Source organism: Streptomyces longwoodensis (genome assembly GCF_001514125.1).
Classification (GTDB): domain Bacteria; phylum Actinomycetota; class Actinomycetes; order Streptomycetales; family Streptomycetaceae; genus Streptomyces; species Streptomyces longwoodensis.
In genome coordinates, this window is sequence record NZ_KQ948560.1 from 173,281 (window position 1) to 222,750 (window position 49,470).

Here is a 49,470-nt window from a genome sequence, read left to right on the forward strand (position 1 = left end):
GCCCGCGCACGGCGCGGGCGCGCGCCGCCTCTGCGGCGCGGCCTGCCTCCTGTCTGCGCCCCGGCTGGCCGCGCCCGGCGGCGCGCTGCGTGCATGCGGCGGAGGTAGGAAGACCCTCTGTGGCCGAGGCCGGTCGGCTCCACGGCTTTAGCCACCTCCCCGGTCCGGGTCCCGCGTCGAGCAAGACCAGGGGGCCACTCGTGCACATTGCGGGCAGGTCCAAAGCCTGCCCGAGTTGCCAACCAGCGTACGGCCCCCTGATCATGCTCGACCCCAGACCGGGCAGGCCACCGGCCAAACCCGCTCCGCCGACCTCGTGTGTTAGCTACGATCGAACATTTGCCGATGCAGCCAGGGAGGGGGGAAGCGTGGAGTTCGCAGTAGGAACTGTTCTCGCTTTAGCAGCTCTAGCAGTTTCGTGGATCGCACTCGCATGGCAAAAGCGAGGCGGGACTTCCAAAAGGCTGCACTACACAGCCTACTATGAACTACTGACCCTCCAACGCGGAGAGGACGTCATTGACAGCCTGATCGACGGGCCGATCAGCGTGAACCTCGAGCCCAGCGGTCAACGCCTCATTATGCCTCTCGTCTTTGAGCTCAGGCTTGCAAATACCGGCGCAGCACCCATCACAAAGGACGACTTTTCCAGTCCGTTAACTATTCGCTTTGGGAGTCACTGTAATTTTATGGGTGGATCCATGGAGGTTAATCGTGGATCCATATCGGAATTCTTTGGCGAAGACCCTTTTGAAATTGATCAAGGCTGTTTGCGCATCAAGCCATTCCTCATGAATCCAGGCGACGAGGTAACGCTTTCCGGAATCCTAAACGGACCTGTCGACAATGATGGGATTGAGGTAAGCGGGCGAATTGCTGGGGTGGAAACCTTTGGGCACTTGAAGCCGAAAGACGTCGGAATTCGCCTGAAAATGCACGTGCGGTCCATGCTCTTCGAAAGAATGGAGGACTGGCCCGCCACCGGCCGCGTCGAGGCAAAAGTTCTAGTGATCCAAAAATTCCTCCCGCTGGATGATATCGCGCCAGGAGCGATGCAGGGGCATTTCTCAACGAGGCTCAATGGTGTACCAGTTCGAGAAATGCACGTGGTGGCCTTCACGTTTAATGCCCATTCCGACAGCACGGAGGACCCCAATGACGGATCGATAACCTTTGAGACCGCCGATTCCTCCTTCCTTCATTGCGACGTCATGCTAGACGGGACAGAGTTGTCGGAGCAGCGTGCACGCCACTTCGTCATCTGGAATGACAAGAAAGTAACAATCCGCGCACGGAGAATTGGACGCAACCAGGATCTAGTCGTACGATTCATCAGCGAGGGAGACGTCGAGGATCTGCGAATAACACGAAAGCCAACTTCCGTCGCAGACGTCCAGATCATGCGAACGCAAGTCGTTGAGGACCCGCTAGGGCGCAATCTACTTGACATGCAGCCACGATTCCTGCTATTCAGCCAACGCGCCCATCGAAAATTCCACACCGACATGCCCAGAATCAAAAATCTGTTGCAGCACAGTCGCGAAATAAAAAAGAAGATATTGCACGGCGACTGATTCAGTGACGGCAACAGCGACGGACGGCAACGGCACTCGACAGCCCAGCACGGTACTGGCGAAGCGTGGGCGTACCAGCCCACCAAGGCTTGCCCGCATCTTCTAAGCGCCTGGTCGCTCATTGCGTCATGAGTCGGCATCCGACGCCATGCTCATGGAGTTGCGGCATCAAGCGTGTGCCGCGCTGCGGTCGTGAACCGCTCGCGAATACCCTCGCGGGCTTCCTGGTTGCTCTCCAGTTCAGCGACGATCGCAGTCGCTTCGTCAAGGAAGACAGTAAATGCATTATTGTCCTCATGCGCCTGAGTGATTGCAGTGTTAGCGAGTTCCTCGGCTCGTTCGAACGCCTCGAACATCACGTTCGCTCCAGGAGGCACTCGAACGTCCCCTACCTCCGCCATGAGCTCTTGCATCTGCCTTGTAGCCTCCTCCATGGCCTCAACAGCGGACGTCATGGCTGGTACTGTCCCGCTGGTGATGCGTTCGGCTGCCGGCCGCTGCGAATCTGCGAGTTCCATGAGTTTGGTGGCTAGGTCCACGTCACGCCGAATACTGACGGCGAGCTCTTCCGCTGCCCGAGCCACCTCGGCTGGTCCTAGGATGTCGATCCGCCTCGCGCGCTCTGCCATGCGGCCAGTAGCTTCCTTCAGTGGGTTGAGTCCCGGTGAGTCGGAGTGCCCTGGCAGACCCACGGAGTCAATGATGCGAAGGCACTCGTCCCAGGCTGCTAGGAAACCTTCGTACGCCTGGAGCCGCTGTTGCCGAAGCCAGTGGGCTTGATCGACGTCGGCTTGATCGCGAACTTGCTGCAAGGTGGCTTCCGCACTGATCAACGCCCCCTTCTTCGCGGCACGGGCACCAACGACTGTGCCAGCTAGTCCGAACACCGCAGCCACCAAGGCGAGAACAAGCTCCTTCATGAGCAGACATCATCGCGGCGGCGGCCGTCAGGCGGAATGGGGCGTCTCACAGGCCTGGTTCCGACCACAGGAACGCAGTCGGCGTTGGCCCACTTAGTGGCCCGCGGCAGATGTCAGCCCACCTGACCGGCTCGAACGGGCCAGCTGCAGCAGGGGTGAGTGTCTAACTGCGTGACAACGCCGCCGAACATCGGCGGACGAGCGCGAAGGTCTGCGGACCATCAGTGGAGGTGAGACGGGCAGCAGCCCAAGGCCCCCCCATCCCAGTTGCTTCGGGACAAAGAGGTCCGTGCCCCATCCGTGCCCGATCGAGCGGGGAGCCGCAGGCAATCACGGCGACGAGTGGGCAGCGCGCAGCACAACGGCCCCTGACCATATGACCTGGTCAGGGGCCGTTCGCCTGCGGTGGGTGTGGGATTTGAACCCACGGTGACATCGCTGCCACGACGGTTTTCAAGACCGTTCCCTTAGGCCGCTCGGGCAACCCACCCAGCCCACGCCCACCTGGGACGGAGCGGGTACAGCGTACCGGGAGGGGGCCGCGGGCGGGGGCAGTGGTCCACACCTGGTCCACCAGGTCTAGCTCGCCCCATGGACGTCGCTCGTCGCAGCTCGCACCGACACCAAGGAAGCCTCGGCGGTCAGTAATGCCCGTTTCGTGGGATTTCAGTTGGGCATGTCACGGGGTCGTCACCGTGTCGTCCTGGATCAAGGACCGAGGCAACCGCTCGGATCCTGGGCCCCTCATAGTGATCAAGAACGTGCCGAGGAACGCCCACGCCTCAGCCCCAACCATGAGATCACGCAGGGGAACTGACACATGATCCGTAACCGCCGCAAGGCCTTCCTTGTCTCCGCCGCGCTCCTGGGCGGCACCCTGCTGATGACGGCGTGCAACCAGAGCGACGACGCCGACAGCTCCTCCGGCAAGGCCGACGCGTCTGCGGCGGCGAGCACGTCTGGTGCCACAGGTGTCAGCGGTGCCTCCGCGTCCCCCTCCGGCTCCGGGAACACGTCCGGTTCCGGGAACACGTCCGGCGGCAGCACGTCCGGCTCCGGGAGCACGTCCGGTTCCGGGAAGGCGTCCGGCGGTGGCAGCGCGTCCGGTTCCGGGAGCACATCCGGTTCCGGCGAGACCGTCGTGGAGGGCCTCGACAAGGGCAAGGGCGTCAGCGGCACCTGGTACGGCATCGTGCGGTACGTGGCGCCCGGCAAGTACCTGGTCGACGGTCCTGCAGCCAAGGGCTCCGGCGGTGAGCAGCAGGCGTTCTTCCTCGCCGAGGACACCGTGATCCTGGGCGGGGGCCAGATCTGCGGCACCGCCGGCTCGAAGGTGGACGCCCCCTGCGAGGAGGCCGACCTGGAGAAGGCCGCCAAGAAGGGCGTGGAGGCCGAAGTCGTGGTCAAGAACGGCATGGCCACGCAGATCACCGACGGTGCGCTCCTCTGACCCGACAGCTCGCACCGAGCAGAGGCGGTCTGCCGGAAGCCACACTTCCGGCAGACCGCCTCACTCATGCTGGTCGGTCAGCTGTCCCCGGTGCGGGAGCCGAGGGTGAGGTCGACGGTGCGGGTCTTGCCGCCGCGCTCGTAAGTGAGCGTCACCGTGTCGCCGGGCTTGTGGGTCCAGATCTCGCCGATGAGGGTCGGGCCGCTGTCGATCACCCGATCGTCGAGCTTGGTGATCACGTCGCCGGACTTGAGGCCGGCCTTGGCCGCGGGGCCGCCCGCCTCCACCGCCTCGGTGCCGCCCGAGCCCTGGTCGCTGATCTTCGCCCCGCCCGCGCTCTCCTCCAGGGACACGGACGCGCCGATCTTGGCGTACACCGGCTTGCCGGTCTTGATCAGCTGCTGGGCGACGTACTTCGCCTGGTTGATCGGGATGGCGAAGCCCAGGCCGATCGAGCCCGCCTGGCCGGTGTTGCCCAGGCCGCCGCTGCTCGCCGACTGGATCGCGGAGTTGATGCCGATGACGTTGCCCTGGGCGTCCAGCAGCGGGCCGCCGGAGTTGCCCGGGTTGATCGACGCGTCGGTCTGCAGCGCGCTCATGTAGGAGGCGTTGCTGCCGGTGCCGTCGCTCGAGGCGACCGGACGGTTCTTGGCGCTGATGATGCCGGTGGTGACCGTGTTGGACAGGCCGAAGGGCGCGCCGATGGCGATCGTTGAGTCGCCCACGGCCACCTTGTCCGAGTTGCCGAGCGTCAGCGGCTTCAGGTCCGAGGGGGCGCTCTTCAGCTTGATGACCGCCACGTCGTAGCCCTGCGCGTGACCGACCACCTCGGCGTTGTACTTCTTGCCGTCGGGGAAGGTCGCCGTGAGCTTGCCGCCGTCCACGGCGTCGGCCACCACGTGGTTGTTGGTGACGATGTGGCCCTGGGTGTCGAACACGAACCCGGTGCCGGTGCCGCCCTCGCCGTTCGTCGACTCCGCCTCGATCGTCACGGTGCTCGGCAGCGCCTTCGCGGCCACACCCGCCACCGTGCCCGGGTCGCGCTTGACCGAGCCGCCGCTGTCCGACGCGGAGACCGTCGTGGAACCGCTGGTGTCGTCGTTCTTGGCCAGGGTGTAGCCGAGGCCGCCACCCAGACCGCCCGCGACCAGCGCGGCCACCAGGACGGCCGCGACCAGACCGCCCCGGCCCCGGCCCGCCTTCGGCGCCGGGTGCTGGGCGTACGTGGAGCCCCAGTCGGAGCCCCCTCCCGCGCCTCCGACGCCCTCAGCGGAACCCGCACCCGCGCCCGCGCCCGGGTCCGCGTACGACGGGGTGGCGGGCGGCGGGGGAGGCCAGGCGCCCGCGCCGTCGGCCGGAACGCCCGGGTGGCCCGGGTGGCCCGGGTGGCCCGGGTGGCCCGGGTGGCCCGGGTGGGCTGCCTGAGGTGCGCCCGCGTACGGGTCCTGCGGCGGGGCGGACGGGGCCGGCGGGGGCCAGCCCGCCTCGGCCGCGCTCGCCGGCGCGGCACCCGCGGCACCCGCGGCACCGGACGCCGGGGGCGTCGCGGGCGGCGGGGCGGACGGCGTCGGCGGGAGGGGAGTCGTCGGGGCGCCCGCGTCGCTCGCGGGGTGCGGCCGGGAAGCCTCGGGAGATGCCACCGGCACGGGAGGTGCGGACGGGGCGGGGGGTACCGCGGTGCCCTCGTTCTCGGTGCTCACAGCTCTTCTCCTCGGTCCACGGCTGTTGTCGTCGGTCGCACTGGGTCACGCCTGTTCACGCTGTCCCGTCGGCCCGGTGCGCGGCAGCTGTGCATGTGTTGTTGTACGGTCAGCTTTTCCCACGGGCCGTCAGAGCACCATAAGCGGTGGCTGTGGGGGTGAAGCCAGTCCTTATATCCGACATTCGGGGTAATCCGGCTGCTTCACCGGAACATCTCAGACTGTTCTCAGACGCTTCTCAGAAAGCCGCTCCGCCCGGCTCCCGAGAAGGCCCTCCGAGGGACGACTGCCCCGCCGCGGTGGCACCATGACGCGGTGACCCTCGCACGACAGCACCCGATTCAAGTCGTCGCCCACCGAGGAGCCTCCGAGGAGGCGCCCGAGCACACCCTGGCCGCTTACCGGAAGGCGATCGAGGACGGCGCGGACGCCCTCGAGTGCGACGTACGGCTCTCCGCGGACGGCCACCTCGTGTGCGTGCACGACCGTCGCGTCAACCGTACGTCCAACGGGCGCGGCGCGGTCTCCGCGCTGGAGCTCGCCGACCTCGCCGCGCTGGACTTCGGCTCCTGGAAGGCGCGGGAGGCGCTGCGCAGCCGGGACGAGGAACCCGACTGGGAGTTCCGCCCGGAGGACCGCGAGCAGACCTCGGTGCTGACCCTGGAGCGCCTGCTGGAGCTGGTCGCCGACGCGGGACGGCGCGTGGAGCTGGCCGTGGAGACCAAGCACCCCACGCGCTGGGCGGGGCAGGTGGAGGAGCGGCTGCTGCACCTGCTGAAGCGGTTCGGGCTGGACGCGCCGCCGAGCCCGGCCGAGTCGCCGGTGCGGATCATGAGCTTCTCGGCGCGTTCGCTGCACCGCGTGCGTGCCGAGGCGCCGACGCTGCCGACGGTCTACCTCACCCAGTTCGTCTCGCCCCGGCTGCGCGACGGCCGCCTGCCGGCCGGCGTCGGCATCGCGGGCCCGTCGATCCGCATCGTCCGCAGCCACCCCGCGTACGTGGAGCGGCTGAAGCGGGCGGGCCACGGCGTGCACGTCTGGACGGTGAACGAACCCGCGGACGTCGAGCTGTGCGTCGGGCTCGGCGTGGACGCGATCATCACCAACCGCCCCCGCGCGGTGCTGAGCCAGCTGGGCCGCCGCTGAGCCGAGGTACCGGTCGGGTCAGGGTCGCCGCTGAGCCGAGGCGCCGTTCGAGTCGGGGCCGCCGCCGAGCCACTGAGCCGCCGAGCCGCTGAGCACTGGCCGGGCCGCCGCTGCGTAAGGGCGGTGCCACACATCGTCACCCCGGCAGGGGTTCCGCGGCACCTCATCGTCTCTCACGTCACAGAAGTCCCAAAAGGGCGCCCGAGTCCCACCCTCACCTCTTGACCACACAGCTCTCCTCCAGCATTCTCCAAATCGGCCACACCATCGAAATCCGGCCACGGACAGGCGCGCGACCATGGGCTCCTCACGGGGAGTGCACCGGCGCGTTCGCTCCGTGTTCGAACGCTGCGAATGCGTCAACCGGAGGCGGATTGGCCGGTTTCCGGTTCAGGCCAATGGGGCATCCACACCGTGGCGTGGGGCGAAGGAGGTCTCGGGGGTGGCGTTGGTGGTGGCACAGGAGGTGCCCACGTCGTCGAGCATGGCCGTACCCCATGGCCCTGCGGGCGTGGGGGAAGCGCGACACCGCATGCGGGACCAGCTGCGGGGGCGCGGAGTGTCGGAAACGGTCATCGACGACGCCGTACTGATCCTGTCGGAACTGCTCAGCAACGCGTGCAAGCACGGCCGGCCCCTGGGCGACGCCCTGGCCGGGGACGGCGACGTGCGGGCCGCCTGGCGGGTGGACCCGACCGGACGGCTCGTCGTCGAGGTGACCGACGGCGGCGGCCCGACCCGCCCCGCCCCGGCCACTCCGTCCGTCACCGCGCACGGCGGTCGCGGGCTGAACATCATCCGGGCGCTGGCCGACGACTGGGGCGTCCGGGACGACGTACGGGGTGAGGTCACGGTGTGGGTCGTCGTGCACCACGACGTCCACGACCCGGCCGCCCCGCACCGCCGCGACGACTTCGCCCCGCGGGTCGCGGCGCCCCCGGTGGCGGCCCTCCCGGGGCTGGACTTCGCGGACGCGTTCGACGACCTGGACTGACGGCCCGTCGTCCACAGGTTCCCGTCCCTCCCCACGGGAACGGCTAGGCTCCCGCCCGTACCAGACGAGCCGTACCCGGGAGACACCCTGATGGCCAAGAAGCGACCCCAGACGAGGGCCACGCGGCCCCAGCTCACCGACGGGGAGATCCCGGTCGTCGGCGCCCGTGAGCCCTGTCCGTGCGGCAGCGGCCGCCGGTACAAGGCCTGCCACGGCCGGGCCGCCGCGCACGCGGTGACCGAGCTGGTGCACCGCCCGTTCGAGGGGCTGCCGGGCGAGTGCGACTGGGTCGCCCTGCGCGAGCTGGTCCCTGCGGCCACCGTGGAGCTGCCCCTGAAGGACGGGCTGCCCGCGGACGTCCCGTCGGTCACGCTCGCCACCGTGCTGCCCATGGCGTGGCCGGCGCTGCGCCGCGACGACGGCTCGGTCCTGCTCGGCCTGCAGAACGACACGGCGTCCGGCGACATCAGCCGCGACCTCGCCGACACCCTCCAGCGCGCGCTCACCGCCCAGCCCGGCACGCCGGTGCAGGCGCGCCGCGCGCCCGCCGACGGTCCCCGGCTGCAGGACCTGCTGGACGCGGAGGGCACTTTCGAGCCGGTCGTGCACAGCGGATTCGAGTTCTGGATCCCGGACACGGAGAACGCCACGCCGGAGGTGACCGCCTCCCTGGAGCGGGCCAACGCGGCCGCGATCCCGACCGTGAAGCTGGCCGGCGTGGACGCCGCGTACTGGTGCGAGACGCCGGAGAAGAACCACCTGCGGTGGGTCATGCCGCACCCCGAGGAGCAGCTGCTGGACGCGCTGGCGCGGCTGCACGCGGCGGGCCGGTCCAGCCTCGGCGAGGGCACCCGCCTGGTGGGGTCCTTCCGGGCGCACGGCCTGACGGTTCCCGTGTGGGACCTGCCGAGCGGGGTCGGCGCGGACGACGTGGAGAAGCCCGCCGCCGAGTTCGCCGAGCGGCTGGCCGCCGCGCTGTCCTCCGACGCCCCGCTGACCCCCGAGGAGCGCCGGGCGCGTGGCGGGCTCACCAACCGGCAGGTCACGCTCAGCTGATCCGATCGCACTTGCGACGGGACGCGCGGCCGGGCGGCGGGTCGGCACGCCCGGCCTGGCACCCGCTGCGTGGACGGGGTGACTCCGCTCACAACTCCCGTTCGCACAAGGGGAGTCGAAGCCAAGCGTGCCGCTCGGCGCGTGTCCGGAAAGCCGATGAAAACAGGAGATCGAATTTGCTTGGGGCCGATCTCTTGTTACCGTTCGAGTAGCCCGGTTGCTGGTGCATCCCCCGTCGCCAGCAACCGGGTCTTTTCGTGCCCGGCCGGCTGTACACAACGGGGTCGGGTGTCAACTGCTCGTGTCCGCTTCGGAGTTGCTGCCGGAGCGCAGCAGGAGCGGGGCGTCGGCGCCGTTCGCGTCAGCCGCGGCGAACTCCGCGACCGCCCAGTGGTCCTCCGGCCCGCCCCCGCCGGGCCCGCGCGGGGTCTCACAGCTCGCGGGCTCGTCGTCGGCGCTCACCGCGCACCGCATCCGCACCGTCCGCCCGTGGGGCCCCATCAGGCTCAGCTCGGCGTCCAGGGCGCGGCCGGTGGCGTTGCGGTAGTAGGTGCGCGCCCAGGTCTCGTCGCCCTGCGTCAGCACGCAGGTCTGCGCTTCGACGCCGTCCGGGGAGGAGAGTTCCGGACCGCACCGGGCGGCCGTGGCGAGGCCGAGACCGAGCGTGCGGGGGGAGGAGGCGTCGGCCGCCGGGCCCTTCGCGTCACCGTCGGCCCCGTCCCGCGCCCGTCCCTCCGCCGGACGTCCGTCGACGGTGCGCGCGTCCCCCGGGTCCGCGTGCCCGTCGTCCGGCCGGCGCTCGTACGGCCGTCCGCCGCCCGCCGCGGGGCCGGCCGCCGCGTCGTCGTACGGCGGCTGGTGGACGACCGCGCGCGCGACGGACCGCACGGCCTCGCCCCCGCCGCCGACCGGCCCGGCGGACGCCGCCGCCAGGGGAAGGACGAGCACGCAGGTCGCGACGGCGCCGAGGGCCAGGAGACGAACGTTCATGGGCGGAAGATACGGGGCGGAGCCGGCCGGCCGGCCCGCGCGCGCCCGACACCCCTACAACTCGGGGGCGCTCACACCCGTACGAGTGAGGGCGTCGACGACCGCGTCCACCACGGCCTCCACGTCGGGCACCCAGGGGGAGGACGAGCCGGGCAGCGGGGCGCGCTCCCAGCGGACGCCGCCCTGGCCGGTGGCGGACGGCGGGAGCGCGAGGTAACCGCCCTCGCCGTGGAAGCGCAGGGAGCCGGGGACGAAGTCCTTGGCGTACAGCAGCTCGCCCAACTGTTCCAGGCCGTAGGGCCGGACGAGGATCGACCAGCGGGCCGGTGAGGCGACCACCGGGCCGAGGCGCATGCCCTGGCGGTCGAGCGCGGCGAGCGCGCGGGAGGCCGCGAGGGCGGGGAGGCTGACCGCGCAGGGCGCGCTGCCCCCGGTGGCCAGGACGATCGGGGCCGACGGCCGGTTGGTCCACCACCAGCGCACCATGCGGGCGTCGGTGGTGGCCGCGAGGAGGCCGGGGTCGAAGGGGTGTGCTCCGGGCACTGTGCAGTCCGGGTCCGGGCAGGCGCAGCGGCCGCGCGCGTCGGCCGCCACACCGGGGAGCACGGGCCACTGCCATTGAGTCGCACAGGCCAGGGCCGCGTCGATCAACTCAGGCCCCCCGTCGCCGCGCCGGGAGCGTTTGCGCTGGGACAGGAGCCTGCGTCGCCTTCCGAGGATCTCGCGCATGAGCGCTCGTTCCTTTCCGTTGCACCGCTGGCAACACCGAGGGCCACATCACACCATGTGTCGATCACTTCACTGGGCGTACCTGTTGGCGCATCACACCCTTGCTTAGGCAAGGGAAACCCCACACTGCGGTCTATCAAATGCCTGGGCGTGGCGTGGGGTGGCGAAGTCTGGCGTTTTGCCGCGCCGCTGGTTCTCTCCGCCTCCGCCACGGGAGGATGGGGCACGGTCGTCGATGGCTAGGACGCTCGGGTCGGGCACCAGGTTCCGGGCGGCTGTCCGCCACCCCGGCCGTACCGAGTAGGTACCCATCACAACCGTTGTGACGCTCCGTGGAGCCAGTCCAGTCGACCGCAATAGCCCGTTGCCCGAGTCAGTTTTAAGCCAACTTTGCCTTTCCACAAGGGGTGCCGCACCTCCCCACGGACACCAGGAATCCCAGCAGGACAATGCTGGACATCCCCTCACGAGTGCGTGTACATGTGGAGACACTGCAAGCGGCGCAGAATCACATGGGGGTTTGCGATGCTTTCCAGCACTACGCACCGGCCCGAGAGCCGGACGCCATGAACGCCCCGCATCCTCCGAAAGTGGCCGGAATCGATTCAACGGTTCCCTCACCGGCCCACACTGTCGCGCCGGCCCCCGCCGCCCCGGACGCCCCACCGGTCGCCGCCGCCCCCACCGTCCCCACCGCGCCGTGCGCCCCCGGAGCCCTCCTCCAGGACCGGCTCGCCGGCTGGGTCTCGGACCTCACGACCCTCCACGAACTGACCGAACGCCTCGCCCGCACACACGTCCTGGACGACGCGCTGCAGGAGTTGCTGCGCGCGGGTGCCGCCCTGGTGGGCGCCCAGCGCGGACTGGTCGCCCTGGAACCCGCCGACGGCCTCGGCCCGGACACCACCCTCGGACTCGGACTCGGCCGCGCCGACCTCGGCCACCTGGAGACCGTGCCGCGCAGCGCCCTGCCGTTCGGCCGCATCCTCGACGGACTGCCCGGCGGCGAGGACGGCGTCGCCGAACCCGACCTGTCCGCCCAGGACGGCCTCGACCCCCGCCACCGCGAGGTCGCCGCCCGCCTCGGGTACGCCGCCAGCTACGCCCTGCCCCTCGCCGGCGGGACCACCGGCCGCCTCGGCGCCGCCGTCTGGCTCTACGACGAGCCCGCCGAACCCGACGAGCGCCGCCGCCACCTCGTCGGCCTGTACGTCCGCCACGCCGCCGAGCACCTGACCCGGCTGCGCGAGGTCGAGCGCACGCGCGCGTGCATGCGGACGATCGCGGAGGAACTGCTGCCGTCCCGGCTCCCGCGCGTCGCCGGCGTCCAGCTCGCCGCCCGGCACCGCACCGGCCCGCACGGCGGCGGCGACTGGTACGACGCGCTGCCGCTGCCGGACGCCGCCCTCGGCCTCTCCGTCGGCGCGGTCACCGGCTCGGGGCCCAGCGCCGTCGCCGCGATGGGCCGGCTGCGCGCCTCGCTGCGGGCCTACGCCGTGATGGAGGGCGAGGACCCGGTCGCCGTGCTGTCCGACCTGGAGCTGCTGCTGCGCCTGACGGAGCCCGCCCGCTCGGCCACCGCCCTGTTCGCCTACTGCGAGCCCGCGCTGCGCAAGATCACCCTGGCCGGTGCCGGACACTGCCCGCCGCTGCTGACGGGGGTGCGGCGCACCGAGTTCGTGGAGACGACCGTGTCGGCGCCGCTGGGCATGCTCGCCTGCTGGGAGGCGCCGAGCGTGGAGCTGGAGGCGGAGGCCGGGGAGACGGTCCTGCTCTACACCGACGGGCTGCTGCACCGTACCGGCGAGACCACCGACCGGGCGTTCGCGCGGCTGCACGCGGCCGCCGCCGGGGTGCCCCGGGCGCTGCGCCAGGACCCCGGCGCGGTCGCCGACCACGTGCTGCGCACGGTGCTGCCGGACGGCCTCGACGCGCAGGACGGCGCCGAGGACGTGGTGTTGCTGGCGGCGCGCTTCGAATAGGCCTGGACAGATCTCCGCCCGGCCCCGGGCAGGCCCGGTGTAACAGGTCCTCCGGCCCTGGGCCCCCTTCCGTGCGACCGTACGATGGGGGAGGTCCAGTGCCGTATCGAGGAGGATGACCGTGGCCGACGAGCTCACCCCGGAGACCCCGGAGGGCGACGCCGAGGAGCCCATCAAGCAGCGGAAGAACGGCCTGTACCCGGGCGTGTCCGACGAGCTTGCCGAGAACATGAAGTCCGGCTGGGCGGACACCGAACTGCGCGACCTCGAGCCGGTCCCCCAGGCCGCCGAGACCGCCGCCCGCCGCGCCGCGCTGTCGGCCCGCTTCCCCGGCGAGCGCCTGGTGATCCCCGCGGGCAACCTGAAGGTCCGCTCCAACGACACGGACTACCCGTTCCGCGCGTCCGTCGAGTACGCCTACCTCACCGGCAACCAGACCGAGGACGGCGTCCTGGTGCTGGAGCCCACCGCCGACGGCCACCGCGAGACGCTGTACCTGCTGCCGCGCTCCGACCGGGAGAACGGCGAGTTCTGGCTGTCCGGGCAGGGCGAGCTGTGGGTCGGCCGCCGGCACTCCCTGACCGAGGCCGGGACGCTGTACGGCATCCCCGCCTCCGACGTGCGCGAGCTCGCCGACGCGCTGCGCGAGGCCACCGGCCCGGTGCGGGTCGTGCGCGGCCACGACGCCGGCATCGAGGCGGCCCTGACCGACAAGGTCACCGCCGAGCGCGACGAGGAGCTGCGCGTCGTCCTCTCCGAGATGCGCCTGGTCAAGGACGACTTCGAGGTCGCCGAGCTGCAGAAGGCCGTCGACTCCACGGTGCGCGGCTTCGAGGACGTGGTGAAGGTCCTCGACAAGGCCGAGGCCACCTCCGAGCGCTACATCGAGGGCACGTTCTTCCTGCGCGCCCGCGTGGAGGGCAACGACGTCGGCTACGGCACCATCGCCGCGGCCGGCCCGCACGCCTGCACGCTGCACTGGGTGCGCAACGACGGGCCCGTGCGCTCCGGCGACCTGCTCCTGCTGGACGCGGGCGTGGAGACGCACACGTACTACACCGCCGACGTCACGCGGACGCTGCCGGTCGACGGCCGGTTCACGGAGATCCAGAAGAAGATCTACGACGCCGTGTACGACGCCCAGGAGGCCGGGATCGCGGCCGTCCAGCCGGGCGCCAAGTACCGGGACTTCCACGACGCCGCCCAGCGGGTGCTCACCGAGCGGCTCGTGGAGTGGGGGCTCGTCGAGGGGCCGGTCGAGCGGGTGCTGGAGCTCGGGCTCCAGCGGCGCTGGACGCTCCACGGCACGGGCCACATGCTCGGCATGGACGTGCACGACTGCGCCGCCGCGCGCACCGAGACCTACGTGGACGGCGTGCTGGAGCCGGGCATGGTGCTCACCGTGGAGCCCGGGCTGTACTTCCAGGCCGACGACCTGACCGTGCCGGAGGAGTACCGCGGCATCGGCGTGCGGATCGAGGACGACATCCTGGTCACCCGGGACGGCAACCGGAACCTCAGCGCCGCGCTGCCCCGGCGGTCCGACGAGGTCGAGAGCTGGATGGCCTCCCTCAAGGGCTGAGGGAGCGCCGCGGGACAGGAGACGGCCGGGCACCACCGGGGTGCCCGGCCTTTCGCTGCGTCCGGGGGCCGCCGGGGGGCTTGCCGTGCTCTCCCGCGCCCCCTCGGGGAGTGGGTGTGGACCTGCATCTGGAGCTGCGTCCGGACGTGATCGCGGCCGAGGGCCGGCGCGTCGGGCTCGAACGTGCCCTGCGGGACGCCTTACGGGACGGGCGGCTCGCCCCCGGGGAGCGGCTGCCCGCGACCCGGCGGCTGGCCGAGGAGCTCGGCATCTCGCGCAACACCGTCAAGGCGGCGTACGACCAGCTCGTCGCCGAGGGCTTCCTGACGGCCCGTCAGGGCTCGGGAACCCGGGTCGCCTCACTGCCCGCCCCGGACGCCGGGCCGGCCGAGGCCGCCGCACGCGCGCGTGAGCCCCGCTTCGACCTGCGGCCCGGCAGCCCGGACGTCGGGGCGTTCCCGGCCGCCGCCTGGCTGCGGGCGCTGCGGCGGGCCATCGCCTCCGCGCCCTCCCTCGCCTACGACTACGGCGACCCGCGCGGGCGGATCGAGCTGCGGACCGCACTGTCCGGCTACCTGGGCCGGGCGCGCGGGGTCGTCGCGCCGCCGGAGCGGATCGTGATCACCTCGGGCTACGTGCAGGGGCTCGCGCTGCTCACGCGCGTGCTGGACGGCTCCACCGTGGCCATGGAGGACCCCGGGCTGCCGTTCCACCGGGAGGTGGTGCGGCGCAACGGGGGCCGGGTGGTGCCCGTGCCCGTCGACGACCGGGGCCTGCTGGTCGAGGAGCTGGGGGACGCCGCCGCCGTGGTGGTCACGCCCGCGCACCAGTACCCGACCGGCGTGACGCTGCACCCCGGGCGGCGGCGCGCGCTCGGCGACTGGGCCCGCGCCCGGGACGCCCTGGTCGTCGAGGACGACTACGACGGGGAGTTCCGCTACGACCGGCAGCCCGTGGGCGCCCTCCAGGGCATGGCGCCGGGCCAGGTCGTGTACCTCGGCACCGCCTCCAAGACGCTCGGGCCCGCGCTGCGGCTGGGCTGGATGGTGCTGCCGCCGCACCTGGTCGACGCGGTCGCCGACGCCAAGCTGCACAGCGACCACCACACCGAGACCATCGGGCAGCTGGCCCTCGCCGAGCTGATCGACAGCCACGCCTACGACCGGCACGTGCGGGCCAGCCGGCTGCGCTACCGGCGCCGCCGCGACCTGCTGCTGGACCGCCTCGGCGGACGCCGGGGCGTGCGCGGGATCGCGGCCGGGCTGCACGCGCTGGTGGAGGTCGCCGACGAGGCGGACGTCGCGGCCCGCGCCGAGGCGGTGGGGCTGGCGGTCGGACGGCTCGGCGAGCACTGGCACACCCCGGGCGCGGCCGGGCGGCCGCAGGGCCTCGTGGTGGGGTACGGCACGCCCCGGGAGCGGGTCTACCCGCAGGCGCTGGAGGTGCTGGCCGGGGTGCTCGGACGGGGTGCGTGAGCACGCGGGGGACTCCGCAATTGGACCACCGACAAGGCAGTTCATTGGGTCTGCTCACGGCTCCAATGGGTCCGTAGCGTCGGTGGCATGACGCAGCGCCCCGCACCCCGGCACCTCCTCGCGCTCGCCCAGCTGAGCAACTCCGTGGGCGACGGCGCGTACTACACCACCTCCGCCCTCTACTTCACCCAGGTCGTCGGGCTCTCCCCCGCGCGCGTGGGGCTCGGGCTGACCGTCGGCTGGGCGGCCGGCTCGCTGGCCGGGGTGCCCCTGGGACGGCTCGCCGACCGGCGGGGCGCGCGCGGTACGGCCGTGCTGCTGGCCCTGGGCACGGCGCTCGCGGTGGCGTCCTTCACGGTGGTGCGGGGCTTCCTGCCGTTCGTGCTGGTGGCGTGCGGGTACGCCGCCGCGCAGTCGGGGCTCGCGGCGGCGCGCCAGGCGCTGCTGGCGGTGCTGGTGTCCGCCGGGGAGCGGACCGGGCTGCTGGCCCGGCTGCAGTCCACGCTGAACGCCGGGCTGGCCGTGGGCGCGGGGCTCGGGGGGCTCGCGCTGCACTCCGGGACGCGCGGGGCGTACCTCGCGGTGTTCGCGCTGGACGCGGTGAGCTTCCTGGTGTGCGCGGGGCTGCTGTCGGCCCTGCCGGCCACGGCTCCGGGGGCGGTGGCGGGCGCGGTACCCGGCACCGTGCCCGGGCGTCGGCCGGCACTGGGGGTGCTGCGCGACCGGCCGTACGCGCGCGTGGCGTTGCTCAACACCGTGCTGTTGCTGCGGCTGCCGTTGCTGAGCCTGGTGCTGCCGCTGTGGATCACCACGCGGACGGCGGCGCCCGCCTGGCTGGTGTCGGGGCTGTTCGTGCTCAACACGGCCGCGGTGACGCTGTTCCAGGTGCGGGCGGCCCGCGGGGTGGACGGCGTCGCCCCGGCCACGCGCGCGGTGCGGCGGGCGGGCTGGGTGATGCTGGCCGCGTGTGCCGTGTTCGCGCTGTCCGCCGGGGGCGGGACGGCGTGGGCGGTGGGACTGCTGGTGCTGGGCGCGGCGCTCCAGGTCGTGGCCGAGATGGGCCAGTCGGCCGGGTCCTGGCAGCTGTCGTTCGAGCTGGCCCCGCCCGACCGGGTGGGCGAGTACCAGGGGTTCTTCGGCACCGGCGTCACCGTCGCCCGCACCCTGGGCCCGCTGGTGCTGACCTCGCTGCTGGTGGAGTGGGGCACGCCGGGCTGGCTGCTGCTGGGCGCCGTGACGCTCGGGGCGTCGTACGCGATGGGTCCCGCGGCGCGGCGGGCCCAGGGGGTGTGCCTCAGACGGCCACGAGCGGCGCGTTCTCGCGCCACTTGAGGATCTTGTCGAAGCTCACCACCGCGCCGCCGACCCCGGAGTGGTTGCCGATCCGGACGTGGTCGGCGAGCTCCCGGATCAGGTAGAGGCCACGGCCCTGCTCGGCGTCGGTGCGGGCGGGGCGCACGGTGGCGTCCCCACCGGCGAAGCCGGGGCCCGAGTCGGTGACCTCGATCCGGCACATCTCGCCGTCGAGGTACGCGGTCATCCGGTACTCGGCGCCCGCGCCCTGCGCGCCGGCCCCGCCGTGCTCGACGGCGTTGGCGCAGGCCTCGCTGAGGGCGACGGACAGGTCGTAACAGACGTCCGGATCGACGCCCGCGGTCTCCATCGTGCCGAGCAGGAGGCGCCGGGCGAGCGGCACGCTAGCGGCTTCGCGCCGCAGATGCAGTGACCACCAGATGCTCATGCTCCAGCCTCCCGGCCGCGGCTCGACATACCCCTACGTATTGCCGCCGGTGGCCCTGCGTAACCGCCCGTCCGACGTGATACCGCCCATACGGGGGATGTGCCACGCGCCCCAACCGGTGTATGCAGGGCCACTTGCCCCAGTGGCATCAGAAAAAGATCTTCCTCGTGCACACCGGTACGCATCCGACCGCACCGGAATCTTGTCGACCTGGGGTACGGCGGCCGGGGCGCCAGTGCGATGATGAGCCCGCCATGAGTGTCCCCCACCAGTCTCCGGCGCGTGCCGGGGACGGTCTCCGGCTGCTGCGGGCCGCGGTCTTCGCCGCGGTCTGCGTCGTGCTGGCCGCGGCCGGACACACCCTGGCCTCCTGCGCGACCGTCCCGCTGTGGACGCTCGGCGCCGGGTTCCTCGGGGTCCTCGCCGTGGTCGCGCCGCTGGCCGGCCGGGCCCGGACCCTGCCGGGCATCGCGGTGGTCCTAACGCTCGGCCAGACCGTGCTGCACACCCTGTTCGGGCTGGGCCAGCACGGCACCCGCGCCGTGACGGCGACGGCCGACGACGCCGTCGTACGCCAGGCCGCCCGCATCCTGTGCGGCAGTGCCGCGGCCCCGCTCAGCCCCGCCCAGGCCCAGCGGATCCTCGCCGACGCGCGGATCCTCGACGGCGGCTCCGGCGGTGCCATGGGCGGCATGAGCGGGATGGACCACTCGGGCAACGCACTGACCGCGGGGGCGTCCTCCGCGTCCCTGCTGCCGTCCCTGCCGATGCTCCTCGGACACGTGCTGGCGGCCGTGGCCGCCGGCTGGCTGCTGCGCCACGGCGACCTCGCACTGCTGCGGCTGCTCGCCCTGTCGGCGCACGGAGTCGCCGAGGGGGCGCTCGTACGGTCCCTGCGCGGGGCGCTCGCGCTGGTGCGGGCCCTGCTCGCCGGACTGCCCGGGGCGCCCGGCCCGCGCGTGGCGCGCCCGACGTCCGCCCCGCCCGTGCCCGTCCCGCACGGCGTGCTGCTCCAGCACTCGGTGATCCGGCGCGGCCCGCCGGCCGCCTCCGCTCTGCTTCTCGCTGCCTGACACGACACGACCGGCACCTCCGCTCCGTACCCGGGAGGCGCGGCCGCCGTCGTGCGGCACGCGCGCGTGCGCCCGAGCGCACGTCGTCACCCGACCTCACTCAGAGTGGAGTGCTTGCTGCCATGAAGGCTTCCCGTCTCGCCGCCGCCGCGGCCGTCGCCGGCTCGGCCGTGCTCGTCCTGTCCGGTCCCGCGTTCGCCCACGTCAGCGTGAGCCCCGAGGGCACCGCCGCCAAGGGCGGCTACGCGACCGTGGACTTCAAGGTCCCCAACGAGCGCGACAACGCCTCGACCACCAAGCTCGAGGTGGCGTTCCCGGCCGACCACCCGCTGGCCTCCGTGATGCCGGAGCCCGTCCCCGGCTGGACCGCGCAGGTCACCAAGGCCAAGCTGGCCAAGCCGCTGACCGTGCACGGACGGCAGATCTCCGAGGCCGTCTCCAAGGTCACCTGGACCGCCTCCGGCAAGGGCATCGAGCCCGGCTACTTCCAGAAGTTCCCGCTCTCCGTGGGCCCGCTGCCCGAGGACGCCGACGAACTGGTCTTCAAGGCGATCCAGACGTACTCCAACAAGGAGGTCGTGCGCTGGATCGAGGTCCAGCAGGACGGCCAGGAGGAGCCGGAGAACCCCGCGCCGGTGCTCCAGCTGTCGGCCGCCTCCGACGACCACCACGGCGGCTCCAAGGGCGCCTCCGACGAGTCCGCCGACTCCGACGACGACTCGAAGACGGCGCACACCGGCGCCGAGGCCTCCGGCACCGACTCCGACGACGACGGCACCGACACCACCGCCCGCGTCCTCGGTGTCGCCGGCATCGTCGTCGGCGCCGCCGGCGTGGCCTACGGGGTGTTCGCCGGCCGCCGCCGGTCCGACGCCTGACCCTGCTCGTCCGTGCCGCGCACCGGGGGCGGCGGTCGCCCCGCCGGCCCCGGTGCGCGCCGGATTCCATACATCTGGGACATTTCCTTATGCGCAAGAAGACGTTCGCCGCGGCGGCCCTGCTCGCCGCCGCCACGCTCACCCTCTCCGGCTGCGGCGGTGACGACGGCGGCAGCAGCCCGGTCGCCGAGGTCTCCGCCGACGCCACCCAGCAGTCCGCGATCGTGCTCGACCAGCCGTTCACCAAGCCGGACCTGGTGCTCACCGACACCCAGGGCAAGAAGTACGACCTGCGCGCCGAGACCAAGGGCAGGCCGACGCTGCTGTACTTCGGCTACACCAACTGCCCCGACATCTGCCCGCTGACGATGAACAACATCGCCGTCGCCAAGAAGCAGCTCCCCCGGGCCGAACAGGACCGGCTGCGCGTCGTGTTCGTCACCACCGACCCCGCCCGTGACACCCCGGCCGCCCTCGGCACGTGGCTCAAGGGCATCGACCCGCAGGTCGTCGGGCTGTCCGGTGACTTCACGGCCATCCAGACCGCGGCCCGCTCGGTCGGCATCACCATCGAGCCGCCGCACAAGGACAAGAACGGCAAGACCGTCTCCACGCACGGCACCCAGGTCGTCGCCTTCTCCCCGAAGACCGACGGCGGGTACGTCCTGTTCACGGAGGAGGCCTCCGTGGACGACTACGTCAAGGACCTACCCAAGCTCCTCCAGGGGGAGAAGCCGTGAGGCACCTCGCCGTGAGGCACCTCGCCGTGCCCGTAGCGGTGCTGGCCGGGGCGCTGCTCCTCGGCGGCTGCGGTGACGACGGCGGGGGCGGCGAACCCGAGCTGTCCATAGGCTCCGCCTACATGCCCCAGCCGGTCTCCGGCTCCATGGCGGCCGGCTTCCTGACCGTCACCAACAAGGGCGGGGCCAAGGACGAGCTGACCTCGGTCACCAGCGACGCGGCCGGCGACGTCACCGTCCACGAGACGGTCGGCGGGTCCATGCGGGAGGTCGACCGGATCGAGGTGCCCGCGCACGGGCGGCTCGTGTTCGAGAGCGGCGGGAACCACCTGATGTTCGAGAACCTGAAGAGCCGGCCGCGCGAGGGCGGGAAGGTGTCCGTCACCCTCCACTTCGCCGACTCCGGTGCCGTGACGGTCGAGATGCCGGTGCGGTCCGCCACGTACACCCCCACGACCGGACACTGACGGAGGGACCACCGTGACCCAGGCCATCGCCCCCCGCGCCCGGACGCTGGTGCTGCTGCTCCTGGCGGCCGTCGCCGCGCTGCTGCTCGGCGCCGGACCGGCCGCCGCGCACGCCGCGCTGACCGGCAGCGACCCCGCGCAGGGGACGGTGGTCGACACGGCACCCACCCAGGTGTCGCTGACCTTCTCCGAGAAGGTGGCGACCACCGACGGCTCGCTGCGCGTCCTCGACCCCAAGGGCAAGCGGGTCGACACGGGCAGGCCGGCCAACGTGTCCGGCACGACCTACGCCGTCCAGCTGCACGCCGGGCTGCCCGACGGCACGTACACGGTGACCTACCAGGTGGTGTCCGAGGACAGCCATCCCGTCTCCGGTGCCTACACCTTCTCCATCGGCGCGCCGTCCCCGACCAGCGTCGCGGTCTCCGGCCAGGAGGTCGGCGGCGGGGTCGTCGGCGGGCTGTACGGCTTCGGGCGGTACCTGTCGTACGCCGGGTACATCGTGCTGGTCGGCGGGGCCGCCTTCGTGCTGGCCTGCTGGCCGCGCGGGACCTCGGTGCGGGCCGTGCAGCGGCTGGTCGTCTCGGGCTGGCTCGCGCTCACCGCCGCCACGCTCTTCCTGCTGCTCCTGCGCGGCTCGTACACCGGGTCCGGCAAGGTCGCGGACGTCTTCGACCTGAACCTGCTCGGCGACGTCCTCCAGACCAAGACGGGCGCGGCCCTCGTCTCCCGGCTGCTGCTCCTCGCCGCCGCGGCGCTCTTCATCGCCGTGCTGTTCGGCGCGTACGACAAGCGCGACGACGAGGAGAAGCGGGACCTGACCTTCGGGCTGGCGATCGGCGGGACGGTCGTGGCGGCCGGGCTCGCGGCCAGCTGGGCCATGGCCGAGCACGCCTCGACCGGACTCCAGCCCGGCATCGCCATGCCCGTCGACGTGCTGCACCTGCTCGCCGTCGCCACCTGGCTCGGCGGCCTGGCGACCCTGCTCGTCGCGCTGTACCGCGCGCCCGCCGACCAGCCGGTCGAGGCGACCGCCGTACGGCGCTTCTCCACCGTCGCCTTCGGCAGCGTGGTCGCGCTGGTCGCGACCGGGACCTACCAGTCGTGGCGACAGCTCGGCTCGTGGTCGGCGTTCACCGACACGCGGTACGGCCAGCTGCTGCTGGTCAAGATCGGGCTGGTGGCGCTGCTGGTGGGCGTCGCGTCGATCTCGCGCCGGTGGACCGGGCGGCTGGCCGGGACCGGTGCGGCGGGGTCGCGGGCGTCCGTGGCCGCGGGCGTCGGGGCCGGCGTCGGCGTGGGCGCCGGGAAGACCGCTTCCGCCGGGAGCGGGAGCGCGGGCGCGGGCAAGGGCGCAGGCACCGAGGCGGCGAAGAAGCAGGGCACGGGGAAGCAGGACGCGGAGAAGCGGGGCGCTGGGAAGCCGGGCACGGCGAAGCAGGGCGCGGGCGAGGAACCCGGCGACGCCGGGACCGGTGCCGTCGGCACCGAGCGGGCCGCCCAGCTCGCTCGGCAGCGGGCCGCCGAGGACGCCGCACGGCAGAAGCGGCTGCGCGACGCCGACCCCCACCGCTTCGGGCTGCGCCGCTCCGTGCTCGCCGAGGCGGGTGTCGCGGTGGTGCTGCTCGCCGTCACCACCGCGCTGACGTCCACCGAGCCGGGTCGTACGGAGCAGGACGCCAAGGCGGCCACGGCGGCCTCGTCGTCCTCGTCGTCGTCCGGCACGGGCAGCTCCTCCGGCGCGCTGACGCTGGACATGCCCTTCGACGCCGGCGGCACGAACGGCACGGGCGTCGTCAGCGTGGACCTCGACCCCGCCCGGACCGGCGGCAACGAGATGCACGTCTACGTCACCCGGCCCAACGGCCGTGCCTTCGACGTCCCCGAGGTCAAGGTCGCCCTCGCCCTGGAGTCCAAGGGCATCGGTCCGCTGCCCGTGGCTCCCGACCACGTCACCACCGGCCACTGGTCGGCGAGCGGAGTGCAGATCCCCCTGGCCGGCGAGTGGAAGATCGCCGTGACCGTGCGGACCTCCGACATCGACCAGGTGACCGTCTCCAAGAACGCGCAGATCGGCTGAACCGCACCATGCCCGACCAGTCCCTCCCGAAGGCCTCCCCGTCCGCCGCGCAGGACGCCCCGCCGCAAGCGCCCGCCGACCGCGGGCTGTCCCGTCGCGCCCTCCTCGGCACCGCCGGCGCCACCGGGCTCGTGCTCGGCGCGGCGGGCGGTGCCGTGGGGTACGCGGCCGCGCCCGCGCCGGCCACGCCCCTGGCGTCCGTCGGCAGCGAGCAGGTGATGTTTCACGGGAAACATCAGCCCGGCATCCTCCAGGGCCTCCAGGCCCACGGCCACCTCGTCGCCTTCGACCTCACGCCCGGCGCCGGCCGTACCGAGGCGGCCGCGCTGCTGCGCCGCTGGTCCGAGACCGCCCGGCGGCTGATGGCGGGCGAGCCCGCGGCCCACGGCGACACGGACGTGGCCCGGGACGCGGGGCCGTCCTCCCTGACGGTCACCTTCGGCTTCGGCCACGGTTTCTTCGCCCGCACCGGGCTGGCGGAGCGGCGGCCGGTCGCCCTGGACCCGCTGCCGGCCTTCTCCTCCGACCACCTCGACGCCCGGCGCAGCAACGGCGACCTGTGGGTGCAGATCGGCGCGAACGACGCCCTGGTCGCCTTCCACGCCCTGCGCGCGCTGCAGAAGGACGCGGGGGGCGCGGCCCGGGTGCGCTGGCAGATGAACGGCTTCAACCGCTCGCCGGGCGCCACCGCCCACCCCATGACGGCCCGCAACCTCATGGGCCAGGTCGACGGCACGCGCAACCCCAAGCCGTCCGAGGCGGACTTCGACCGGCGGGTCTTCGTGCCGGCGTCCGGCTCGGCCGACCCGGCCTGGATGGCGAACGGCTCGTACGTGGTCGTCCGCCGCATCCGCATGCTCCTCGACGACTGGGAGCAGCTGTCCCGCGCGGCGCAGGAGCAGGTCATCGGTCGCCGCAAGGCCGACGGGGCGCCGCTGACCGGGGGCACCGAGACCACCGAGATGGACCTGGAGAAGACGGACGCCCACGGCGACCTGGTGGTCCCGCTGAACGCGCACGCCCGCATCACCCGGCCCGACCAGAACGGGGGCGCGGCGATGCTGCGCCGGCCGTTCTCGTACCACGACGGTTTTGACGCGGACGGCACCCCGGACGCGGGCCTGCTGTTCGTCTGCTGGCAGGCGGACCCGCTGCGCGGCTTCGTCACCGTGCAGCGCAAGCTGGACCGCGGGGACGCGCTGTCGCGGTTCATCCGGCACGAGGCGAGCGGGCTGTTCGCGGTGCCGGGCGGGGCGGCGGAGGGGGAGTACGTGGGGCAGGCGCTGCTGGAGGGGTGAAGGTGGCGGATGCCGCTGGAGGCGTGGGGGGTGTGCGCCTCGCTGACGGGCCGACCTGCGGGGCCGGGGCCCAAACCACCCGGACGAGTGGTTGGCGTGAGACGCCTCGGCCGTCTTGGCGCGGGCCCATTAGGGTGAGCTCATGCCAGCGAGCTATGCGTATCTCGGTCCCGAGGGCACCTTCACCGAAGTCGCCCTGCGCACGCTTCCCGAGGCGGCCACCCGGCAGCTGATCCCGTACGTGTCGGTGCAGTCGGCGCTGGACGCCGTGCGCACCGGTGAGGCCGAGGCCGCGTTCGTGCCGATCGAGAACTCCGTCGAGGGCGGCATCACCACCACCCTGGACGAGCTGGTCGCGGGCAGCCCGCTGATGATCTACCGCGAGGTGCTGCTGTCGATCACCTTCGCGCTGCTGGTCCGGCCGGGCACCACGCTGTCCGACATCAAGACCGTCTCCGCCCACCCGGCGGCCCAGTCGCAGGTGCGCAACTGGCTGCGCGCCCACCTCCCCGACGCCGACTGGGAGTCCGCCGCCTCCAACGCGGACGCCGCCCGCCTGGTGCAGGAGGGCCGCTACGACGCGGCCTTCGCCGGTGAGTTCGCCGCCGCGCGCTACGGCCTGGAGGCGCTGGAGACCGGGATCCACGACTTCCCCGAGACGGCCCAGACCCGGTTCGTGCTGGTCGGCCGGCCCGCCCGGCCCGCCGCGCCGACCGGCGCCGACAAGACCTCCGTGGTGCTGTGGCAGCGCGACGACCACCCCGGCGGGCTGCGCGACCTCCTCGGCGAGTTCGCCACCCGGGGCATCAACCTCATGCTGCTGCAGTCCCGACCGACCGGCGCCGGGATCGGCAACTACTGCTTCTGCATCGACGCCGAGGGGCACATCTCCGACCGGCGGGTGGCGGAGGCGCTGACCGGGCTGAAGCGGATCTGCCTGGAGGTGCGCTACCTCGGCTCGTACCCGCGGGCGGACCTCACGGCGGCGGAGGTCCGGCCGCCGCGTCCGGGCACCTCGGACGAGGAGTTCACGTCGGCGGCGGACTGGGTGGCGCGCTGCCAGGACGGCCGCTTCTAGCCAGTCGTACGGCCATATCGTCGTTGTCCACAGAAGTTATCCACAGGCTTGCTTCTCGACCTGGGGACAAGTCGACACAGGAGGGCGACCCGGTCGACAAATCGCCCTGCGGGGTCGATGCCGGGCGTTCACCTCACAGGTCACCCCTCGTCCACCTGTTTTCGTCGCGCCATCCGTTGGGGCAACCCTTTTCCACCCGAAAGTGGGGGTAGGGCCGGTTCGGGCGTTGAATGCACCCACCGGGAAACCGGACCGACAAAGATCAATTCGAATGTCCACAGATCTTCCTCACACCCTGTGGATAACTCTGTCCAGCGGGTGGATTCCTGTGGACAAGGGCCCGGCCAAGTCCCCCTCTCCACAAGGAAATCCAGTCAACACCGAGCCCCGGGGCTAGCCCGTCCCGGGGAGGTGAACCCTTTTCCTTGACACGTGCGGCAATTCGCTCACAACGGAACGTGAGCCGCCTTTCGGATCTTGTCGGAACGGTGGGTCGTGAGCCGCAACCGCACACCGGTAGCCTGGAGCGCGTGATTGACCTTCGCCTGCTCCGTGAGGACCCCGACCGTGCGCGCGCCTCCCAGCGCGCCCGTGGAGAGGACGTCGCGCTCGTCGACTCCCTCCTGTCTGCCGACGAGCGGCGCAGGTCGTCCGGCGTCCGCTTCGACGAGCTGCGCAACGAGCAGAAGTCGTTCGGCAAGCTGATCTCCAAGGCGTCGCCCGAGGAGAAGGCCGACCTGCTCAAGCGGGCCGAGCAGCTCAAGGCCGACGTCAAGTCCGCCGAGGCGGAGCGCGACGCCGCCGACGCCGAGACCCAGCAGTTGCTGCTCCGGCTCGGCAACCTCGTCCACCCCGACGTGCCCGTCGGCGGCGAGGAGGACTTCGTCACCCTGGAGACGCACGGCGAGATCCGCGACTTCTCCGCCGAGGGCTTCGAGCCCCGGGACCACCTGGAGCTCGGCCAGCTGCTCGGCGCCATCGACGTCGAGCGCGGCGCCAAGGTCTCCGGCTCCCGCTTCTACTTCCTGACCGGCGTCGGCGCGCTCCTGGAGCTCGCCCTGGTCAACGCGGCGATCGCCCAGGCCACCGCGGCCGGCTTCACCCCGATGCTCACGCCCGCGCTGGTGCGCCCGCAGTCCATGGCCGGCACCGGCTTCCTCGGCCAGGCCGCGCAGGACGTCTACCACCTCGACAAGGACGACCTCTACCTGGTCGGCACCTCCGAGGTCCCCCTCGCCGCGTACCACATGGACGAGATCATCGACGCCGAGCGCCTGCCGCTGCGCTACGCGGGCTTCTCCCCCTGCTTCCGCCGCGAGGCCGGCTCGCACGGCAAGGACACCCGGGGCATCTTCCGCGTGCACCAGTTCGACAAGGTCGAGATGTTCTCGTACGTCGCCCCCGAGGACTCCCAGGCCGAGCACCAGCGCCTGCTGGACTGGGAGAAGCAGTGGCTGACCTCGCTGGAGCTGCCGTTCCGCGTCATCGACGTGGCCTCCGGTGACCTCGGCTCCTCCGCCGCCCGCAAGTACGACTGCGAGGCGTGGATCCCGACCCAGGGCAAGTACCGCGAGCTGACGTCCACCTCGGACTGCACCGAGTTCCAGTCCCGCCGGCTGTCGATCCGCCTCCGCGAGGGCAAGTCCGTCCGCCCGCTGGCGACGCTGAACGGCACGCTGTGCGCCGTGCCCCGCACCATCGTGGCGATCCTGGAGAACCACCAGCAGGCCGACGGCTCCGTGCGGGTGCCCGAGGTGCTGCGCCCGTACCTCGGTGGCCGGGAGGTCCTGGAGCCGGTGGTTCGGTGAGTTTCCCCTACGGGCTCGTCGCCACCGACCTCGACGGCACGCTGCTGCGGTCCGACGAGTCGATCTCGCAGCGCACGCGTGACGCGCTCGCCGCGGCCACCGCGGCGGGCGCCGCCCACATCGTCGTCACCGGCCGCGCCGTCCCCTGGACCCGGCACATCCTCGACGACCTGGGCTACGACGGTCTCGCCGTCTGCGGCCAGGGCGCGCAGGTCTACGACGCCGGGGCGCACCGGCTGCTGACGTCCGTGACGCTGGACCGGCAGCTGGCCGGGGTCGCCCTCGCCAAGATCGAGGCCGAGGTCGGTCCGCTGCACCTCGCGGCGAGCCGGGACGGGCTGGACGGCGAGGTGCTGGTCGGACCGGGCTACGCCCTGACCGGCGCGCTGCCGGCGACGCCGCTCACGGATGTGTCCGACCTGTGGTCCGCCCCGCTGAACAAGATCTACGTACAGCACCCCGAGCTGTCCGACGACGAGCTGGCCGAGGCTGCCCGCCGGGCCGCGGGTGGGTTCGTGACGGTCGCGATGGCCGGCGCGGGCATCGTGGAACTGCTGCCGCTGGGGCTGTCCAAGGCGACGGGGCTGTCCCTCGCCGCGCGCCGCCTCGGCATCAAGGCCGCGGGAACGCTCGCCTTCGGCGACATGCCCAACGACATCCCGATGTTCGCCTGGGCGGCACGGGGGGTGGCGATGGCCAACGCGCACGAGGAGCTCAAGGCCGTGGCCGACGAGGTGACGTCCTCCAACGAGGAGGACGGGATCGCGGTGGTGCTGGAGCGGTTGCTGGGCTGACGGTCCCTCCGGGGGTGAGGCGAGCTACGAGGGCGCGCCCAAAGTGTCGGGTGCGGGTGCGTTGTGGCTGGTCGCGCAGTTCCCCGCGCCCCTGGGTGGGTGCGGTCACGCTCTCGTCGACGCGCCCGGCGTTTCTCTTCCGTAGGACAGGGGCGGCCCACGCGAGTGGTCGCGTGCTCGAAGCGGCCGCCCCTGTGCGAACAGGGTCTCTCCGGGGCGAGTCGGACGCCACCGAATAAGACGGTCGTCACTCCTCTCCGGCCAGGGTCAGCGTGCGCAGCTTCTGTCCGGCGTACCAGGTCGCCAGGACGGTCACCGCGATCAGCAGCACCGTTGCCGTAGTGAGGCCGACGTCGGAGGTCACCAGATCACCGCCGGCCACCTTGTGGGCGACGGCCAGCGACCACTGCTGGACGCTGAGCGTGCGCGCACCCGGCACCAGCGAGCCGAACAGCGCCTCCCACACCAGGGCGTAGACCAGGCCGAAGACCACCGCGTGCCGGGACACCGTGCCCAGCAGCAGGAACAGCGCGGCGTAGGCGATGGAGGAGACCAGGGCCGCGACCGTGTAGGCCACGGCGATCTGCTGGCCGTTGCCGTTGAGGATGTACCCGGCGACCAGGGTCGGCAGTGCCGAGAACACCATGGTCACCGCGATCGCCACGATCAGCTTGGTGAAGATGATCGTGGGCCGCTTCAGCGGCTTGGAGAGCAGGTAGACGACGGAGCCGTCGTCGATCTCGGGGCCGATCGCGCCCGTGCCGGCGATGACCCCGATGATCGGGACCATCGTGGCGAGGGCGATCCCGCCCAGCAGGTCGGACGCGGTCTGGTCGTCGGCGCCCGCGAGGGCCCGTACGACCACGGAGATCGCGATGAGCAGCAGGGGCAGGGCGCCGAGGATGAGGGCGCGCCGGCGGCCGAGCAGGGCCCGGTAGGTGAGCCGGGCGACAGTGGGGTCGTACATCTTCGGCCTCCTACGCCGCGACCAGGTAAGAGAACACGGACTCGAGCGACTCGTCGGACGGCGAGACGGTCAGCAGCCGGATGCCGTGGTCGCGGGCGACCCTCGGCAGCAGCGCGGTGAAACGGCCGAAGTCGACGGCCTGGATGCGCAGCGCCCCCTCGGTGACGTCGACCTCGATGCCGGACGTCGAGGGGTCCGCGATCAGCGCGGCCGCGAGCGCGCGGTCGTCGCTGGAGCGCACCAGGTAGCGGTGGGGGCGGTCGGTCATCAGGCGGCGGATCTTGCGGAAGTCGCCGCTGGCCGCGTGCCGTCCGGCGACGACCACCTCGATGTGCCAGGCGAGCTGCTCGACCTCCTCGAGGATGTGCGAGGAGAACAGCACGGTGCGTCCCTCGTCGCCCATGCGCCGCAGCAGGTCCATCAGCTGCATGCGCTGGCGCGGGTCCATGCCGTTGAACGGCTCGTCCAGCAGGAGCAGCGAGGGGTCGTGGACCAGGGCGCTGGCCATCTTCACGCGCTGGCGCATGCCCTTGGAGTACGTCGAGATCTTGCGGTCCTGCGCGTACTCCATCTCGACCGTGGCCAGCGCCCGCTGGGCGGCCTTGGCACCCAGGCCGTGCAGCTCGGCGTTGGCGACGACGAACTCGCGGCCGGTGAGGAAGTCGTACATCGCCTCGCGCTCGGGGACGATGCCGATGTGCCGGTAGATCGCCTCGTTGCGCCAGACCGGCTGTCCGTCGAGGGTGACGGTGCCGGTGGAGGGGGCGAGGAAGCCGCCCATCATGTTGATCAGGGTGGACTTGCCGGCGCCGTTGGGGCCGAGCAGGCCGGTGACGCCCGGGCCGATGGTCATGGTGATGTCGTTGACGGCGACCACGTTGCCGAACCAGCGGGAGACGTGGTCGATGGAGAGCGTGGTCACAGTCCCACCTTCCGGTAGCGGCGCAGCAGGAGGCCGTAGCAGGCGGCGATCAGGCCCAGGACGACCAGGACGTACACCGCGCCCTCGCCGTGGGAGGGGCCGACCGCGCCGGGGAACGCCGAGGTCGCGCCGAGGAAGGCGGACTGCACGCCGTCGATGAGCGTGACGGGCGAGAAGAGGCCGATCCAGGGGATGGCACCGGTGCTGTTCTGCGCGTCGGCGATGGCCTGGAGGGTGGAGACGGCTCCGTAGGAGATCGTCAGCACGGCGATGACGGCGGCGATGCCGAAGCCGCGCCGCGGGGTGACCGAGGCGATCACCAGGCCGATGCCGGCGAACAGCAGTGAGAGCAGTGCGACGGACACGAGTCCCTGCCCGAATCCCTTGGTCTGGTCGGTGAAGTCCAGCTTGGCCAGCAGCGCGCCCACGTAGAGCACGAGCAGCGGGGCCGCGGTGAGGACGAACAGCGCCGAGGCCAGCGCCGCGTACTTGGCGCGCACGTAGTCGGCGGTCTCGATCGGCCGGGAGAAGTACAGCGGCACGGTCTTGAAGCGCAGGTCGCGCGAGACGGACTGGGGCGCCTGGGAGGCGACGTACAGGCTGATGACGGCCTGCATGATGATCGCGTAGCGGGTGTAGTCGACGGGCAGTTCCTTGAGCTTCGTGGCGACCGCGACGGCGACCATGATGGCCGCGGGCACGCACATCACCACGAACAGCAGCATCGGCAGCACCTTGGACTTGACCGAGCGGCCGAGGCCGTAGGCGCCGCGCAGCGACTGCGAGTACAGCGAGCGGGTCGCGTAGGAGCGGCCCAGGCGGGGGCCGTCGTAGGTGCGGTAGCCGATGTTGTGGATGCGGGTCTGGTCACCCGGGACGGCTGCCACGGGGTGCTCAGCTGACATGTCCGGCGGCCTCCTTCCTTTCCTCGTCGCTGCTGCGGAAGACCTCGGAGATGTGGTGCCGGCGCTGCTCCATGCGCACCAGTCCCAGGCCGAGGTCGGCCACCACGTCGCGCACCAGGTCGTAGGTGTCCTCGCCCTGCGCCGTGAGCAGCAGGATGTGCCCGGCGCCCGGCAGGCCGCCGCCGTCCTCGACGGTCGTCCCGCGCGCGTGCAGCGCCTCGCGCAGCGCCCGCGTGCCGTCGGGGTGCTCGTCGGTGTCGGTGACCTCGACCGCGAGGGTGGTGGTGGTCTGGGTGAAGTCGGTGGTGGAGCTGGAGCGCAGCAGCTTGCCGCCGTCGACCACGACGACGTGGTCGCAGGTGCGCTCCAGTTCGCCCAGGAGGTGCGAGGTGACCAGGACCGAGATGCCGAAGTCCGTGTGGATGCGGCGGATCAGGGCCAGCATGTCGTCGCGGCCGACCGGGTCGAGGCCGTTGGTCGGCTCGTCGAGGAAGACCAGCTGGGGGTCGTGCACCAGCGCCTGGGCGAGCTTCACGCGCTGCTTCATGCCGGTCGAGTAGCCGCCGATGGGGCGGTAGCGCTCCTCGTACAGACCGACGTGGCGCAGGGTGTCCGCGGTGCGCTCGCGCGCGGCGGCCGGCGGGAGCCCGGACATGCGTGCCATGTGGACGACGAACTCGGTGGCCGAGACGTCGGGCGGCAGGCAGTCGTGCTCCGGCATGTAGCCCACGCGCTCGCGGATGGCGGCGCCCCGGGTGGCGACGTCGAGGCCGAGGACCTCGGCGCGGCCCTCGGAGGCCGGCGACAGACCCAGCAGGATCTTGATCAGGGTGGACTTGCCGGCGCCGTTGGCTCCGACGAGTCCGGTCACTCCGGCTCCGATGTCCACGGACAGCCGGTCGAGCGCGGTCACCCTGGGGAACCGCTTGCTCAGGCTTTCGGTCGCGATCACAGTCACGTGGTCCACGGTAGTGACGTGGGCCACGTGGGTCGTCAGACCGGAGAGCCGTCTTCGGATCAGACCTCAGGTGTACGGGGCCCGTAGGGGACCCCCTGCCTGAGAGGTACGGGAACCGGTCCGCGGCCCTTCTCGCGCTGCTCGCGGACCCCGGCCCGACGCCCTATTGACGCTTTCTCTAACAAGTGCGAGATTCGCGAGGTCACGTCACGGGTACGCGGGCACGCCGAGCGGAACGGGCACGCCGGGCAGAGGGGAAGCGACATGCTGGAGGGCGCGCGCGAGCGCCGGGTGCGGACCGGCGGGATCGAGCTGTGCGTGGCGGAACTGGGCGACGCGGACCGGCCGACCGTGGTCCTGGTGCACGGCTACCCGGACAGCAAGGAGGTGTGGTCGCAGGTCGCCGCACGCCTCGCCGACCGCTTCCACGTCGTGCTGTACGACGTCAGGGGCCACGGCGGCTCCACCGCGCCCAAGCCCCTGCGCGGGGGCTTCACGCTGGAGAAGCTGACGGACGACTTCCTGGCCGTCGTGGACGCGGTCAGTCCCGGCCGTCCCGTGCACCTGGTCGGCCACGACTGGGGGTCGGTGCAGTCCTGGGAGTTCGTGACGGTGCCGCGCACCGAGGGCCGCATCGCGTCCTTCACCTCGATGTCGGGGCCGTCCCTGGACCACTTCGGCCACTGGATCGACGCGCGCGTGAAGCGCCCGACGCCCCGGCGGATCGGCCAGCTCCTGGGCCAGGGGGCCAAGTCCTGGTACGTGTACCTGCTGCACACGCCGGTCGTGCCCGAACTCGCCTGGCGCGGACCGCTCGGCCGGCGCTGGCCGGCGATCCTGCGGCGCCTGGAGAAGGTCCCCGGCGACGGCTACCCGACCGCGTCGCTGCCGTCCGACGCCGCCCACGGCGCCTGGCTGTACCGCGACAACGTGCGCTCCCGGCTGCGCCGTCCCCGCCCCGACGCGTACGCCCACGTGCCGGTGCAGCTCATCACCCCGCTGGGTGACGCCTTCCTGTCGCCGCGGCTCTACGACGCGTTGGAGGAGTGGGTGCCGCAGCTGACCCGGCGCACCCTGCCCGACCGGCACTGGGTCCCGCGTACGCGCCCCGACCAACTGGCGACGTGGATCGCCGACTTCGTCACCTCGGTCGAGGGCGGCACGCCCCGGCCCGCGCGGGGCAAGGGCCCGTACGCCGAGCGCTTCGGGGGTCAACTCGTCCTGGTGACCGGAGCGGGCAGCGGCATCGGGCAAGCCACGGCGTACGCCTTCGCCGAGGCCGGCGCCCGGGTGATCGCGGTCGACCGGGACGGCGAAAGCGCCGCGCGCACGGCCGAGATGAGCCGCCGGATCGGCGCACCCGAGGCGTGGGCCGAGACGGTCGACGTCTCCGACGCCGAGGCGATGGAGAAGCTCGCGGAGAAGGTCCACTCCGAACTCGGCGTGCTGGACGTGCTGGTGAACAACGCCGGCATCGGGCTGTCGGGCTCCTTCTTCGCCACCACGCCGGAGGACTGGCGCCGGGTGCTGGACGTCAACCTGTGGGGTGTCATCCACGGTTGCCGCCTGTTCGGCGCGCGGATGGCGGAGCGCGGACAGGGCGGCCACATCGTGAACACGGCGTCGGCCGCCGCCTACCTGCCCTCGCGCTCGCTGCCGGCCTACAGCACCTCCAAGGCGGCGGTGCTGATGCTGAGCGATTGCCTGCGCGCGGAGTTGGCGGGGCAGGGGATCGGCGTGACCGCGATCTGCCCGGGGATCGTCAGCACCGGCATCACCTCGACGGCGAGCTTCGTGGGCGTCGCACCGGAGGAGCAGGACCGCCTGCGCCGAAGCTCCACCCGCGCCTACGCCCGGCGCAACTACCCGGCGAGGAAGGTCGCCGACGCGGTCCTGCGCGCCGTGGTGCGCAACGAGGCGGTCGTCCCGGTGACGCCGGAGGCGAAGGGCGCGCGGCTCCTGTCCCGGGTCGCTCCGGGCCTGTTGGGGGTGGCGGCGCGCATCAAGCCGCGGATCTGAGGGGTTTGGACAAGCGAGGCGTGCTGCTGCGGAGTTGAGCAGAGTGGTTGTTCGGTGCGGTAGTTGGGCAAAACCGGCGGTTATCAGCCGAGTTGATCAACCACTCGCATGGGGCGCTCAGTTGTCCACAGATCGGCCAACCTACCTGTGGATAACCACCGTTGGTTGTGGATCAAACATCCTGCGATAAAGAAAATGCGTGACGCGTGTCTCTCCCGCCATGCTGGAGGGATGGACGACAGACGCACCGTGAAGGTGTCGAAGTACCTCTCGAAGCACCTGCGCCACCAGCCCGGGCGGATCGGTCTGGTCCTCGACGAGGGCGGGTGGGTCGAGATCGACACCTTGATCGCGGCGGCCGCCGCGCACGGTTTCCCCTTCACCCGGGAGGAACTGGACCACGTCGTCGCCGCCAACGACAAGCAGCGCTTCGCGGTCGACGGCACCCGCATCCGCGCCAGCCAGGGCCACAGCGTCGACGTCGACCTGGGGCTGCCCCCGGCGACCCCGCCGCCGTACCTCTACCACGGCACGGTGGCCCGCTCCCTGGAGGCGATCCGGGCCGAGGGACTGCGCCCCATGGACCGGCACGACGTGCACCTCTCGGCCGACCGGGAGACCGCCACCCGCGTCGGTGCGCGGCGGGGACGACCCGTGGTGCTCGCCGTGGACGCCGCGGCCATGCACCGCGACGGCCACGTCTTCCACGTCAGCGCCAACGGGGTGTGGCTGACCCGGGCGGTGCCGCCGGAGTACCTGCGCTTCCCCCACGCGCACTGAACCCGGCATGATCCGTCGCGTGGACCACTTGCCGAGCACCGAAGCCGCCGTCAACGCCCTGCGCACCCTGGCGGACGAGTACGGCCGCGCCATCGAGGTCATCCATGACATCGGCGCCGACCAGACGTCCCGCCGCAGCGCCGCCGGCGTCGGCGTCACCACCGACCCGGACGGCTCCCTGCCGCACGAGGCCCATGTCGAGCTCGGCGGCCGGCCGCACGTGAGCGTGCGCCTCTACCCGGACGACGACGCGCTGATCAGCGTCGACGGCGTCGAGTGCCCCGACGTCGCCCGCGACGACGTCCCCGCCTTCCTGCGCGCGGTCTACGACGGACACGCCTGGGTCAAGGCCCGCCGGTTCCCGCCGGGCGCCTTCCTGATCGTGCCGCTGCCCGGCGACCGTACGCACAAGGAGTACATCCCCTTCGTGTCCCTCAGCCCCTGGCTGTCGGGCCGGGTGCGGTGACTGTTTCACGTGGAACACCGGTCGGCGCTTACCGTGGGCCCATGAGTCTGCGTCTGAGCACCGTGATCCTGCCCTACCGCCGCTGGAACGACGGCGGCCGTTCCTCCTGGACGCGCGCCGAGCAGCTCGGCTTCCACACGGCGTACACCTACGACCACCTGTCCTGGCGCACCTTCCGCGACGGGCCGTGGTTCGGGGCGGTCCCCACGCTGACCGCCGCCGCGTCGGTGACCGACCGGATCCGGCTGGGCACGCTCGTGACCTCCCCGAACTTCCGGCACCCGGTGACCCTCGCCAAGGAGCTGATCTCCCTGGACGACATCTCCGGCGGCCGGATCACCCTCGGCATCGGCGCGGGCGGCACCGGTTTCGACGCCACGGCCCTCGGCCAGGAGCCGTGGAGCCCGCGGGAGCGTGCGGACCGGTTCGCCGAGTTCGTGCCGCTGCTCGACCGGCTGCTGGCCGAGGACGCGGTCACCCACGAGGGGACCTACTACTCGGCGGTCGAGGCACGCACCATCCCCGGCTGTGTGCAGCGCCCCCGCCTGCCCTTCGCGGTGGCCGCGACCGGTCCGCGGGGACTGCGGCTGGCCGCGCGGTACGGACAGGCCTGGGTGACCACGGGTGACCCGAAGCTGTTCGAGAACGGCACCCCGGAGCAGTCCGTGGAGGCGCTGCGCGGGCAGACCGAGAAGCTGGCCGCCGCCTGCGCGGAGGCCGGCCGGGACGTGGCGGAGCTGGACAAGGTCCTGCTGACCGGCTTCACCCCGGACCGGGACCGGCCCCTGACGTCCCTGGACGCCTTCGTGGACTTCGCAGGACGCCACCGGGAGCTGGGCTTCACGGAGATCGTGATCCACTGGCCGATCCCGGACTCCGACTTCGCGGCCGACGAGAAGGTCTTCGAGCAGATCGCGACCGAGGCCCCGGCGCAGCTGCGCTGAACCGGGGGCCCTGGAGCGCGGCCGCGGTAGCCGGTGTCGTCCGGGTCTCATCCGTGCGGTCTCCCGCACGGGCGTGCGGGCATATGCGCGAGAATGAGCCGGTGACCTCAGCGACTCGACAGCCCGAGACCCCGGCCTCCACCGTTCCGCCGCGGCTGATCGCCACCGATCTGGACGGAACCCTGCTGCGCGACGACAAGACCGTCTCGCCGCGCACGGTCGCCGCCCTCGCGGCCGCCGAGCAGGCGGGCATCGACGTCTTCTTCGTCACCGGCCGCCCGGCCCGCTGGATGGACGTCGTCAGCGAACACGTCCACGGGCACGGCCTGGCGATCTGCGGCAACGGCGCCGCCGTGGTCGACCTGCACGGCGGCCCCGGCGCGCACCGGTTCGTGAAGGTGCGGGAGTTGCCGAGGCAGAACGCGCTGGACGCCGTGGGGCTGCTGCGCGACGCGGCGCCGGGCACGGTGTACGCGGTGGAGCAGACGTACGGCTTCCACCAGGAGCCCGACTACCCCAAGCTGCACATGGAGACCCCCGACGACCTGGCGCCCGCGGAGGAGCTGCTGGCGCCGGACGGCGTGGCCTCGCGCGAGCCGATCCTGAAGATCCTCGCCTACCACCCCACCCTCGACCCGGACGCCTTCCTCACCGTGGCCCGGCTGTCCGTCGGCGACCGCGCCAACGTGACCCGCTCCAGCCCGAGCGCACTGCTGGAGCTCAGCGGGCCGGAGGTCTCCAAGGCCAGCACCCTGGCCCTGTGCTGCGCGGAGCGCGGCATCTCGCACGAGGAGGTCGTCGCGTTCGGGGACATGCCCAACGACCTGGAGATGCTGACCTGGGCGGGTCGCTCGTACGCCATGGGCAACGCCCACCCCGACGTGCTCGCCGCCGCGTCCGGGCGGACGGCCGCCAACAACGAGGACGGCGTGGCCCTCGTCATCGAGCAGCTGCTGGCCGAGCGGGCGTAGGGCCCACGGCTCGGGCGTCAGCGGGCGCCCGCCAGTAGTTCGGCCGCCTCCTCTCGGGCGGCCATCCCGCGCAGCGGGCCTTCCGCGGCGGTCAGGTCCGCGTACGTGCCGCGCTGCACGACCCGGCCGCCGTCCAGCACGATCACCTCGTCCACGGCCTCCAGGCCGGTCAGCCGGTGGGTGATCAGCAGGGTCGTGCGGCCCTCGGTCGCGGCCAGCAGGTCCGCGGTGAGCGCGTCGGCCGTCGGCAGGTCCAGGTGCTCGGCGGGCTCGTCGAGCACCAGTACGGGGAAGTCGGCGAGCAGCGCGCGGGCCAGCGCGAGCCGCTGCCGCTGGCCGCCCGACAGCCGGGCCCCGTGCTCCCCCACGAGCGTGTCCAGCCCGTCGGGCAGGGAGTCCACCCACTGCAGCAGCCGGGCCCGGCCGAGCGCGTCCCGCAGGTCGGCCTCGCTCGCGTCCTTCCGGGCCAGCAGCAGGTTCTCGCGCACCGAGCTGTCGAAGAGGTGTGCGTCCTGCGCGCACAGCCCGACCATCCGCCGCACCGCGTCGCCGTCCAGGGCGAAGGCGTCGACGCCGCCCAGCGTGTAGGCACCCGCGTCCGGGTCCAGGAACCGCAGCAGCACCTGGGCCAGGGTCGTCTTGCCGGAGCCGGACGCGCCGACCACGGCGATCCGCCGGCCCTCGGTGAGCCGGAGGTCGACCCCGGCCAGCGCGTCCCGGTCCTGCCCGGCGTACCGGGCGGTGAGCCCCTCGACCACCAGCGGGAACGGCGACGCGGGCGCCCGGCGCGGCTGCTCCGGCTCCCGCACGGGCTCGGGGGAGTCCAGCACCTCGTACACCCGCTCGGCGCTGCGGCGCACCCGCTGCCGGTACTGCACGGCGAGCGGCAGCCCCAGCACCGCCTCGAAGGCGGCGAGCGGGGTGAGCACCACGACGGCCAGGGCGACCCCGCCGAGCCGTCCCGCGGCGACCGCCTGCACGCCGACCAGGGCGGTCGACGCGAGGGTCAGCCCCGAGACCAGCGCGGTCAGCCCGTCGCCGAGCGCGGTCGCGGTGGCGGCGCGCGTGGCGATGCGGGTGAGCACCCCGTCGGCCTTCCGGGCCTCGGCGGTGCGGGCGGGCAGGGCGCCGGCGACCGTCAGTTCGGCGGTGCCGGTCAGCAGGTCGGCCACGCGGGTGGCCAGCACGCCCCGCGCCGGAGCGAGCCGGCGGTCGGCGCGCCGGGCCACCGCGCCGGTGACCAGCGGGACGCCGACGCCGGCCGCGAGGAGCCCGGCGGCGAGCACGGCGCCCGCCTCGGGCAGCAGCCAGGCGGTGAAGGCCACCGACCCGGCGCCCACGACGGTCGCGGCGCCGGCCGGAAGCAGCCAGCGCAGCCAGTAGTCCTGGAGGGCGTCCACGTCGGCCACCAGCCGGGACAGCAGGTCGCCCCGGCGGGTGGTGCGCAGTCCGGCGGGCGCCAGCCGCTCCAGCCGCCGGTAGACGGCGACCCGGGTGTCGGCCAGCATCCGCAGCACGGCGTCGTGGGACACCAGCCGCTCGGCGTACCGGAACACCGCGCGTCCGATGCCGAAGGCGCGCGTCGCGGTCACCGCCACCATCAGGTAGAGCACCGGCGGCTGCTGCGAGGCCCGCGAGATCAGCCACCCCGAGGTGGCCATGAGGCCGACCGCGCTGCCGAGCGCGAGGCTCCCGAGCAGCAGGGCGAGGACCAGCCGGCCCCGCCGCGCCCCGGACAGGGAGCGGACGCGGGCGAGGACACCCCGGCCGGCGGACCGCCCTCGCTCGGTGCCCGGGATCGCTGCCGACGCCGACCCTACGGTGGCGGGCGCCGCCTCGTCGGCGGACTCGGCCGCGGCGGTCGTACCGGCCGCACGGTGCTCGGCCGAACGGCCCGTACCCGCAGGGTCGGTGGGGGCTCCCGCCCCCTCGCTCCCCGCCCCCTCGCCCCCCGTCAGCCGCACCACGCGGTCGGCGACCCCCAGCAGCGCCGGCCGGTGCACCACCAGCAGGACGGTCCGCCCGGCCGCCAGGCGGCGCACGGCGGTCACGACCTCCGCCTCGGTCTCGCCGTCCAGCGCGGCGGTCGGCTCGTCGAGCAGCAGGACGGGGCGGTCCGCGAGGAACGCCCGCGCCAGCGCGAGGCGTTGCCGCTGCCCGGCCGACAGCCCGGCCCCGTCCTCACCGAGCACGGTGGCCGGCCCGTCGGGCAGCGCGTCCACGAACTCCAGCGCCCCCGCGTCCGCGAGGGCCCGGCGTACGGCGGTGTCGTCGGCGTCGGGACGGGCGAGCCGTACGTTCTCGGCGATGGTCCCGGCGTACAGGTGCGGCCGCTGGGGCACCCAGGCGACCCGCGCGTGCCACTGCGCCAGGTCGAGGTCGGCCAGGTCGGTCCCGCCGACACGCACCCGGCCGCCGGTGGGCCGGACGAAGCCCAGCAGGACGTCGAGCAGCGTGGACTTGCCCGCGCCGCTCGGGCCGACGAGCGCGACGGTCTCCCCCGGCTCGACGGTGAGGCTCACGTCCGTCACCGCGTCCGTGGAGCGGCCGGGGTGACGGACGTCCACGTGCTCGAAGGCTAGGCCGTGTCCGCAAAGTCCCGTCGTCCGCCCGGAGGGCGGGCCCTGCGGCGTCCGGTGCGTGCTCTCGGCGTGCCGGGCGGACACCCGCGTACTGGCCGTACTCGGGTGTTCGCCCGGTGCGGCGAGAGTGCGTGCCGGGCGTCGCAGGGCAGGCGGGACTTTGCGGACACGGCCTAGGGCCCCCGTGGGCACGGCGGCCGTGCCGGACGGCGGCAGGGGGGTCTCCAGGACCGCGAAGACCTCCTCCGCGGCGGCCAGGCCCTCGGCCGCCGCGTGGTACTGCGCGCCGACCTGGCGCAGCGGCAGGTACGCCTCGGGCGCCAGCACGAGGATCACCAGGCCGGTGTACAGGTCCATCTCGCCGTGCACCAGGCGCATGCCGATGGTGACGGCGACCAGCGCGACCGAGAGCGTGGCGAGCAGTTCCAGGGCGAAGGAGGACAGGAAGGCGATCCGCAGGGTCCGCAGGGTCGCCTGCCGGTACTCGCCGGTGATGCGTTTGATCGACTCGGCCTGCGCCTTGGCCCGGCCGAACACCTTCAGCGTGGGCAGACCGGCGACGACGTCCAGGAAGTGGCCGGACAGCCGGGACAGCAGGCGCCACTGCCGGTCCATGCGGGACTGGGTGGCCCAGCCGATCAGCATCATGAAGACCGGGATCAGCGGCAGCGTGCCGACGATGATCGCCGCGGACACCCAGTCCTCGGTCACGATCCGCGCCAGCACCGCCACCGGCACGACCACCGCGAGCCCCAGCTGCGGGAGGTAGCGGGAGAAGTAGTCGTCCAGGGCGTCGATCCCACGCGTGGCGAGGGCGACCAGCGAGCCGGTGCGCTGCCCGCTCAGCCAGCCCGGGCCGAGCGCACCCGCCCGTTCCAGCAGCCGTCCCCGCAGCTCCGACTTCACGGCGGCGCCGGCCCGGTGGGCGGCGAGTTCGGTGAGCCAGGAGACCAGGGCGCGGCCGCCCGCCACCGCCACCAGCAGCACCAGGGGTGTGCGCAGGGCGGAGGCGGACTCACCGTGCTGGAACGCCCCGACGACCACCTCGGCGACGAGCATCGCCTGGGCGATGACGAGACCGGCGCCGAGGGCACCCAGTCCGACGACGGCCGCCAGGAAGAACCGGGTGGCCCGGGCGTACCGGAGGAGTCGTGGATCGATCGGTTTCACGTGAAACACACCTCAGTGCGCGGCGTCGGCGATGTGCTGGGTGCCGATCCGCTTGCGGAAGACCCAGTAGGTCCAGCCCTGGTAGAGCAGGACGAGGGGCGTGGCGATCGCCGCGAGCCAGGTCATGATCTTGAGCGTGTACGGGCTGGAGGAGGCGTTGGTGACCGTCAGGCTCCACTGCTCGTTCAGCGTCGAGGGCATGACGTTCGGGAACAGCGTCAGGAAGAGCATCGACACCGCGGCGACGATGGTGAGGCCCGACAGGGCGAACGCCCAGCCCTCGCGGCCGGCGCGCGCGGTGACCAGGGCCCCGAGCAGTGCGGCCACGGCCACCACCAGGGCGACGAGCGAGGTGCCGTCCCCCTTGTCGGCCTGGGTCCAGCCCAGGAAGACGAGCGCCAGCACCGCGGTCACCGCACCGACGCGCAGGGCGGTGGTGCGTGCGCGCTCCCGGATGTCCCCGACGGTCTTCAGGCCGACGAACACCGCGCCGTGGAAGGTGAACAGCGACAGCGTGACCAGGCCGCCCAGCAGGGCGTACGGGTTGAGCAGGTCACCGAGGCCGCCCACGTACTCCAGCCGGGCGTCGATCTTCACCCCGCGGGCGATGTTGCCGAAGGCGACGCCCCACAGGAAGGCGGGGATCAGCGAGCACCAGAAGATCGCCGTCTCCCAGGTGCGCTGCCAGTTCTCCTCGGGCCGCTTGGCCCGGTACTCGAAGGCGACGCCCCGGACGATCAGGCAGACCAGGATGACGAGCAGCGGCAGGTAGAAGCCCGAGAAGAGGGTGGCGTACCACTCGGGGAAGGCGGCGAACGTCGCCCCGCCCGCGGTGAGCAGCCAGACCTCGTTGCCGTCCCAGACGGGGCCGATCGTGTTGATCAGCACCCGCTTCTCGGTCCGGTCGCGGGCCAGCAGCTTGGTGAGGACGCCGACCCCGAAGTCGAAGCCCTCCAGGAAGAAGTAGCCGATCCACAGGACGGCGATGAGGACGAACCAGACGTCGTGCAGTTCCATGACTGTGCAGCTCCCTCGGCCTAGTACGAGAAGGCCATCGGCTTGTCGGCGTCCCGGGAGTCGCCGCCGATCTTCGTGGGCGGGTTGAGGTCGGCCTCCGTCAGCTCGGGCGGCCCGGCCTTCACGTACTTCGCCATCAGCTTCACCTCGACGACGGCGAGGATCGCGTACAGGGCGGTGAAGGTGAGCATCGAGATGAGGACCTCGGTCTGGGAGACACCGGGGGAGACCGCGTCACGCGTCTGGAACAGGCCGTAGACGACCCACGGCTGACGGCCCATCTCGGTGAAGATCCAGCCCCAGGAGTTGGCGATCAGCGGGAAGCCCAGGGTGAGGATCGCCAGGCGCCAGTACCACGTGGTCAGCTTCGGGCCGAGCGCCTTGTTCGGCAGCAGCGCCAGGCGGGGCACCTCGTCCTCACCCACCCGCAGGTGCTGCGGCAGCAGGAACTTCTTGCGGGTCAGCCACAGTCCGGCCATGCCGAGGGCGAAGGACGTCATGCCGAAGCCGATCATCCAGCGGAATCCCCAGTAGGCGACCGGGATGTTGGGCCGGTAGTCGCCGGGGCCGTACGTCGCCTGCTCGGTCTTGTTGACGTCGTTGATGCCGGGGACGTACGAGGTGAAGTCGTCCTTGGCGAGGAAGGAAAGCAGGCCGGGGACCTCGATGGCGACCCTGTTGTGGCCCTTGTCGACGTCGCCGACGGCGAACACGGAGAAGGGCGCCGGCTTCTCGCCGTCCCACAGCGCCTCGGCCGCGGCCATCTTCATCGGCTGCTGCTGGTACATGATCTTGCCGAGGGTGTCGCCGCTGACCGCGGTGAGCAGACCGCCGACGACCACGGTGACCAGACCCAGCCGCAGCGAGGTCTTCATCACGGGCACGTGCCGCTTGCGGACCAGGTGGAAGGCCGCGATGCCGACCATGAAGGCGCCGCCGGTCAGGAAGGCCGCGGACAGGGTGTGGAAGGCCTGGGCGAGCGCGGTGTTCTGGGTCAGCACCTGCCAGAAGTCGGTGAGCTCGGCCCGGCCCTTGGCCTTGTTGATCCGGTAGCCGACCGGGTGCTGCATCCAGGAGTTGGCCGCCAGGATGAAGTACGCCGACAGGATCGTGCCGATCGAGACCATCCAGATGCAGGCCAGGTGGATCTTCTTCGGCAGCTTGTCCCAGCCGAAGATCCACAGGCCGATGAAGGTGGACTCGAAGAAGAAGGCGATCAGGGCCTCGAAGGCGAGCGGGGCCCCGAAGATGTCCCCCACGAAGCGCGAGTAGTCGGACCAGTTCATGCCGAACTGGAACTCCTGCACGATGCCGGTGACGACCCCCATCGCGATGTTGATCAGGAAGAGCTTGCCCCAGAACTTGGTCGCCCTGAGGTACTTCTCCTTGCTGGTGCGCACCCAGGCGGTCTGGAGGCCGGCGGTGAGGGCCGCGAGCGAGATCGTCAGGGGGACGAAGAGGAAGTGGTAGACGGTGGTGATGCCGAACTGCCAACGCGCCAGGGTTTCCGGCGCCAAGGCCATGTCCACGTCGCAGTCTCCTTACATCGCCGTGGTTGCAGCGCAGCTTGTGAAAGCGTTCACATTCACAAGCAATTATGGCGCATACCCGTTCGAGGCCGAAGAGGCGGGGGGTCCCCCGTCCGGACCACTGGTCCCCGCGGGGACGGGCCATCCGGGCCCTGGCAAAACAGCAGGTAGTAGGGGGTATGAGGGTGGTGATGGGAGGAAACCGGGGGCCGCGCCGCGCCCTGGAGGGCACAGGGGGACGTCGGGGTGCATTTCGTCACATCGGCTGAACACCACCCGCCGCGGCGCCCGCCACGCACGACGAAGCGCCCCGGAGGCGGCGGTTGCTGCCTCCGGGGCGCGGTCGACCGGGCGCGCGACGGGCCGGTCAGAGCTCCTTGTGCGACGGCCCGGTCAGAGCTCCTTGTGGAACGCCTCCGTCACCTTCAGGAAGATGTCGTTGGCCTCGGCCTCGCCGATCGTCACCCGCACGCCCTCGCCCGCGAACGGCCGGACCACCACGCCGGCCTGCTCGCACGCCGCCGCAAAGTCGACCGTGCGCTCCCCCAGCCGCAGCCACACGAAGTTGGCCTGGGACTCCGGCACCGTCCAGCCCTGGGCGCGCAGCGCGTCGGACACCCGGGTGCGCTCGCAGACCAGGGAGCCGACCCGGCCGAGCAGTTCGTCCTCGGCGCGCAGCGAGGCGATGGCCGCCTCCTGGGCGAGCTGGCTCACGCCGAACGGCACCGCCGTCTTGCGCAGCGCCGCCGCCACCGGCTCGTGGGCGATGGCGAAGCCCACCCGCAGCCCGGCCAGGCCGTACGCCTTGGAGAACGTGCGCAGCACGCAGACGTTCGGCCGCTCCCGGTACAGCTCCACGCCGTCCGGCACCTCGGGGTCGCGGATGAACTCGCGGTACGCCTCGTCGAGCACCACCAGGCAGTCGGCGGGCACCCGGTCCAGGAAGCGCTCCAGCTCCTCCCGCCGGACGACCGTGCCGGTCGGGTTGTTCGGGTTGCAGACGAAGACCAGCCGGGTCCGGTCGGTGATCGCGGCGGCCATCGCGTCCAGGTCGTGCACGTCACCCGGGGTGAGCGGCACGCGCACGGAGGTGGCGCCGCTGATCTGGGTGATGATCGGGTACGCCTCGAAGGAACGCCAGGCGTAGACGACCTCGTCGCCCGGGCCCGCGGTGGCCTGGATCAGCTGCTGGGCGACGCCCACCGAACCGGTGCCGGTGGCCAGGTGGGAGAGCGGGACGCCGAAGCGGTCGGACAGCTCGTTCATCAGGCCGGTGCAGGCCATGTCCGGGTAGCGGTTGAACGATTCCGCGGCCGCGGTCACGCTCTCCAGCACACCGGGCAGCGGCGGGTAGGGGTTCTCGTTGGAGGACAGCTTGTAGGCCGCGGGCCCCCCGGCCGCGGCGGGCTTGCCCGGCTTGTAGGTGGGGATCCCCTCCAGCTCGGCACGCAGCTTCGGGTTCGTCTCGCTCACCGCAGTCCTCCTCGTGACCACCACCGGCTTCAATACTGCTCACCTTATGAGGATTCGCTCCGGCTGCGTACCGGTCGGACGACGGTGCTGCGTCACAGAGGCAGCGCCCGCCGCTGCGCCTGTCGCTGCGCCTGCCGCTGTGCCGGCCCGGTCGCGACGACGTCGAGCGCACATCAGGCATCACCGGATGAAGCGGGACGAACCAGGAAACGACCAGGGGCGCACCGTACATATATCTATGCGCCGGTGGCTCGCGCCGTGGCGCGCGTCGCTCGTGCAGGTGAGTTGAGACCTCTTCGAAACATGACCGCCTTGGCAGGCTCATGCGCGCCGACACGTCACGTCCTGGCACGAAGACCACCAACAGGCTTTGTTTCCAAGGCATCTGACGGCCCGTGACCTTGCAGAAACGTGCCTGTCAACGCGTGCATATGCGTCCGCCCTACCCCACCGGATGAGCCCTACTATCGGCTCGCCATGACAGCAGCAGGGAAGCACCAGGTGAGCCGCGCGGAAACCTCACGCCGAGGCAGCCGGCCGGGTCGGGCGGGGATCAGGGACGTCGCCGCCGCCGCCGGAGTCTCCATCACGACCGTCTCCGACGCCCTGAACGGCAAGGGCAGACTCCCCGATGCCACCCGGCGCCATGTGCGCGAGGTCGCCGACCGGCTGGGCTACCGCCCCTCGGCCGCGGCCCGCACGCTCCGTACCGGCAAGTCGGGCCTCATCGGCCTGACCGTGACCACGTACGGGGATGAACCTTTCACCTTCACCGAGTTCGCGTACTTCGCCGAGATGGCGCGGGCCGCCACCTCGGCCGCGCTCGCCCGCGGCTACGCGCTCGTCATCCTGCCCGCCACCTCCCGCCACGACGTGTGGTCGAACGTGGCCCTGGACGGCACGGTCGTCATCGACCCCTCCGACCAGGACCCCGTGGTCGGCGAACTCGTCCGCCAGGGCTTACCCGTCGTCTCCGACGGCCGCCCCGCCGGTCCCCTGCCGGTCACCGCATGGGTCGACAACGACCACGAGGCCGCCGTCCTCGACATCCTCGAGCACCTCGCCGACGCGGGCGCCCGCCGGATCGGCCTGCTCACCGGCACCACGACGGACACCTACACCCACCTGTCGACCACGGCCTACCTGCGCTGGTGCGAGCGGGTCGGACAGGACCCGGTCTACGAGGCGTACCCCGCGCACGACCCGTGCGCCGGCGCCGTCGCCGCCGACCGGCTGCTCGCCCGCCCCGACCGGCCCGACGCCGTGTACGGCCTGTTCGACCCCAACGGCACGGACCTGCTCGCCGCCGCCCGCCGCTACGGGCTGCGCGTGCCGGAGGACCTGCTGCTGGTGTGCTGCTCCGAGTCCACGGTGTACGCGAACACCGAGCCGCCCGTCACCACCCTGTCGCTGAAGCCGCGGCGCATCGGCACGGCGGTCGTCCAGCTCCTCATCGACGCCATCGAGGGCGTGCAGTCCGACCACCCGGTCGAGCAGGTGATACCGACGGAGCTGATCGTGCGCACGTCGTCGCAGCGCCGTCCGCCGAGGACGACGGTGAGCCCGCCGCGGGGGCCTGAGCGGGGGTAACGGTCCGAGGGGGGAGCCGCCCGAGGGGGTGAACGGTCCGAGGGGGATAGCCGGGGCCCGAGCGGGGGGGCGGGACGGCCGGGGGAAGCCTAGGGGGTGGCTGCGGCCCGAGGGGGGGCCGTCCGGAACCCTCGGGGGAACAACCATGGGCCGTAGGGAACGGCCCGGAACCCGGGGGGACAACCAGGGGCCCGAGGGGGGTGCGCGGGGGCGATCGGGGGAAGCGGTGGCCGTCGGGGGGAGGGACGGTCACCCCGGCTCCCCCCGCTCACCGGTGCGTGGGAACCGTGGGGCGGGTGTGCGGCGGGGGACCAAGCCCGGCCCAATCGGGGCGAATGCCACGGCGAACTGGAGCCCCGCTCCGATTCACCACCCCTGGGTCATCACACGGCACGATCCGCATTCCTATGATGGGCCCACGACACCGCGGGCCGCTGCGACCAGGCAGTCCGAAGCGGTGCAGATGCGGCGCGATGGTGGAGGGGTCTGATGACTCAGGGGGCCGGTCAGGGACCCGAGGTGGAGCGGACGGCGACGCTGCGCGACTTCCGGGTGCCGGCGTACGTCCACGAGACCGGTCCGTACGCCCACAGCACGCACCCCGGCAACGCCGTGCCGCCGGTCGAGGAACCGGGGGACTCCCCCGAGGGGTACACCCCGACCCAGCGCGACCTGCCCGTCATCAACCGGGGTGACACGCTGCAGGTGACCGTGGACCCCACGACCGCCGCTCCGGCCCCGGTGCCCGCGACGGGCCCCGGGCCGCTGTACGTCGTCGGCGACGTCCACGGCTACCTCGACGAACTCGTCGCCGCCCTCCAGGACAAGGGCCTCGTCGACGCGGCCGGCCACTGGAGCGCCGGCACCTCGCGGCTGTGGTTCCTCGGCGACTTCACCGACCGCGGCCCGGACGGCATCGGCGTCATCGACCTGGTGATGCGGCTGTCCGCCGAGGCGGCCGCGGCGGGCGGCTACTGCAAGGCCCTCATGGGCAACCACGAACTGCTGCTGCTCGGCGCCAAGCGCTTCGCCGACACCCCCGTCCACTCCGGCGCCGGCACCGCCACCTTCCAGGCCGCCTGGCTGCTCAACGGCGGGCAGAAATCGGACATGGACCGCCTCCAGGACCACCACCTGCAGTGGATGGCCCGGCTCGACGCGCTCACCGAGATCGACGGACACCTGCTCGTCCACTCCGACACCACCGCCTACCTCGACTACGGCTCCTCCATCGAGGAGGTCAACGACACCGTCCACGACACCCTCACGCGCAACGACGCGGACGAGGTGTGGGACCTGTTCCGCAAGTTCACCAAGCGCTTCTCCTTCCGCGACGAAGGCGGCGCCGACGCCGTGCGCTCCCTGCTGGATACGTACGGCGGCACCCGGATCGTTCACGGCCACAGCCCCATCCCGTACCTGCTGGGCGAGGTCGGCTCCGAGGAGGGCGAGGACGAGGCGGGCCCGGTGGTCGTCGGCCCGCACGTGTACGCCGACGGCCTGGCCATCGCGATGGACGGCGGCGTGACCATGGCCGGAAAGCTGCTGGTCCAGCAACTCCCGCTGGAGCACTGACCCTTCACCGAGCGCCGGGCCGGCCCCCGGCCACCTCACGGACCGTGCAGGCCAGGGGCCAATTTCCGCGAACCCCCTGTCACCTGGAGCCGTCGCCGCTCTACCATCGGCTTATCCGTAGCAGGCTCCCCTCCGTTTCTGCCCGACGGCTCGTTGGCATGCGAGCCCCAAGCCTCACGGAGCATCGGGGGATGCACATGAACAGCGTTCCGCAGCACCTGCACACCGAGGACCGCCAGGAGTACGAGCGGATCCTCGACGAGGCGCTGCGCTCCGCCCCGGCCCACCCGGAACTGACCGCTGTCGGACAGCGGCTCAACACCGAACAGCTGCGCACCATGGCGCTCAACGCCACCGCGCTGATCACGGCGGCCGCGGCCACCGAGTACCGGCACTACACGGAGGTCCGTGACGAGCTGCGCCGGCCGGCACCGGCCGCCGCTCCGTCCGCCCACGACTCCGGCCCGGGGGAGCCGGGCCTGGGCGCGATGGGGCTCGCCACCACCGTGGGGGAGGCGGCCGAGGCCGCCGGTGCGGGCGCCGTCGCCGTCGCGGCCGTCCTCACGCCCGTCCTGGCGGGCACCGCCGCGGTGATCTTCCTGCTCGTCGGTTACCTGCTCAAGATGATCGAGCCCCGGCCGGCCTTCGCCGACACCCTGCTCACGGCGGGCTGGGTGTTCGGCGCGGTGACCGCGGTCGCCATCCTCGTGGCCACGGTCGGCCTGCTGCTCACCGCCCTGCGCAACCGTCCCTCGCTGGACGCCGGTTCCCACGGCGCACTCGCCGAGGAGGTCGAACGGGCCCGGGAGGCCTGGCGGGACGCCCTCCTCGAACGCGGCATCCTGCCGTTCCTGCGGGAGGCGCTCGCCGACCCGGACACCGCGGCGGCCGTGCCCCGTACGACGGCCCCGCAGGGCCCGGCCGACCGCTTCCCCAAGATCGGGTACGACCGTCCCGGGTTCAGCAGTCCCGACGAGGGGCCCGGCCGGGGCCACCGCCCGCGCTTCACGAGCCCCGACTACACCAGCCCGGACTTCGGAGGCCCGGACCACCGGCCGGAGTGATCCGGCGCTCGGCTTGGCTCCCCCGGACCCTCGGGTCCCCCGGGCCTTCGGGTTCTTCGCGCGGGGAGCGCAAGCCTGGTCGCGGTCAGTCGCGGTCAGAGGATGCCGTGCCGGCCCGCCTCCCGGATCCACGTCGGGAACTCGGAGAGCAGCCGGTCGTAGAGCTCCGGGTCGGGCACGGTGCTGATGTCGTCGACCGCGAAGAAGCCGACGTTGTCGACCTGGCGGCCGGGAAGCGTGTCGAAGCGCTCCAGGACGCCGTACCGGGCGCGGCCCAGCCCCACGAACTGCCAGAAGATCGGCTCGCTCACCGCGGCCCGCAGCTCGCTCTCGATCGCGCTGTCGCGGTAGATCCCCCCGTCCGAGAAGAACAGCACCAGGGTCGGCACCGCGCCGGGGTTCGCCCGCACGTACGCCCGCACCTCGGCGATCACCTTCTGCTCCTCGTTGCCGATGCCGACCGCCCGCATGTCCACCTGGCCGGGCTCCAGACCGCGCTTCTTGCTCCGCCGGAACAGGCCGATCTCCCCCACCCTGACGTGCAGCCGCAGCCACTGCGGGAGTTCGGCCAGGCGCAGGTCGGGCAGCCGGGCGGGGTGGGTGGCGAACGTCCACGCCTGCATCTCGCCGTCGTCGTCGAGCTGGGCCGCGACCGCCGCCATCCGCTCGACCACGTCGGCGACGACGCCCTTGGAGTACAGGAACGACATCGAGCCGGAGGCGTCCAGCACGAGGATCACCCGTGCCGTGACGTCCGCGGCGCCGTGCTTGCGCAGGCTGACGGCGACCTGCTCCTTGCGCAGGGAGAGCCGCTTGCGCATGTCCACGGGCAACTGCTCCTCGCCCTTGGTCAGACGGGCGGGACCGGGGGCCGGGGGCTGGGCGGGCGGGAACGCGGGGGGCGGCGGGGATGCCGGCGCGATGGTCGGGGGCGGAGGTGTGAGCGAGGTGGGCGGAGGCGAGAGGGGGGTCGGTGCGGGGCT

Annotated in this window: 40 protein-coding genes and 1 tRNA gene; 26 read left to right on the forward strand and 15 right to left on the reverse strand. The window is 72.2% G+C overall.

All coding sequences use genetic code 11. From position 1 onward, the window contains the following. Positions 1 to 368 precede the first annotated feature (368 nt). Positions 369 to 1,574, forward strand: a complete 1,206-nt coding sequence (locus AQJ30_RS38545) for a hypothetical protein (protein WP_159052400.1) — start codon at positions 369 to 371, stop codon at positions 1,572 to 1,574. Between the two features lie 152 nt (positions 1,575 to 1,726). Here the strand turns inward: AQJ30_RS38545 and AQJ30_RS38550 are convergent, their stop codons facing one another. Continuing rightward, positions 1,727 to 2,494 carry a hypothetical protein gene (locus AQJ30_RS38550; protein ID WP_159052401.1) on the reverse strand — a complete coding sequence of 256 codons (768 nt, stop codon included), beginning with the start codon at positions 2,492 to 2,494 and terminating at the stop codon, positions 1,727 to 1,729. Positions 2,495 to 2,897: 403 nt separating this feature from the next. After that, positions 2,898 to 2,984, reverse strand: a tRNA-Ser gene (locus AQJ30_RS28185). 330 nt (positions 2,985 to 3,314) lie between these two features. Here AQJ30_RS28185 and AQJ30_RS28190 point away from each other — a divergent pair. Next, positions 3,315 to 3,944: a hypothetical protein gene (locus AQJ30_RS28190; RefSeq protein ID WP_067239548.1), complete on the forward strand. Its 630-nt coding sequence runs from the start codon at positions 3,315 to 3,317 to the stop codon at positions 3,942 to 3,944. A gap of 77 nt (positions 3,945 to 4,021) precedes the next feature. Here the strand turns inward: AQJ30_RS28190 and AQJ30_RS28195 are convergent, their stop codons facing one another. Further along, positions 4,022 to 5,644 carry a S1C family serine protease gene (locus AQJ30_RS28195; RefSeq protein ID WP_067239550.1) on the reverse strand — a complete coding sequence of 541 codons (1,623 nt, stop codon included), beginning with the start codon at positions 5,642 to 5,644 and terminating at the stop codon, positions 4,022 to 4,024. 315 nt (positions 5,645 to 5,959) lie between these two features. On the opposite strand from AQJ30_RS28195, the gene AQJ30_RS28200 reads away from it, so the two are divergent. The 3 genes from AQJ30_RS28200 (at position 5,960) to AQJ30_RS28210 (ending at position 8,840) form a co-directional block, all read left to right on the forward strand. Further along, positions 5,960 to 6,790: a glycerophosphodiester phosphodiesterase gene (locus AQJ30_RS28200; protein WP_067239552.1), complete on the forward strand. Its 831-nt coding sequence runs from the start codon at positions 5,960 to 5,962 to the stop codon at positions 6,788 to 6,790. Positions 6,791 to 7,232: 442 nt separating this feature from the next. After that, complete coding sequence (locus AQJ30_RS28205; protein ID WP_067239553.1) at positions 7,233 to 7,784, forward strand: ATP-binding protein; 552 nt, start codon at positions 7,233 to 7,235, stop codon at positions 7,782 to 7,784. A gap of 90 nt (positions 7,785 to 7,874) precedes the next feature. Further along, complete coding sequence (locus AQJ30_RS28210; protein ID WP_067239555.1) at positions 7,875 to 8,840, forward strand: DUF5926 family protein; 966 nt, start codon at positions 7,875 to 7,877, stop codon at positions 8,838 to 8,840. A 291-nt stretch (positions 8,841 to 9,131) separates the two neighbouring features. On the opposite strand, the gene AQJ30_RS28215 is transcribed toward AQJ30_RS28210, so the two are convergent. Next, complete coding sequence (locus tag AQJ30_RS28215) at positions 9,132 to 9,830, reverse strand: hypothetical protein (protein ID WP_067239557.1); 699 nt, start codon at positions 9,828 to 9,830, stop codon at positions 9,132 to 9,134. Between the two features lie 54 nt (positions 9,831 to 9,884). Next, positions 9,885 to 10,559, reverse strand: coding sequence for a bifunctional DNA primase/polymerase (locus AQJ30_RS28220; RefSeq protein ID WP_067239558.1), 675 nt, complete (start codon positions 10,557 to 10,559; stop codon positions 9,885 to 9,887). Between the two features lie 449 nt (positions 10,560 to 11,008). Between AQJ30_RS28220 and AQJ30_RS28225 the strand changes: the two genes are divergently transcribed. From AQJ30_RS28225 to AQJ30_RS28240, 4 genes are all read left to right on the forward strand, one after another. After that, positions 11,009 to 12,541 (forward strand): PP2C family protein-serine/threonine phosphatase, encoded by a 1,533-nt coding sequence (locus tag AQJ30_RS28225; protein ID WP_079084349.1) that lies wholly within the window; start codon positions 11,009 to 11,011, stop codon positions 12,539 to 12,541. A gap of 115 nt (positions 12,542 to 12,656) precedes the next feature. Continuing rightward, positions 12,657 to 14,123 carry an aminopeptidase P family protein gene (locus AQJ30_RS28230; protein ID WP_067239561.1) on the forward strand — a complete coding sequence of 489 codons (1,467 nt, stop codon included), beginning with the start codon at positions 12,657 to 12,659 and terminating at the stop codon, positions 14,121 to 14,123. Positions 14,124 to 14,239: 116 nt separating this feature from the next. Further along, on the forward strand, positions 14,240 to 15,598 hold the full coding sequence (gene pdxR / locus AQJ30_RS28235) for a MocR-like pyridoxine biosynthesis transcription factor PdxR (RefSeq protein ID WP_079084350.1): 1,359 nt from the start codon (positions 14,240 to 14,242) through the stop codon (positions 15,596 to 15,598). Positions 15,599 to 15,685: 87 nt separating this feature from the next. Continuing rightward, positions 15,686 to 16,930: an MFS transporter gene (locus AQJ30_RS28240; RefSeq protein WP_067239565.1), complete on the forward strand. Its 1,245-nt coding sequence runs from the start codon at positions 15,686 to 15,688 to the stop codon at positions 16,928 to 16,930. On the opposite strand, the gene AQJ30_RS28245 is transcribed toward AQJ30_RS28240, so the two are convergent. Continuing rightward, entirely contained in the window at positions 16,893 to 17,339 is a 447-nt protein-coding gene (locus AQJ30_RS28245; RefSeq protein ID WP_067239566.1) for an ATP-binding protein, read from the reverse strand. The genes AQJ30_RS28240 and AQJ30_RS28245 overlap by 38 nt on opposite strands. Positions 17,340 to 17,593: 254 nt before the next feature. Between AQJ30_RS28245 and AQJ30_RS28250 the strand changes: the two genes are divergently transcribed. The 9 genes from AQJ30_RS28250 to AQJ30_RS28290 all read left to right on the forward strand — a co-directional run bounded on the left by AQJ30_RS28250 (position 17,594) and on the right by AQJ30_RS28290 (position 27,555). Then, positions 17,594 to 18,412 carry a hypothetical protein gene (locus AQJ30_RS28250; protein ID WP_067239569.1) on the forward strand — a complete coding sequence of 273 codons (819 nt, stop codon included), beginning with the start codon at positions 17,594 to 17,596 and terminating at the stop codon, positions 18,410 to 18,412. A gap of 122 nt (positions 18,413 to 18,534) precedes the next feature. Next, positions 18,535 to 19,290 carry a YcnI family copper-binding membrane protein gene (locus AQJ30_RS28255; protein ID WP_067239571.1) on the forward strand — a complete coding sequence of 252 codons (756 nt, stop codon included), beginning with the start codon at positions 18,535 to 18,537 and terminating at the stop codon, positions 19,288 to 19,290. Positions 19,291 to 19,379: 89 nt separating this feature from the next. Next, positions 19,380 to 20,030, forward strand: coding sequence for an SCO family protein (locus AQJ30_RS28260; RefSeq protein ID WP_067239573.1), 651 nt, complete (start codon positions 19,380 to 19,382; stop codon positions 20,028 to 20,030). Then, positions 20,027 to 20,497, forward strand: coding sequence for a copper chaperone PCu(A)C (locus AQJ30_RS28265; RefSeq protein WP_391882137.1), 471 nt, complete (start codon positions 20,027 to 20,029; stop codon positions 20,495 to 20,497). The genes AQJ30_RS28260 and AQJ30_RS28265 overlap by 4 nt, the downstream gene beginning before the upstream one ends. Before the next feature lie 13 nt (positions 20,498 to 20,510). After that, entirely contained in the window at positions 20,511 to 22,577 is a 2,067-nt protein-coding gene (locus AQJ30_RS28270) for a copper resistance CopC/CopD family protein (RefSeq protein WP_067239575.1), read from the forward strand. Positions 22,578 to 22,585: 8 nt separating this feature from the next. Next, entirely contained in the window at positions 22,586 to 23,875 is a 1,290-nt protein-coding gene (gene efeB, locus AQJ30_RS28275; protein WP_067239576.1) for an iron uptake transporter deferrochelatase/peroxidase subunit, read from the forward strand. A gap of 142 nt (positions 23,876 to 24,017) precedes the next feature. Next, a complete protein-coding gene (gene pheA, locus AQJ30_RS28280) occupies positions 24,018 to 24,953 on the forward strand; it encodes a prephenate dehydratase (RefSeq protein ID WP_067239578.1) in 936 nt (311 codons plus the stop codon). 530 nt (positions 24,954 to 25,483) lie between these two features. Then, positions 25,484 to 26,761: a serine--tRNA ligase gene (gene serS, locus AQJ30_RS28285; RefSeq protein WP_067239580.1), complete on the forward strand. Its 1,278-nt coding sequence runs from the start codon at positions 25,484 to 25,486 to the stop codon at positions 26,759 to 26,761. Further along, positions 26,758 to 27,555, forward strand: coding sequence for an HAD family hydrolase (locus AQJ30_RS28290; protein ID WP_067239582.1), 798 nt, complete (start codon positions 26,758 to 26,760; stop codon positions 27,553 to 27,555). Before serS ends, AQJ30_RS28290 begins: the two co-directional genes overlap by 4 nt. 247 nt (positions 27,556 to 27,802) lie before the next feature. On the opposite strand, the gene AQJ30_RS28295 is transcribed toward AQJ30_RS28290, so the two are convergent. The 4 genes from AQJ30_RS28295 to AQJ30_RS28310 are packed head-to-tail and all read right to left on the reverse strand — an operon-like array spanning position 27,803 to position 31,301. Continuing rightward, positions 27,803 to 28,522 carry an ABC transporter permease subunit gene (locus tag AQJ30_RS28295; protein WP_067239584.1) on the reverse strand — a complete coding sequence of 240 codons (720 nt, stop codon included), beginning with the start codon at positions 28,520 to 28,522 and terminating at the stop codon, positions 27,803 to 27,805. Between the two features lie 10 nt (positions 28,523 to 28,532). Further along, the gene (locus tag AQJ30_RS28300; protein ID WP_067239586.1) at positions 28,533 to 29,444 is read right to left on the reverse strand and encodes an ABC transporter ATP-binding protein; all 912 of its coding nucleotides are present in this window, start codon (positions 29,442 to 29,444) and stop codon (positions 28,533 to 28,535) included. After that, on the reverse strand, positions 29,441 to 30,349 hold the full coding sequence (locus AQJ30_RS28305) for an ABC transporter permease subunit (protein WP_067239587.1): 909 nt from the start codon (positions 30,347 to 30,349) through the stop codon (positions 29,441 to 29,443). Before AQJ30_RS28305 ends, AQJ30_RS28300 begins: the two co-directional genes overlap by 4 nt. Further along, positions 30,339 to 31,301 (reverse strand): ABC transporter ATP-binding protein, encoded by a 963-nt coding sequence (locus tag AQJ30_RS28310; protein ID WP_067239589.1) that lies wholly within the window; start codon positions 31,299 to 31,301, stop codon positions 30,339 to 30,341. The genes AQJ30_RS28305 and AQJ30_RS28310 overlap by 11 nt, the downstream gene beginning before the upstream one ends. 270 nt (positions 31,302 to 31,571) lie before the next feature. Between AQJ30_RS28310 and AQJ30_RS28315 the strand changes: the two genes are divergently transcribed. The 5 genes from AQJ30_RS28315 (at position 31,572) to AQJ30_RS28335 (ending at position 36,487) form a co-directional block, all read left to right on the forward strand. Next, positions 31,572 to 33,326 (forward strand): SDR family oxidoreductase, encoded by a 1,755-nt coding sequence (locus tag AQJ30_RS28315; RefSeq protein ID WP_067239591.1) that lies wholly within the window; start codon positions 31,572 to 31,574, stop codon positions 33,324 to 33,326. Between the two features lie 231 nt (positions 33,327 to 33,557). Then, on the forward strand, positions 33,558 to 34,106 hold the full coding sequence (locus AQJ30_RS28320; protein ID WP_067239592.1) for an RNA 2'-phosphotransferase: 549 nt from the start codon (positions 33,558 to 33,560) through the stop codon (positions 34,104 to 34,106). Positions 34,107 to 34,125: 19 nt separating this feature from the next. Next, positions 34,126 to 34,572 carry a hypothetical protein gene (locus tag AQJ30_RS28325; RefSeq protein ID WP_245727167.1) on the forward strand — a complete coding sequence of 149 codons (447 nt, stop codon included), beginning with the start codon at positions 34,126 to 34,128 and terminating at the stop codon, positions 34,570 to 34,572. A gap of 41 nt (positions 34,573 to 34,613) precedes the next feature. Then, entirely contained in the window at positions 34,614 to 35,516 is a 903-nt protein-coding gene (locus AQJ30_RS28330; protein WP_067239596.1) for an LLM class flavin-dependent oxidoreductase, read from the forward strand. A gap of 83 nt (positions 35,517 to 35,599) precedes the next feature. Beyond that, positions 35,600 to 36,487 carry an HAD hydrolase family protein gene (locus tag AQJ30_RS28335; RefSeq protein WP_211279124.1) on the forward strand — a complete coding sequence of 296 codons (888 nt, stop codon included), beginning with the start codon at positions 35,600 to 35,602 and terminating at the stop codon, positions 36,485 to 36,487. A gap of 17 nt (positions 36,488 to 36,504) precedes the next feature. Here AQJ30_RS28335 and cydD read toward each other — a convergent pair whose 3' ends face one another. The 4 genes from cydD to hisC all read right to left on the reverse strand — a co-directional run bounded on the left by cydD (position 36,505) and on the right by hisC (position 44,258). After that, a complete protein-coding gene (gene cydD / locus AQJ30_RS28340; RefSeq protein WP_079084351.1) occupies positions 36,505 to 40,239 on the reverse strand; it encodes a thiol reductant ABC exporter subunit CydD in 3,735 nt (1,244 codons plus the stop codon). Positions 40,240 to 40,251: 12 nt separating this feature from the next. After that, positions 40,252 to 41,256, reverse strand: a complete 1,005-nt coding sequence (gene cydB / locus AQJ30_RS28345) for a cytochrome d ubiquinol oxidase subunit II (RefSeq protein WP_067239599.1) — start codon at positions 41,254 to 41,256, stop codon at positions 40,252 to 40,254. A 20-nt stretch (positions 41,257 to 41,276) separates the two neighbouring features. Then, positions 41,277 to 42,785 carry a cytochrome ubiquinol oxidase subunit I gene (locus tag AQJ30_RS28350; protein ID WP_067239600.1) on the reverse strand — a complete coding sequence of 503 codons (1,509 nt, stop codon included), beginning with the start codon at positions 42,783 to 42,785 and terminating at the stop codon, positions 41,277 to 41,279. 393 nt (positions 42,786 to 43,178) lie between these two features. After that, entirely contained in the window at positions 43,179 to 44,258 is a 1,080-nt protein-coding gene (gene hisC / locus AQJ30_RS28355; RefSeq protein ID WP_067239602.1) for a histidinol-phosphate transaminase, read from the reverse strand. A gap of 477 nt (positions 44,259 to 44,735) precedes the next feature. On the opposite strand from hisC, the gene AQJ30_RS28360 reads away from it, so the two are divergent. The 3 genes from AQJ30_RS28360 to AQJ30_RS28370 all read left to right on the forward strand — a co-directional run bounded on the left by AQJ30_RS28360 (position 44,736) and on the right by AQJ30_RS28370 (position 48,487). After that, on the forward strand, positions 44,736 to 45,848 hold the full coding sequence (locus AQJ30_RS28360; protein WP_067239603.1) for a LacI family DNA-binding transcriptional regulator: 1,113 nt from the start codon (positions 44,736 to 44,738) through the stop codon (positions 45,846 to 45,848). Positions 45,849 to 46,337: 489 nt separating this feature from the next. Further along, positions 46,338 to 47,423 carry a metallophosphoesterase gene (locus AQJ30_RS28365; RefSeq protein ID WP_067239605.1) on the forward strand — a complete coding sequence of 362 codons (1,086 nt, stop codon included), beginning with the start codon at positions 46,338 to 46,340 and terminating at the stop codon, positions 47,421 to 47,423. A gap of 191 nt (positions 47,424 to 47,614) precedes the next feature. Continuing rightward, positions 47,615 to 48,487 (forward strand): hypothetical protein, encoded by an 873-nt coding sequence (locus AQJ30_RS28370; protein ID WP_067239606.1) that lies wholly within the window; start codon positions 47,615 to 47,617, stop codon positions 48,485 to 48,487. 95 nt (positions 48,488 to 48,582) lie between these two features. Here the strand turns inward: AQJ30_RS28370 and AQJ30_RS28375 are convergent. Beyond that, on the reverse strand, positions 48,583 to 49,470 hold an 888-nt coding region (locus tag AQJ30_RS28375; RefSeq protein WP_169808503.1), incomplete at its 5' end, for a vWA domain-containing protein.

What these genes read in the sequence shown, in the direction of transcription:
- AQJ30_RS28225 (WP_079084349.1), top strand. Translation starts at nt 11,009, where the DNA reads ATGCTGGACATCCCCTCACGAGTGCGTGTACATGTGGAGACACTGCAA.
- AQJ30_RS28210 (WP_067239555.1), top strand. Translation starts at nt 7,875, where the DNA reads ATGGCCAAGAAGCGACCCCAGACGAGGGCCACGCGGCCCCAGCTCACC.
- AQJ30_RS28250 (WP_067239569.1), top strand. Translation starts at nt 17,594, where the DNA reads ATGAGTGTCCCCCACCAGTCTCCGGCGCGTGCCGGGGACGGTCTCCGG.
- AQJ30_RS28320 (WP_067239592.1), top strand. Translation starts at nt 33,558, where the DNA reads ATGGACGACAGACGCACCGTGAAGGTGTCGAAGTACCTCTCGAAGCAC.
- AQJ30_RS28305 (WP_067239587.1), bottom strand. Translation starts at nt 30,349, where the DNA reads ATGTCAGCTGAGCACCCCGTGGCAGCCGTCCCGGGTGACCAGACCCGC.
- AQJ30_RS28295 (WP_067239584.1), bottom strand. Translation starts at nt 28,522, where the DNA reads ATGTACGACCCCACTGTCGCCCGGCTCACCTACCGGGCCCTGCTCGGC.
- AQJ30_RS28335 (WP_211279124.1), top strand. Translation starts at nt 35,600, where the DNA reads ATGCGCGAGAATGAGCCGGTGACCTCAGCGACTCGACAGCCCGAGACC.
- AQJ30_RS28220 (WP_067239558.1), bottom strand. Translation starts at nt 10,559, where the DNA reads ATGCGCGAGATCCTCGGAAGGCGACGCAGGCTCCTGTCCCAGCGCAAA.
- AQJ30_RS28240 (WP_067239565.1), top strand. Translation starts at nt 15,686, where the DNA reads ATGACGCAGCGCCCCGCACCCCGGCACCTCCTCGCGCTCGCCCAGCTG.
- AQJ30_RS28330 (WP_067239596.1), top strand. Translation starts at nt 34,614, where the DNA reads ATGAGTCTGCGTCTGAGCACCGTGATCCTGCCCTACCGCCGCTGGAAC.
- AQJ30_RS28360 (WP_067239603.1), top strand. Translation starts at nt 44,736, where the DNA reads ATGACAGCAGCAGGGAAGCACCAGGTGAGCCGCGCGGAAACCTCACGC.
- cydB (WP_067239599.1), bottom strand. Translation starts at nt 41,256, where the DNA reads ATGGAACTGCACGACGTCTGGTTCGTCCTCATCGCCGTCCTGTGGATC.
- AQJ30_RS28370 (WP_067239606.1), top strand. Translation starts at nt 47,615, where the DNA reads ATGCACATGAACAGCGTTCCGCAGCACCTGCACACCGAGGACCGCCAG.
- efeB (WP_067239576.1), top strand. Translation starts at nt 22,586, where the DNA reads ATGCCCGACCAGTCCCTCCCGAAGGCCTCCCCGTCCGCCGCGCAGGAC.
- AQJ30_RS28245 (WP_067239566.1), bottom strand. Translation starts at nt 17,339, where the DNA reads ATGAGCATCTGGTGGTCACTGCATCTGCGGCGCGAAGCCGCTAGCGTG.
- AQJ30_RS28255 (WP_067239571.1), top strand. Translation starts at nt 18,535, where the DNA reads ATGAAGGCTTCCCGTCTCGCCGCCGCCGCGGCCGTCGCCGGCTCGGCC.
- pheA (WP_067239578.1), top strand. Translation starts at nt 24,018, where the DNA reads ATGCCAGCGAGCTATGCGTATCTCGGTCCCGAGGGCACCTTCACCGAA.
- AQJ30_RS28190 (WP_067239548.1), top strand. Translation starts at nt 3,315, where the DNA reads ATGATCCGTAACCGCCGCAAGGCCTTCCTTGTCTCCGCCGCGCTCCTG.
- AQJ30_RS38550 (WP_159052401.1), bottom strand. Translation starts at nt 2,494, where the DNA reads ATGAAGGAGCTTGTTCTCGCCTTGGTGGCTGCGGTGTTCGGACTAGCT.
- AQJ30_RS28215 (WP_067239557.1), bottom strand. Translation starts at nt 9,830, where the DNA reads ATGAACGTTCGTCTCCTGGCCCTCGGCGCCGTCGCGACCTGCGTGCTC.
- AQJ30_RS28365 (WP_067239605.1), top strand. Translation starts at nt 46,338, where the DNA reads ATGACTCAGGGGGCCGGTCAGGGACCCGAGGTGGAGCGGACGGCGACG.
- AQJ30_RS28315 (WP_067239591.1), top strand. Translation starts at nt 31,572, where the DNA reads ATGCTGGAGGGCGCGCGCGAGCGCCGGGTGCGGACCGGCGGGATCGAG.
- AQJ30_RS28230 (WP_067239561.1), top strand. Translation starts at nt 12,657, where the DNA reads ATGACCGTGGCCGACGAGCTCACCCCGGAGACCCCGGAGGGCGACGCC.
- AQJ30_RS28260 (WP_067239573.1), top strand. Translation starts at nt 19,380, where the DNA reads ATGCGCAAGAAGACGTTCGCCGCGGCGGCCCTGCTCGCCGCCGCCACG.